The organism is Neobacillus sp. DZ-9, assembly GCF_059587065.1.
The window spans coordinates 172,535-227,379 of record NZ_JCAIOL010000010.1 but is presented as its reverse complement, the minus strand read 5'-3'; the positions used below and the strand labels follow the sequence as shown (position 1 = coordinate 227,379).

The 54,845-nt window shown below is 41.5% G+C and carries 54 protein-coding genes and 1 riboswitch (1 of these 55 cut by a window edge); of the genes, 22 read left to right on the top strand and 32 right to left on the bottom strand.

What is annotated here, in order from left to right:
• Positions 1-587 precede the first annotated feature (587 nt).
• The gene (locus AC59HZ_RS24825) at positions 588-941 is read left to right on the top strand and encodes a hypothetical protein (RefSeq protein ID WP_496548429.1); all 354 of its coding nucleotides are present in this window, start codon (positions 588-590) and stop codon (positions 939-941) included.
• A 227-nt stretch (positions 942-1,168) separates the two neighbouring features.
• On the opposite strand, the gene AC59HZ_RS24820 is transcribed toward AC59HZ_RS24825, so the two are convergent.
• The gene (locus AC59HZ_RS24820; RefSeq protein ID WP_496548428.1) at positions 1,169-1,876 is read right to left on the bottom strand and encodes a glycosyltransferase; all 708 of its coding nucleotides are present in this window, start codon (positions 1,874-1,876) and stop codon (positions 1,169-1,171) included.
• Positions 1,873-2,583: a glycosyltransferase family 2 protein gene (locus tag AC59HZ_RS24815; protein ID WP_496548427.1), complete on the bottom strand. Its 711-nt coding sequence runs from the start codon at positions 2,581-2,583 to the stop codon at positions 1,873-1,875. The genes AC59HZ_RS24820 and AC59HZ_RS24815 overlap by 4 nt, the downstream gene beginning before the upstream one ends.
• Before the next feature lie 76 nt (positions 2,584-2,659).
• Between AC59HZ_RS24815 and AC59HZ_RS24810 the strand changes: the two genes are divergently transcribed.
• A complete protein-coding gene (locus AC59HZ_RS24810) occupies positions 2,660-3,646 on the top strand; it encodes an NAD-dependent epimerase/dehydratase family protein (protein WP_496548426.1) in 987 nt (328 codons plus the stop codon).
• A 38-nt stretch (positions 3,647-3,684) separates the two neighbouring features.
• Here the strand turns inward: AC59HZ_RS24810 and AC59HZ_RS24805 are convergent, their stop codons facing one another.
• Complete coding sequence (locus tag AC59HZ_RS24805) at positions 3,685-4,704, bottom strand: glycosyltransferase family 2 protein (protein ID WP_496548425.1); 1,020 nt, start codon at positions 4,702-4,704, stop codon at positions 3,685-3,687.
• 38 nt (positions 4,705-4,742) lie between these two features.
• Here AC59HZ_RS24805 and AC59HZ_RS24800 point away from each other — a divergent pair, with 38 nt between their 5' ends.
• Entirely contained in the window at positions 4,743-4,919 is a 177-nt protein-coding gene (locus tag AC59HZ_RS24800; RefSeq protein ID WP_496548424.1) for a hypothetical protein, read from the top strand.
• 2 nt (positions 4,920-4,921) lie between these two features.
• Here AC59HZ_RS24800 and AC59HZ_RS24795 read toward each other — a convergent pair whose 3' ends face one another.
• Entirely contained in the window at positions 4,922-5,905 is a 984-nt protein-coding gene (locus AC59HZ_RS24795) for a glycosyltransferase (RefSeq protein WP_496548423.1), read from the bottom strand.
• Between the two features lie 136 nt (positions 5,906-6,041).
• Between AC59HZ_RS24795 and AC59HZ_RS24790 the strand changes: the two genes are divergently transcribed.
• The 3 genes from AC59HZ_RS24790 (at position 6,042) to AC59HZ_RS24780 (ending at position 8,964) form a co-directional block, all read left to right on the top strand.
• Positions 6,042-6,959 carry a glycosyltransferase family 2 protein gene (locus AC59HZ_RS24790; protein ID WP_496548422.1) on the top strand — a complete coding sequence of 306 codons (918 nt, stop codon included), beginning with the start codon at positions 6,042-6,044 and terminating at the stop codon, positions 6,957-6,959.
• Positions 6,959-7,714, top strand: coding sequence for a glycosyltransferase family 8 protein (locus tag AC59HZ_RS24785; RefSeq protein WP_496548421.1), 756 nt, complete (start codon positions 6,959-6,961; stop codon positions 7,712-7,714). Before AC59HZ_RS24790 ends, AC59HZ_RS24785 begins: the two co-directional genes overlap by 1 nt.
• A 191-nt stretch (positions 7,715-7,905) precedes the next feature.
• A complete protein-coding gene (locus AC59HZ_RS24780; protein ID WP_496548420.1) occupies positions 7,906-8,964 on the top strand; it encodes a glycosyltransferase family 61 protein in 1,059 nt (352 codons plus the stop codon).
• 16 nt (positions 8,965-8,980) lie between these two features.
• Here the strand turns inward: AC59HZ_RS24780 and galE (AC59HZ_RS24775) are convergent, their stop codons facing one another.
• The 8 genes from galE (AC59HZ_RS24775) to AC59HZ_RS24740 form a co-directional block, all read right to left on the bottom strand.
• Positions 8,981-9,991 carry a UDP-glucose 4-epimerase GalE gene (gene galE, locus AC59HZ_RS24775; RefSeq protein ID WP_496548419.1) on the bottom strand — a complete coding sequence of 337 codons (1,011 nt, stop codon included), beginning with the start codon at positions 9,989-9,991 and terminating at the stop codon, positions 8,981-8,983.
• A gap of 271 nt (positions 9,992-10,262) precedes the next feature.
• Positions 10,263-11,537 (bottom strand): UDP-glucose dehydrogenase family protein, encoded by a 1,275-nt coding sequence (locus tag AC59HZ_RS24770; protein WP_496548418.1) that lies wholly within the window; start codon positions 11,535-11,537, stop codon positions 10,263-10,265.
• The gene (locus AC59HZ_RS24765; protein ID WP_496548417.1) at positions 11,534-12,352 is read right to left on the bottom strand and encodes a UTP--glucose-1-phosphate uridylyltransferase; all 819 of its coding nucleotides are present in this window, start codon (positions 12,350-12,352) and stop codon (positions 11,534-11,536) included. The genes AC59HZ_RS24770 and AC59HZ_RS24765 overlap by 4 nt, the downstream gene beginning before the upstream one ends.
• Before the next feature lie 250 nt (positions 12,353-12,602).
• A complete protein-coding gene (locus tag AC59HZ_RS24760) occupies positions 12,603-13,205 on the bottom strand; it encodes a response regulator (RefSeq protein WP_496548416.1) in 603 nt (200 codons plus the stop codon).
• Positions 13,202-14,338: a sensor histidine kinase gene (locus AC59HZ_RS24755; protein ID WP_496548415.1), complete on the bottom strand. Its 1,137-nt coding sequence runs from the start codon at positions 14,336-14,338 to the stop codon at positions 13,202-13,204. The genes AC59HZ_RS24760 and AC59HZ_RS24755 overlap by 4 nt, the downstream gene beginning before the upstream one ends.
• 6 nt (positions 14,339-14,344) lie before the next feature.
• A complete protein-coding gene (locus AC59HZ_RS24750) occupies positions 14,345-15,082 on the bottom strand; it encodes an ABC transporter permease (protein ID WP_496548414.1) in 738 nt (245 codons plus the stop codon).
• Between the two features lies 1 nt (position 15,083).
• Complete coding sequence (locus AC59HZ_RS24745) at positions 15,084-15,986, bottom strand: ABC transporter ATP-binding protein (protein WP_496548413.1); 903 nt, start codon at positions 15,984-15,986, stop codon at positions 15,084-15,086.
• 451 nt (positions 15,987-16,437) lie between these two features.
• Positions 16,438-16,587 (bottom strand): hypothetical protein, encoded by a 150-nt coding sequence (locus tag AC59HZ_RS24740; RefSeq protein ID WP_496548412.1) that lies wholly within the window; start codon positions 16,585-16,587, stop codon positions 16,438-16,440.
• Positions 16,588-16,794: 207 nt separating this feature from the next.
• Here AC59HZ_RS24740 and AC59HZ_RS24735 point away from each other — a divergent pair, with 207 nt between their 5' ends.
• A complete protein-coding gene (locus AC59HZ_RS24735; protein WP_496548411.1) occupies positions 16,795-17,847 on the top strand; it encodes a multicopper oxidase domain-containing protein in 1,053 nt (350 codons plus the stop codon).
• Between the two features lie 135 nt (positions 17,848-17,982).
• Positions 17,983-18,150 carry an acyltransferase gene (locus AC59HZ_RS24730; RefSeq protein ID WP_430070496.1) on the top strand — a complete coding sequence of 56 codons (168 nt, stop codon included), beginning with the start codon at positions 17,983-17,985 and terminating at the stop codon, positions 18,148-18,150.
• 47 nt (positions 18,151-18,197) lie between these two features.
• Here AC59HZ_RS24730 and AC59HZ_RS24725 read toward each other — a convergent pair whose 3' ends face one another.
• Entirely contained in the window at positions 18,198-18,362 is a 165-nt protein-coding gene (locus tag AC59HZ_RS24725; RefSeq protein WP_496548410.1) for a hypothetical protein, read from the bottom strand.
• Positions 18,363-18,411: 49 nt separating this feature from the next.
• Positions 18,412-18,496: riboswitch (cyclic di-GMP riboswitch) on the bottom strand.
• A 187-nt stretch (positions 18,497-18,683) separates the two neighbouring features.
• On the opposite strand from AC59HZ_RS24725, the gene AC59HZ_RS24720 reads away from it, so the two are divergent.
• The gene (locus AC59HZ_RS24720; protein WP_496548409.1) at positions 18,684-19,439 is read left to right on the top strand and encodes a M15 family metallopeptidase; all 756 of its coding nucleotides are present in this window, start codon (positions 18,684-18,686) and stop codon (positions 19,437-19,439) included.
• Positions 19,440-19,470: 31 nt separating this feature from the next.
• Here the strand turns inward: AC59HZ_RS24720 and AC59HZ_RS24715 are convergent, their stop codons facing one another.
• The 4 genes from AC59HZ_RS24715 to wecB all read right to left on the bottom strand — a co-directional run bounded on the left by AC59HZ_RS24715 (position 19,471) and on the right by wecB (position 23,343).
• Positions 19,471-20,649, bottom strand: a complete 1,179-nt coding sequence (locus tag AC59HZ_RS24715) for a toxic anion resistance protein (protein ID WP_496548408.1) — start codon at positions 20,647-20,649, stop codon at positions 19,471-19,473.
• Positions 20,646-21,302 carry a 5-bromo-4-chloroindolyl phosphate hydrolysis family protein gene (locus AC59HZ_RS24710; RefSeq protein ID WP_496548407.1) on the bottom strand — a complete coding sequence of 219 codons (657 nt, stop codon included), beginning with the start codon at positions 21,300-21,302 and terminating at the stop codon, positions 20,646-20,648. Before AC59HZ_RS24710 ends, AC59HZ_RS24715 begins: the two co-directional genes overlap by 4 nt.
• 404 nt (positions 21,303-21,706) lie before the next feature.
• Positions 21,707-22,093, bottom strand: a complete 387-nt coding sequence (gloA2, locus tag AC59HZ_RS24705; RefSeq protein ID WP_496548406.1) for an SMU1112c/YaeR family gloxylase I-like metalloprotein — start codon at positions 22,091-22,093, stop codon at positions 21,707-21,709.
• A 107-nt stretch (positions 22,094-22,200) separates the two neighbouring features.
• Entirely contained in the window at positions 22,201-23,343 is a 1,143-nt protein-coding gene (gene wecB / locus AC59HZ_RS24700) for a non-hydrolyzing UDP-N-acetylglucosamine 2-epimerase (RefSeq protein WP_496548405.1), read from the bottom strand.
• A 235-nt stretch (positions 23,344-23,578) separates the two neighbouring features.
• Here wecB and AC59HZ_RS24695 point away from each other — a divergent pair, with 235 nt between their 5' ends.
• On the top strand, positions 23,579-24,622 hold the full coding sequence (locus AC59HZ_RS24695) for an N-acetylmuramoyl-L-alanine amidase (protein ID WP_496548404.1): 1,044 nt from the start codon (positions 23,579-23,581) through the stop codon (positions 24,620-24,622).
• A gap of 533 nt (positions 24,623-25,155) precedes the next feature.
• Entirely contained in the window at positions 25,156-26,088 is a 933-nt protein-coding gene (locus AC59HZ_RS24690) for an LCP family glycopolymer transferase (protein ID WP_496548403.1), read from the top strand.
• A gap of 91 nt (positions 26,089-26,179) precedes the next feature.
• Here the strand turns inward: AC59HZ_RS24690 and rbsK are convergent, their stop codons facing one another.
• Positions 26,180-27,112, bottom strand: coding sequence for a ribokinase (gene rbsK, locus AC59HZ_RS24685; protein ID WP_496548402.1), 933 nt, complete (start codon positions 27,110-27,112; stop codon positions 26,180-26,182).
• Positions 27,113-27,297: 185 nt separating this feature from the next.
• Here rbsK and AC59HZ_RS24680 point away from each other — a divergent pair, with 185 nt between their 5' ends.
• The gene (locus AC59HZ_RS24680; protein ID WP_496548401.1) at positions 27,298-27,858 is read left to right on the top strand and encodes a glycerol-3-phosphate acyltransferase; all 561 of its coding nucleotides are present in this window, start codon (positions 27,298-27,300) and stop codon (positions 27,856-27,858) included.
• A gap of 7 nt (positions 27,859-27,865) precedes the next feature.
• Here AC59HZ_RS24680 and AC59HZ_RS24675 read toward each other — a convergent pair whose 3' ends face one another.
• Together AC59HZ_RS24675 and AC59HZ_RS24670 are read right to left on the bottom strand one after the other, a co-directional pair.
• On the bottom strand, positions 27,866-29,362 hold the full coding sequence (locus tag AC59HZ_RS24675) for a YifB family Mg chelatase-like AAA ATPase (protein WP_496548400.1): 1,497 nt from the start codon (positions 29,360-29,362) through the stop codon (positions 27,866-27,868).
• Positions 29,362-29,952 carry a transposase gene (locus AC59HZ_RS24670; RefSeq protein ID WP_496548443.1) on the bottom strand — a complete coding sequence of 197 codons (591 nt, stop codon included), beginning with the start codon at positions 29,950-29,952 and terminating at the stop codon, positions 29,362-29,364. The genes AC59HZ_RS24675 and AC59HZ_RS24670 overlap by 1 nt, the downstream gene beginning before the upstream one ends.
• A 180-nt stretch (positions 29,953-30,132) precedes the next feature.
• Between AC59HZ_RS24670 and AC59HZ_RS24665 the strand changes: the two genes are divergently transcribed.
• On the top strand, positions 30,133-30,387 hold the full coding sequence (locus AC59HZ_RS24665) for a hypothetical protein (protein ID WP_496548399.1): 255 nt from the start codon (positions 30,133-30,135) through the stop codon (positions 30,385-30,387).
• Positions 30,388-30,430: 43 nt separating this feature from the next.
• Here the strand turns inward: AC59HZ_RS24665 and AC59HZ_RS24660 are convergent, their stop codons facing one another.
• Positions 30,431-30,868: a ferritin family protein gene (locus AC59HZ_RS24660; protein ID WP_496548398.1), complete on the bottom strand. Its 438-nt coding sequence runs from the start codon at positions 30,866-30,868 to the stop codon at positions 30,431-30,433.
• A gap of 360 nt (positions 30,869-31,228) precedes the next feature.
• Here AC59HZ_RS24660 and AC59HZ_RS24655 point away from each other — a divergent pair, with 360 nt between their 5' ends.
• Both AC59HZ_RS24655 and AC59HZ_RS24650 read left to right on the top strand, forming a co-directional pair.
• Complete coding sequence (locus AC59HZ_RS24655; RefSeq protein WP_496548397.1) at positions 31,229-33,031, top strand: N-acetylmuramoyl-L-alanine amidase family protein; 1,803 nt, start codon at positions 31,229-31,231, stop codon at positions 33,029-33,031.
• Between the two features lie 224 nt (positions 33,032-33,255).
• The gene (locus AC59HZ_RS24650) at positions 33,256-33,702 is read left to right on the top strand and encodes a DUF6376 family protein (RefSeq protein WP_496548396.1); all 447 of its coding nucleotides are present in this window, start codon (positions 33,256-33,258) and stop codon (positions 33,700-33,702) included.
• 91 nt (positions 33,703-33,793) lie between these two features.
• On the opposite strand, the gene AC59HZ_RS24645 is transcribed toward AC59HZ_RS24650, so the two are convergent.
• From AC59HZ_RS24645 to AC59HZ_RS24625, 5 genes are all read right to left on the bottom strand, one after another.
• Positions 33,794-34,972, bottom strand: coding sequence for a sensor histidine kinase (locus AC59HZ_RS24645; RefSeq protein ID WP_496548395.1), 1,179 nt, complete (start codon positions 34,970-34,972; stop codon positions 33,794-33,796).
• A gap of 145 nt (positions 34,973-35,117) precedes the next feature.
• The gene (locus AC59HZ_RS24640) at positions 35,118-35,795 is read right to left on the bottom strand and encodes a response regulator transcription factor (RefSeq protein WP_496548394.1); all 678 of its coding nucleotides are present in this window, start codon (positions 35,793-35,795) and stop codon (positions 35,118-35,120) included.
• Positions 35,796-35,864: 69 nt separating this feature from the next.
• Complete coding sequence (locus tag AC59HZ_RS24635; protein ID WP_496548393.1) at positions 35,865-36,377, bottom strand: hypothetical protein; 513 nt, start codon at positions 36,375-36,377, stop codon at positions 35,865-35,867.
• A gap of 152 nt (positions 36,378-36,529) precedes the next feature.
• Positions 36,530-38,011, bottom strand: a complete 1,482-nt coding sequence (locus AC59HZ_RS24630) for a S8 family peptidase (RefSeq protein WP_496548392.1) — start codon at positions 38,009-38,011, stop codon at positions 36,530-36,532.
• Between the two features lie 229 nt (positions 38,012-38,240).
• The gene (locus AC59HZ_RS24625) at positions 38,241-38,519 is read right to left on the bottom strand and encodes a SemiSWEET transporter (protein ID WP_496548391.1); all 279 of its coding nucleotides are present in this window, start codon (positions 38,517-38,519) and stop codon (positions 38,241-38,243) included.
• Positions 38,520-38,660: 141 nt separating this feature from the next.
• Here AC59HZ_RS24625 and AC59HZ_RS24620 point away from each other — a divergent pair, with 141 nt between their 5' ends.
• Positions 38,661-40,691 (top strand): molybdopterin-containing oxidoreductase family protein, encoded by a 2,031-nt coding sequence (locus tag AC59HZ_RS24620; protein WP_496548390.1) that lies wholly within the window; start codon positions 38,661-38,663, stop codon positions 40,689-40,691.
• A gap of 45 nt (positions 40,692-40,736) precedes the next feature.
• Here AC59HZ_RS24620 and AC59HZ_RS24615 read toward each other — a convergent pair whose 3' ends face one another.
• The 3 genes from AC59HZ_RS24615 to galE (AC59HZ_RS24605) form a co-directional block, all read right to left on the bottom strand.
• Positions 40,737-41,777, bottom strand: a complete 1,041-nt coding sequence (locus AC59HZ_RS24615; protein ID WP_496548389.1) for an acyltransferase — start codon at positions 41,775-41,777, stop codon at positions 40,737-40,739.
• 103 nt (positions 41,778-41,880) lie between these two features.
• Positions 41,881-42,714, bottom strand: coding sequence for a YitT family protein (locus AC59HZ_RS24610; protein WP_496548388.1), 834 nt, complete (start codon positions 42,712-42,714; stop codon positions 41,881-41,883).
• A gap of 228 nt (positions 42,715-42,942) precedes the next feature.
• The gene (gene galE, locus AC59HZ_RS24605) at positions 42,943-43,914 is read right to left on the bottom strand and encodes a UDP-glucose 4-epimerase GalE (protein WP_496548387.1); all 972 of its coding nucleotides are present in this window, start codon (positions 43,912-43,914) and stop codon (positions 42,943-42,945) included.
• 191 nt (positions 43,915-44,105) lie between these two features.
• On the opposite strand from galE (AC59HZ_RS24605), the gene AC59HZ_RS24600 reads away from it, so the two are divergent.
• Both AC59HZ_RS24600 and AC59HZ_RS24595 read left to right on the top strand, forming a co-directional pair.
• Entirely contained in the window at positions 44,106-44,609 is a 504-nt protein-coding gene (locus AC59HZ_RS24600; protein WP_496548386.1) for an Lrp/AsnC family transcriptional regulator, read from the top strand.
• Entirely contained in the window at positions 44,606-45,811 is a 1,206-nt protein-coding gene (locus AC59HZ_RS24595) for an aminotransferase (RefSeq protein WP_496548385.1), read from the top strand. Before AC59HZ_RS24600 ends, AC59HZ_RS24595 begins: the two co-directional genes overlap by 4 nt.
• Before the next feature lie 103 nt (positions 45,812-45,914).
• Here the strand turns inward: AC59HZ_RS24595 and AC59HZ_RS24590 are convergent, their stop codons facing one another.
• The gene (locus tag AC59HZ_RS24590) at positions 45,915-46,223 is read right to left on the bottom strand and encodes a hypothetical protein (protein WP_496548384.1); all 309 of its coding nucleotides are present in this window, start codon (positions 46,221-46,223) and stop codon (positions 45,915-45,917) included.
• Positions 46,224-46,391: 168 nt separating this feature from the next.
• Between AC59HZ_RS24590 and AC59HZ_RS24585 the strand changes: the two genes are divergently transcribed.
• Together AC59HZ_RS24585 and AC59HZ_RS24580 are read left to right on the top strand one after the other, a co-directional pair.
• Positions 46,392-47,693: an NCS2 family permease gene (locus AC59HZ_RS24585; RefSeq protein WP_496548383.1), complete on the top strand. Its 1,302-nt coding sequence runs from the start codon at positions 46,392-46,394 to the stop codon at positions 47,691-47,693.
• 154 nt (positions 47,694-47,847) lie between these two features.
• Positions 47,848-49,200 (top strand): N-acetylmuramoyl-L-alanine amidase, encoded by a 1,353-nt coding sequence (locus AC59HZ_RS24580; RefSeq protein WP_496548382.1) that lies wholly within the window; start codon positions 47,848-47,850, stop codon positions 49,198-49,200.
• Positions 49,201-49,376: 176 nt separating this feature from the next.
• Here the strand turns inward: AC59HZ_RS24580 and AC59HZ_RS24575 are convergent, their stop codons facing one another.
• The gene (locus AC59HZ_RS24575; RefSeq protein WP_496548381.1) at positions 49,377-51,656 is read right to left on the bottom strand and encodes a M30 family zinc metallopeptidase; all 2,280 of its coding nucleotides are present in this window, start codon (positions 51,654-51,656) and stop codon (positions 49,377-49,379) included.
• A gap of 367 nt (positions 51,657-52,023) precedes the next feature.
• Here AC59HZ_RS24575 and AC59HZ_RS24570 point away from each other — a divergent pair, with 367 nt between their 5' ends.
• Positions 52,024-52,518: a sigma-70 family RNA polymerase sigma factor gene (locus tag AC59HZ_RS24570; RefSeq protein WP_496548380.1), complete on the top strand. Its 495-nt coding sequence runs from the start codon at positions 52,024-52,026 to the stop codon at positions 52,516-52,518.
• 359 nt (positions 52,519-52,877) lie between these two features.
• Positions 52,878-54,299: a sensor domain-containing diguanylate cyclase gene (locus AC59HZ_RS24565; RefSeq protein WP_496548379.1), complete on the top strand. Its 1,422-nt coding sequence runs from the start codon at positions 52,878-52,880 to the stop codon at positions 54,297-54,299.
• A 488-nt stretch (positions 54,300-54,787) separates the two neighbouring features.
• On the opposite strand, the gene AC59HZ_RS24560 is transcribed toward AC59HZ_RS24565, so the two are convergent.
• Positions 54,788-54,845: the 3' portion of an ammonium transporter gene (locus AC59HZ_RS24560; RefSeq protein WP_496548378.1), read on the bottom strand. Its footprint extends 1,259 nt past the window's final position; only the last 58 of its 1,317 coding nucleotides appear in the window; its start codon lies off the right edge, out of view; it ends in the stop codon at positions 54,788-54,790.

The window sequence follows — 54,845 nt, the reverse complement described above, 5'->3', positions numbered from 1 at the left end:
TTAGGCACGCCGCCAGCGTTCGTCCTGAGCCAGGATCAAACTCTCCAAGAAAGTTGATTAGCTCATAAAATAAAACGTTGGCTCGTTTCAAAAGAAACGAATATTATTGTTTGTTGACGTTTTTGTTTGTTTAGTTTTCAAAGAACAATTTCACTATCGCTCAAAAGCGACTTTATTATCATACCAAGTTATTAACTCGAAGTCAACAACTTTTTTATTTATCTTTCATCGCCTCGCTGACGACTTTTCCTATATTACAGGAGATTAATAGATTGGTCAATACCTTTTTAAAAAAATTAAAATTAAAAATGAAAACCTGTGCCAATACAACAGTTTCCTAAAGATACTATTCTTTTGATCTTATAAACATCCGACGACTTGGTTTGAGATCGGCTTCGATGCTGTTGATGTTTCCAGTGTTGGAACATCACTAGCTTTTGGCCCTATTCGCTTATATAAAACTCATGGATTTTTTGACAATTTAATCCGTACAAACGGCTGAATATGGGCGATAAAAATCGATACTTGCACTGTCTTTCTATTTTTGTATGAATATATTAATTTGAAAATACCTATTATGAAGGAGAATGAAAAAATGGGGAGTAGTAGCAATCACAAAAAAGGCCATGACAGTTCAGGACATAGTAGTTCCGGACATAGTAGTTCCGGACATAGCAGTTCCGGACATAGCAGTTCCGGACATAGCAGTTCCGGACATAACAGTTCCGGACATAACAGTTCCGGACATAGCAGTTCCGGACATAGCAGTTCCGGACATAGCAGTTCCGGACATAGCAGTTCCGGACATAGCAGTTCCGGACATAGCAGTTCCGGACATAGCAGTTCCGGACATAGCAGTTCCGGACATAGCAGTTCAGGCAGGAAAAGAAAGGACTGCTGTAAAAACAGTTGTAAGTGTGACTGCCTATGCCGGATTCTAAGGAAATTCAAGCATAGTGAAGTAACCATTAAAACTAAAACAGGTGATATTATAACTGGGGAATTACAGCGTGTTACGAAGGATTGCTGCGTGAAAATTATTGAACCTGAAGTCATGTCACCTTTTATGAGTGAAAGATTGACAGTCATCCGTTGTAAAGACATTGAAAGCTTCTCCGTTGAATTGTTGGGATTATAAAATCGCGCTGATTCAGCAAGGCAGCAATTTTTATTCGCTGCCTTGCTTTTTATTTTGAAAGAACATTTCAATCGAATGGGCGTTGCCGGCGAAGCGGCTTCTCCTTCTTAAAAGCGGCTCTTTTGCATCAGAATGATGGTGATTATTCACAGGGTAACGAACATACGCATAATGCTCCTTAGATAAAGAGTACATTTTCAGTCCACCTTCATAGCAAACCTGCTGAAAGCATCTATCTTCACCTATATTCACCTTGGGAAAGCTGACCTTGTTAAAAATAGACTTCTTCCAAACAAGTGTAGCCCCGCTTAAAAAATAGGAAGATTTATAGGGACCAGCGTTTACAATCCATTTATTTTCATAATCAGGATTATACAAGCAGACTTCTTGGTTCTTTTTAAAATAAATATAAAAAGTGCCTTTTCCAACAAGATCTGCCCCTGTTTGAACAAGTATCTCATAGGCTTCCTTCAAATAATCGGCTCCATAATAATCATCATCATCCATCTTGGCAATATAATCATATTTCGCCTCTCTAACACCTCTATTTAAGCACTCTCCTAAACTTATATCCTCTGAAAAACGTAAAATTTTCATCTGTCCATCATCATCAGCATGCAGGTCCGAGGAATTCAGAATCAAAATGAGCTCCTTTTGGGCCAAGGTTTGCTTTTGGAAATTCTCAATTATAAGATGTACAAATTCCAGCCGATTGGTGCAGGCAATTACGGATATCACAGCCTCTTTCCCCCTTCCAGCACAATATCCTCAAATGAGTCAGTTACTGCAATCCTTTTACACTGCCTTTGGAAGGTTTCATTCACGATCTCCCAAGTATGCTGGTGGTTCTCCTCATATCGAATCAAGACATAATCGTGATAACCTCCAGAATATATTGCAAACCGGTGATCAAGACAATCTTTTTGGAATTGCACGTCCTCCCCGCTATTTAGCTCGCGAAACGAAACTTTTTCCAAAACTTCTTTTTTAAAAACCAATGTCCCTCCGGCCAGAAATATCCGTTTATTTTTTAAAAAACAACGGTTCATCTGCGGGCGAAATAATGTTAACAGGTTATCTTTATTAAAATAAACAAATATCGCCGCCTTGCCGATCACGCTCGCAGCTGTTTTATCCATATCATGGAGAGAATTTTCTAAATAAGCAGGCGAATAATAGTCATCATCATCAAATTTAGCGATTCGTCCAAAGCGTGCCTGCATCGCACCAAAGTTCAAGCACTCCCCCAATGTTTTCGATTCGTCCAATTGAAATACGCTAATATTATTAAACACTGCCAGTCGGCTTTGCCATTTTTCTAGCTGTATCGAATTTTTATTTAAGACAAGGATAAGCTCTTTTTCGGCAACTGTCTGCCGTTGGAAATTAACTATTCCTCTTTCAATCATATGTTCTCTTATGGTACACATCAAAATCGAAACCAATTGCGTCCACCTCCTACCCAAACCAATCTTCATTTAACTCATATTATGTTAGAAACATGAAAAATAGAGGTGAATCATGGAAAAGAAAGTGTTAATTACCGGGGTTGCGGGATTCTTAGGGTCCCATCTCGCGAAGGAATTGCTCGCAGAAGGATGTTTAGTCGTCGGCATGGATACTCTTTCCTCAGGAAAAATAACGAACATCAAGGACCTGCCAGATGACCGGTTTATTTTTAAAAAAATGGATGTGTGCTCGCATAAGGTATTGACCGACCCTGATTTCAAAAACGTGCAAGAGATTTACCACCTCGCCTCTCCTGCTTCTCCCAAATACTATCAAGCCGCTCCCTTTGAAACAATCAATGTTAACACGATTGGCACGAAAAATATGCTTGAATTAGCCAGGAGGCTCAATGCCAAAATCGTATATACCAGCACAAGTGAAGCATACGGAGACCCCGAGGTCCATCCGCAGCCGGAAAGCTATCGGGGCAATGTGAATACTTGGGGGCCACGGGCTTGTTATGATGAAGCAAAACGGCTGGGAGAGGTCATGTGCTACTTGTATTTCAAGGAATACCAGACAAAGGTAAAGGTGGCCCGCCTTTTTAATACTTATTCGGCTGGGCTGGCCAATGATGACGGCCGGGTGATCTCGAACTTTGTTACTCAGGCATTAAAAGGGAATGACATAACCGTATATGGTGATGGGACACAATCACGGTCGTTTTGTTATGTGACCGATACGATCCGCGGTTTGAAGCTTTTAATGGAAAAAGAAGGGGCGAACGGAGAAATCATTAATATCGGCAACCCAATTGAATACACCATTCTTGAATTGGCCGATATGATTAAATCACTGACAAACTCGAACAGTACTATCACCTTCCACCCGCTGCCTGAAGACGACCCAAAAGTGAGGCGGCCACAAATTACGAAAGCAAAAGAAATACTGGGTTGGGAGCCGATAATAACTTTACATTCAGGTCTTGAGAAAACCGTTCAAGAGTATAGAATAAAACTTGGCATATTAGAATCTAATGAATACAAGGAACTAGTATAGAGAACAGACCTATTCATTTTTTGAATAGGTCTGTTCTCTTATCCAGTATAGTTCATTAAGATGAAAACATGTTTATTTAGTTTTAAATTTCTTTCTCCTAACATTCGGAGAATTTTTGATTTTTCTTCATGATAAACCACAATAATGGCATCCGCCTTGCCCGACTTTAATTTCCGACACGCGGAAGAAATCTTTTTCCTATTATATGAATAAATCATTTCTAATACTTGTAAGCCCGCTAACGGGGCTAAATTCTCTTCATAATGCTCGCAAGCCTTTTGCGGTCCAATGACAATAATCCTCGGATGTTGTGATTTTTCTGAACGTAAGGTACGAAAAACAGCCCTGGAAGCAGCTTCCTGCATCTCTTTTACAGTAGCAAAGCCATTTTTGTGTGATAGTGAAGTATTTTGAATTCGGTAGTCAAGTAATACATTTGGCACTTTTTCTATATCGCCTTTTTCCAATAGTTTCAGCCACAAATCATAATCATAGGCAATTTGGTAGCGTGTGTCATAACCGCCCACTTCCAGGAAAACCTTTTTAGAAAACATGACTGAACTGTGCGTTAAGGGGCAGCACGTATAGATTACTTTTCGGATTTCACGCCTTAATTTATTAATATTCCTGCCTTCAGTTACACCTTGATATTCTTCATCCGGAATATTTGGATCACCCGAAATACACTTTACTAGAGATCCAACCCCTACCAATTCCGGTTGGTCATGAATATATGTCACCTGATCCTCTATCCTGGTGGGGTAACTGTTGTCATCAGCATCCTGAATGGCAATCCACTCACCTCTGGCTACCCCAATTCCAATGTTTAAAGCCTGCGCGGCTCCTTGATTTTGTTCCAAATGAATGACCCTTACCCGTTCGTCCGTTATTTCATCTAATATCGATTTAGTTAAATCAGTGGAACCATCATTAACAATGATGATTTCTAAATGAGAATAGGTTTGGACTAAGGCATGCTTAATCGCTTCATTCATGAACTTTTCGCCATTATAAACAGCCATCACAATAGAAACCATCATTTTTTTAACAACTCCCATCCGTAAACACCCATTTATCGCCCAATATCAGGAAAATCATGCCAATTGCATTTACCGATAACGATCAAGGTCCTATTATGACGCTGGGATATGAATATCAAATAAATTTGAATGATAAGAATGAAGTGCTATTAAAGAATGGTACGGTTGCACCCAATATCCACCAGTATGACCGCCATCATTGGTTAGTTAACTTATTTAAGAATTTATTATGATCTTAAGGCAACCAAATCATAAACAAATTATTTCCGTATGACCAACCTCTTCTTCTAACCAATTGTAAAATATTATCAATTTGTGGGGTAGAAACAAGAATAATCCCATCGATTTTTTTTGACCGGAATAAAGAATTGGCCTGGTTAATCCCTTTAAGGTCTAAGTTAAGAAAATCCATCGTTAAATAATAATTCTTTTGTTTTAAATTTTCCTGATAGAATGCAAAGTTGTTTTTTGTACCTAGTAATATCAGCTTTGGTTTCCTTTTTAAATGTTTAAATCTTAACTCTGAAATACGTTTAAAGGTGCTGAGTAAAATCTCAATCGTTGTATCTACTTTATTACTATGTGCAAGAGATTTTCCATGAATTCTATATTTATATAGAACTTCAGGCACCCTGGAAATTTCCCCCACTTCAAACATTCTACTCCATAGATCGTAATCATAAGCTATTTTAAAAGTTGGATCATATCCCCCAACTTTTTCATAAGCTTTCTTCGAGAAAAAGCTGGTACCATGGCAAATGGGTGTACTGTAAAATTGTTCATTACGAAAATGTTCTTTTCTGTTAAAAAAGGACTCTTCCCATTCAAGAGAACTTTGATCAACCTGATCATTTCCAGGGATACATTGAATTAATGAACCAACCGCTACAATATTAGTACGGAAATTGATATAATCCAGCTGTCTTTGCAATCTATGCTCATAGCTTACATCATCTGCATCTTGGAGGGCGATCCAATCGCCTCTTGCTTCATTTATGCCTATATTTAAGGCATTTGCCGCCCCTCCATTCTTCTCTAGATGTATAACCTTCACTCTTGGATCCGTTACATTGTCCAGTATCACTTTTGTCATATCCTTGGAACCGTCATTCACAATAATATATTCAAAATTTGGAAATGTTTGTTTTAAAATACTTTCAAGGGATTCCTCCAGATAGTCTTCTCCGTTATATACGGCTGTTACCACTGATATTTCCATAATTATTACACCCCCAAAAGACATTTCGAATTATCATATGCATGTTTAAAGCATATGGAATTACGTCCACACGAAAAGAAGTGAAATGAATAAACTAAATCGACCACTGTATAAATTTAGGTTTAAGGAGATTAATATGAAAAAAGTCTATTGTGTAGGAATGATAAAGAATGAAGCGGATATAATTGAATCCTATTTGCGATATCATCTTCATATTTTCGATGGTATTGTCCTATTAGATAATGGAAGTACGGATCGAACTGTTGAAATTGTCAACAATTTGCAATCAGAAGGTCTCCCAATCTATTTAAAACATGACGATACAATAGAGTATGTCCAAGGAGAAAAAACAACAGAATTAATCAACTATACCTTGGATCAATTTGACACTGACTTTATTTTTCCATTAGACGTGGATGAGTTTTTAATTGCCCCTAATTTTTCTGGGAACCCACGGAAAATCGTTAACATGTTATCACCTAATAAAGTTTATTATCTTGAAAGAGATTATACTTATTTCCCTATTCACCTCAATGAAAACGAGTTGTTCATACCGAAGAGAATCACTTATGCAAGTCCAATAAAAGATTATTGGCCAAAAGTAGTCGTTTCAAAAAAAATTTGGAAAACCTTCTCCCCTTCTATTTCAGGCGGTAACCATGATTTGTTATTTGATAAAAAAAATGTAAAGGTTGAGATTTCAAATAACTTAAAATTAAGGCATTTTCCTTATCGATCATTAGAACATTTAAAATCAAAAATAACTGTTGGATGGCTTAACACCCTTGCCTCTTATAATTATAGTGAAGGACATAATTATCATTGGCAAACTTTATTTGAAGACCTTAAAAAGAATGACTTTACTATCAGTACAGACACCATTCTCGAACATAACGAAACGTACGTTCCTATGGACCTTTCCTTTTGCCCATCACTGGATATAAAGTACACCGGTCATCATGAAGTCAATGCCATTCGGAACCTATTAAATTATTGCGAAGACTTAGCCAGCAGGTATAGGGAAATAGATAAACGCAGGCGTGGGGAATTTTAATGGAGCCTGTTGTAATAGTTGCGCTCAGTAATGACCATTATGCCGCTCATTTAGCGACCATGCTATTTTCTTTATTTGAAAATAAACAGCCTGAAACGCATTATCAAATCTATATTATCGATGGAGATATATCAGCAGAAAACAAAACGAAGATTAATAGCCTTCTAAATAACTATAATACTACTCCAATCTTTTTACATCCCAACAAGAGCCTGTATGAAAAATGCAATGCGTGGGGGCATGTCAGCCGCGAGGCATTTTATCGGATCTCCATCCCAGACCTCTTAGACAGGAGTATAAAAAAAGCCATATATCTTGATAGTGATTTGATTATTAAAGGCGATCTCCGCGAATTATGGGAGAATCCGCTATTGGGAAAGAATTTCTTAGGGGCTGTAGAGGATCCTGTTGATTTTTCTGGAATTAAACTTCCAAGGGGCTATAAATATTTTAATTCAGGTGTTCTGTTGATGAATCTGAGTAAGTGGAGGAAATATAATATTTCAATGAAAATCCTTCAATTTATAAACAGAAACCCTTCAAAAATCTTATGGTGGGATCAGGATGCCCTTAATGCCGTCCTCTACAGTAAATGGTTTCCACTTGATTACAAGTGGAATTACCAAGTCTTTAGAATGGGGCATTTAAAGATAAACCCCATCATTATTCATTTCAATACAGATGTAAAGCCGTGGAATGGTGAGACCTACCTTAAAGAAGAATATTATTATTATAGGGACAGACTAAACTGGTAAAAGAACTAAATAGGATGATGAATAAAATCCCTAAACTAAAAGTGTACGGGTTTTCTTTAATTATAAACATATTTTTAGATGTATGGGGCTTTAAAAAATAAGTGGTAGTACCGGAGCTTACGCCATAAATATTAATAGTTGGCAGATAAAAATTTCATAATAAATGGGAGGCGAATTTTCTGAGTACCATAGTGCCGCCTAAAAAAATTTTTAATACTGCTAAGGACTGGGTTGCGGCAATGTCTGAAGAACCTTTTTTTAACAGGGTCTTTTTTAAGAGCATTTACCCTGCTTCTTCTTTTAGCAGAAGAATTAAACATCCTCCAATAAGATATCCTAATTCATTAGAGGGGGGGCATGTCGCGGTTATTCCAGATGGGCGTGTGTGGGGGTTAAACGGGGCGGTTTTAACCCCGGATAATAGCTTAATATGGGATGCTTCATTAGAATTTGTCCGTCCGCGATCCAATCATTCCATTTTTAACGTGAAAGAATTACCCCCGGTTTCTCTTTATTTTGAAAAGGCGGCTGATATAACTCATATAGTGGGATGGAATTATTATCATTGGATATATGAGGTTCTTCCACGTATTCACTTATTGAAACAGAGCAGTATAGAAGTGGATTTTTTTATCGTTAATGCCGAACCAGATCATGTACCCTTTCAAGCTGAAACCCTCAATCATTTAGGAATATCGACCGATCAGTTAATCAAAACACACACTGATTTTCATATCCAAGCGGAACATCTGGTTGTTCCTTCCCAGCCTTCGTTCGTAACAAAATGGGCATATGATTTTTTGAGAAAAACCTTTTTAACAGACGAAAAGGCGGAATCGTCTGAAAGGAAACGCCTCTTCATTACCAGAAGATGGTCGCGAAGAATCTTAAATGAAGACGACTTAATGGACGTCCTGACGAAATATGGCTTTATGAAAGTGGAGCTTGAAACCCTTTCAGTCGCCGAACAGGCCGAGCTTTTCTCATCTGCTGAAGCCATTGTCGCTGCACATGGAGCAGGATTGGTCAATTTGACCTTTTGCCGGCCAGGCACAAAGGTTGTCGAAATTTTCCCGCCAAGCTATATCACTCCCTTATATTGGGCAATAAGTTCTTTTGGAAATTTGAATTATTACTCTTTTATTGGACTAAAGGATCCTGAACATACTGTAAAAGGCTGGGCAGGCTTAGATAATATAACAATAAGCATTCCTAAATTTACGGCTTTTGTTAGAAATTTAAAGCTATAACAAAAAACAATCCGATCTACTGGTGCGGATTGTTTTTTTGTTTATAGCCGTTTGGATGGTTTCGATGCCAATTCCACGCTGTCTCGATGGTTGTCTTGATATCGTATTTTGCAGACCAACCCAACATGTCTTTTATTTTTTGGGAGGCAGCCACTAACTTGGGAGGATCCCCCATTCTCCGTGGTTGAATTTTCACGTTAGCTTTTGTACCCGTCACCTCCTCACAAAGGTTAATCATTTCACGGACTGAAACACCCTTTTCATTTCCTAGATTGAAGGTTTCAGCAATCTTTTGACCGTTGCTTTGTAGTAGATATTCAAGTGCTAAAATATGCCCTTGAGACAAATCGGTTACGTGAATAAAATCGCGGATGCATGTGCCGTCCGGCGTTGGGTAATTATCCCCAAAAATTTTAATATACGGCGTTTTCCCTTGTAAATGCCCTAAAATATTCGGAATTAGATGTGTTTCAGGATTATGGTCCTCGCCAATTTCACCCGTGTGAAGTGCCCCGGCTACATTGAAATAACGGAGGGCAATATAGTGAAAATCATTAATATCTGAAATACTGTTTAATATTGTTTCGATCATTAATTTAGATTTTCCATATGGGTTAATGGGGTTGGGAGTCATGAATTCAGTAATAATGGCTTGATTTGGGATTCCGTATGTCGCACATGTCGAGGAAAAAATTAAATATTTAATCTTGTGCTCGATCATTTTATCAAGCAGCTGGACCGTATTGACGACATTATTTTGATAGTATTTAAGAGGATTGAAAACTGATTCACCTACAAGACAACTTGCCGCAAAGTGCATGACTGCCTGTATGGGATAGGTTTTGAATAAACATTCGAGTGCTTTTGGATCCCCCGCATCCCCTTGTATAAATGTTGCTCTTTTATCAACCGCCTCGATATGCCCGGTTGATAAATTGTCGAGTACTAAAACAGAGTACCCCTTCTCTGCAAGATCACGAACTACATGACTGCCAATATATCCGGCACCTCCGGTTACGAGAATCATTTCGCCATCACCTTCTTTAGATGATAAAATTACTGCCCTTTTATTTATATGGTCCAGCTTTTCAAGTAGTGTTTTGTGAACTCACTTTTGAAAAATGATGATAAAATTGAGAAAGCGTATTTTGAATATTAGGAGCAAAGAAATTTTTTCTAGTAAGAACAGCCGGTTTGCCCGATAGCAGTGTAAAGTGTTCAGAACGATTTATATCGGGTTTTCCCTGCAGCTAGTGCTGCAAAGTCAAAAGGAAAAGAGCATCGGCTGATGCTCTTTTTTAATGGTTGGCAACACCTACATAATGAAATCCTAATTTCTCAATCTGTAGTTTTTCAAGCATATTCCTTCCGTCAAAAAGATAAGGCTGCTTCATTAAGGGCTTGAGATTTTCCCAATTGAGCTGCTTATACTCATCCCAGTCGGTGCAGATTACGACCGCATCTGCTCCATATACCGTTTCTTCAACGGTTTGGCTTTGGATAGGCGCTAATTTTACGACAGGATCATGCACCTTTATGCTTGCCTGCTCTTCTAGCAATCTATCAATCAGATTGAGACTTGGCGACTCCCTCGTATCATCGGTATTGGCTTTAAACGATAAGCCGAGCACAGCAATCGTTTTATTTTTCAAATCGCCTCCCAGAGCTTGCCTAATTTTATTAATAAAATAAAGCGGCTGTTCTTCGTTCACTTTCACAACTTTCTCAAGAATGGTCAAGGGCCGGCCATTTTCCTTAGCTGTTTTAATTAATGCATTTACGTCTTTGGGAAAGCAGGAGCCGCCATAGCCCATTCCCGCACGAAGGAACTGCGGACCAATCCGCTGATCGAGACCGATTCCCCTTGAGACATCATTCACATTGATGCATAATTCATCACACAATTTAGCCAACTCATTGATATAGGAAATTTTTAGAGCAAGAAAGGAATTTGCGGCATACTTGATCATTTCAGAGGCTTTCGGGTTGGTTTCAACGATTGGACAGCGGAAGTTTTTATATAATTCTTTCATGATCGTTCTGGCTGCTTCGCTTTCCGTTCCGATGACAATTCGATCTGGATTTAGCGCATCCTGAAGTGCAGAGCCCTCGCGGAGGAATTCGGGATTGGAGACGACATCAAAGGAAATTTGTGCCGCTTGCTTGGAACGGATCCACTTCCTCACGAACTCCGCTGTTCCCACTGGCACCGTGCTTTTCGTTACAATGATCTTATAGCTGTTCATGTGCTCTCCGATGGATTCGGCGACATTTTTTACATAGGTCAGATCGGCCCTGCCATCGGGGCCCTGGGGAGTTCCAACACAAATGAAAATCATATCATTCTTCTGGATGGCCTTTTGTGTTTCCTTGGTAAAAATAATATTTTGTGCATGAGTATGTTTTTTTAACAGGTCTTCAAGCCCGGGTTCAAAAAAGTGCAGTTTCCCGGCCTGCAATTCTTGGATTTTGTCTGCATCAAGGTCAAGACCGGTTACCTTATGACCCATTTCACAAAAGAGAAGACCAGTTGTGGTTCCAACATAACCGGTTCCGACAATTAAGATGTTCATTGCTGCTTCCCGCCTTGTCCGCAAATATAGTTGATGAGGGCTACATACTCTGTTGTTTTGGCTATATCAAAGCACCTTCCATCAATCTCTAGGCCATAGCTTGTAAAATCCTGTGCCATCTCTTTAATCGCATCGGTCAATTGAATCTCGCCGCCTACCCCCGGCTGGATATTTTCAAGGTAGTGAAAAATCGTTGGATTAAAAATATAACGGCCAATCACCGCCATATTGGATGGCGGGGCTTGTTGAGGCTTTTCGACAATATTTTTGATGGTGTATTCCTGCTCTTTTAATGGTTCCGGCTGAATCACTCCATAGTTTTTTAATAAGGAGGCTTCCATTTGTTTGACCCCTACAATATTTCCCTGGTATTTCGCAAACATGTCGATTAACTGTTTTAACGGCTCTTTTTTTTCAGAAAGAATGATTTCATCAGGCAATAATACCGCAAACGGTTCATCGCCCACAAAATGCTTTCCTAGATGGATGGCATTCCCTAATCCCCGTGCATACTGCTGCCGAACATATTGTATATGCACATCTGGAAGACCGATTTCCTTCAATAAATGTGTCTTTTCCTTTTCTTCTAAATAGGTTTCCAATTCCACTGACCGGTCATAGTAGTCAAGTATCATATTTTTCGATCTCGATACGATGATTAAAATCTGCTCGATTCCTGAGTTGATGGCTTCTTCCACGATGTAGTCAATTGCCGGGCGTCCACAAATCGGAAGCATTTCTTTTGGCAAAACTTTTGTAATTGGCAAAGTTCTAGTTCCGTACCCCGCTGCAGGAATTATTGCCTTTCTTATCATGACAGCCCTTCCCCCTCTAACAACTAGTAATACTTTATTCCTCAAGGGATTTGGAGGAAGGTTGTCCGACATAGAAAGGGCGATAAAATGGGTAAATTTACAAGGGGACGAATCTGGAGATCAGACGTAATTACATACTGAATAAACATACAAAAAACCGGTACCTTTTTTGCAGTACCGGAATCCACTGTCCACCCGAGACGGACAAACGGAGAGTTTTGTCTACTTGCGGTGCCTGACACCGTTCAAACTATATCCAGCCCTTTTTCTCAGCGACGGCGGCGGCTTCGGTGCGGTTTTTGGCTTCGAGTTTGTGGATGATTTCGGAGATGTAGTTTCTTACTGTTCCGGATGATAAATAAAGTTCAGTGGTGATTTCTTTTGTTGTTCTTCCTAAAGCTGCTAATCTGAGAATCTCTTGTTCCTTAGGAGTAAGTGGATTTTCCTCGCGGATAACGTTAAAGGTGAGCTCTGGGCTAAACACCCGTTTTCCCGCCATCACCTTGCGAATCGCATCCGCAAGCTCGTCGATCTCCCCATCTTTAAGCAAATAGCCGTGAACACCAATTTTGACGGCGCGCTCAAAATATCCGGGACGGGCGAAGGTGGTGAGGATGATTACCTTGCTCGGTTCGCTCCTTCGTGCAAGTTCTTCCGCCACCTCCATCCCATTCATAACAGGCATCTCAATATCCATTAAACAGACATCCGGCTTAAGCTCAAGGATGGAAGCAAGTGCTTCTTCCCCATTCATTGCCTGGCCAACTACCTTCATGTCTAGTTCTAAATCTAGTAACGAGCCAAGTGCCCCAAGAAGCATTCGTTGATCTTCTGCGATAAATAAGCGAATCATACCGCAGCCCCCCCTTCTTTTTTTATAATTGGAACGTTTATTTCTAAAACAGCGCCATTATGGTTCGATAGGCTAATCGAGCCGTCGATTAGGGCCAGACGCTCCAACATCCCGTTCAATCCATTACCGAACTGATTGTTCTTCGTTATGACCCCCATCCCATCGTCATGAATCACAACCCTCATTTTTTCAAATGATAGATTGATGGAGACAGAGCAATGGGTCGCCCGGCTGTGTTTTACGACATTAGTCGCGGCTTCCCGTACACACATCCCGACGATATTTTGTGTGAATGGGGGAATTTGTGAAAAGTCATTATCGCCATTGTATTGATAGGTAATTCCCGCAGCCCGTAAAATTTGCTGGATTTGGATGAGTTCTTCAGCAATGGTTGCTGCCCGCATATCCGTAACAAGTTCGCGCACCTGCTTAAGCGCTGCCCTTGACGTCGTTTCCATTTCCTTTGCTTCAAGTCGTGCCCGTTCTGGGTCAACTGCGGTCAGCCGCTGGACAAGCTGACTTTTCAGGGTCAGCAAGGACAACGTATGTCCGAGCGTATCATGAAGGTCGCGGGCAATCCGCACACGCTCCTCACGCTTCACCAATTCTTCGATTTGCTTATTGGCTTTATCAAGCTCCTTTTCAAGCTCCATCCTTCGGTTCATCGAACGGATGCCAAACGGCGAAATAAGCATGATTATGAGAAATGGAACAAAATAAATAAGGTCAGCAGGCGTGAAAAAGGTTTTTGTCTTCATTACATGGAAGGCAAAGGGGAATATTTCCACGCATGCCAAACAAATAAGACCACGGTAGAAAACTCGTTTATCCCGATACCAGCCGATAAAATTCGCCGGGAAAAACCCTAGAAACAAATAGTTTACTTGATAAAACAGCGTCAATATAAAAATGATTCCCATTTGCAAGGCAAGCCAGTAGGTGAACTTTCTTTTTTCCATTGAAAAATAAAGCTGGCGATACGTCACCAAAAACAACAGCACCATCCCATAACCCAACAACTGCTTCATCCCTGTTTCCTTCGTCAAATAATAAATAGGAAATCCGATATAAATGAGGAAGACATAGGGAAAGAAGCCAAATTGCCGCGGGAACAGGCTAAACGACTTTTTCATCCATCATCACACCGCTTCTTGTTTTCTTCTAATATACATCGATAGTAGCATGAACAAGACTAAATAGGCGATCAAAATCAGAATATTTTTCCAATCCGGCATGTTGCCACGAGCAATCTCCCAGGCACCATTGCCAAAATTATAGGATGGCAGCCACTTACCGATGGCCTGCATCATTTTCGGCATAATCTCAAGCGGCATCCATAGCCCGCCTAAAATCGCGAGCACCATATAAATGACATTGCTGACCCCTGCTGCAGTTTCTACTTTTTTCATCATTCCGACGAGAGTGCCGATTGCAAGAAATGGCAGCGAACCGAGCAAAATCCAGACACCGCTCATGATCCATTCGGCTGCGGTTAAGGACACATCATTGATTAAAGCTCCTGCGATAAAAATAATTGTAACTGAAAAGGCATGAATTACGCTTTGTCCGACCATTTGCGCGGCAAAATACACGCCGTCTGATAACGGTGTAATTCGAATAAAGGTTGACCAGCCTTGCGAACGTTCCTGCACCATCCTGATTCCGAGCGTCATCATCGATGAGCCCATTACACTGAACACCGTCATCGACATAAGGTAATGTGCCTGCCACTCGGCCTGATCCGGCGCATTCGTATTGACAACATTCGTGAAAATATAATAGAAGAGAATCGGCATCACTAGCGACCAAAACACGAAATAGCGATTCCTTAACACGCGAATAATCTCTGTTTTACATTGCATTTGAAATACTTTCATCTTACATAGCCTCCTTGGTGTTACCCGTTAATTGTTCGAATGCTTCCTCCAGCTTACCGCGTTCAATTTGAATATCTCTCGCACCGATTTTTTCTTGAAAAATCAATTCAAGAACTCGATCCGTATTCGACGACTGCACATAAACCCTGTTATTTTTTCGATAAATATCATCGATTTCACTGTGAAGATATAACTTCTCTAAGGATAGTTCCGGATCGACAATAAAGGACACTGACTGTTTAGAAATTCTCGCTTTGATTTGCTGCGGCGTCCCATCCGCCACGATGCTGCCGTCTTTAAAAAGTAAAATCCGATCGGCCGCGTCATCCGCTTCCTGGAGGTAATGGGTCGAAAAAATAATTGTTTTGCCCTGTTCAGCCAAAGTGTGAACGGTTTGCCAGAATCGATTTCTTGAAGTAATATCCATACCGACAGTCGGTTCATCGAAAATAATCAGTTCGGGATTTCCTGCCAGAGCAAGAGCAAAACTAAGACGGCGCTTTTGTCCGCCTGATAATTTTTCTGCTCGGGTTTTAAGGTCCTGTTCGGTAAGTCCTGTTAAATTGATGAGTTCTTGCAGGTCGAGCGGCCTTGGATAATAGCTTCTGATTAATTGAAGAATTTCCCGAACCTTAAGGCCCGTCATCACACTGACTTCCTGCAGCATCGTACCGATTTTTTCGCGGACCTGCTTTTCGTGAGGTTCGAGGTTAAACAAGCTGATCTCTCCTGCTGTTGGTTTTAGGAGCCCTAAAATCATCGAGATCGTCGTCGTTTTCCCGGCACCATTCGGACCGAGTATCGCTACGACTTCTCCTTTTCCAATCGAAAAAGATACATTATCTACAGCTGTTTTATGTTGAAAGGACTTTGTCACGTTTGTTAGGGTTAAAATTTCGTTCATGTTACGAACACCTCCTGCTTTCTTGATTTCATTGTACGTTGGAGGGGTGGGAAATTTTAGTAAGCAGTGTCATGAAAATGAGGTGACAAATGTCATATTGTTTTAAGTTGTTTCGTATAAAGGAAATGATTCATCTTTTTGGATAATCATGACTGAATAGGCTTAAAGTCATTAGGTTTATACACAGGTTTTGCGGCAGTTACCAACAGTTTTAAGCGCGCTATCCACACTCCGCTGAAAAATATCCACACTTTTCAGACATTTATACACAAATAATGTGCATAACTAAAATTATTCAATTAATACCCACTCATGTATCCACAATCCAGTTAAAGTTATCCACTTTTCCCAGTGGTTTATCCACAAAAAGCATTGAGGTATCCACATTATCACGTTGATTTATCCACAAAACGCATAAAAAATGACCTAGAACTGAATCTAGGTCTTTTGGCTAATCTAATGATGTGGTGGAAGGGTTATTTTCGCTGGAATCGTTTTCCTCGACGACAATTTCCTTGAGTTCGCCGGTGTCACCTTTGGCATTGATGATTTCAAAGATTTGATTCAGGCCTTCACTCGTTTTGTCATTTTTATCTTTCATAATTAACCTCCTATTCTCTTTCTAGAATAACCATTTTATTTATTACTTATTTAATATTGTTACAGTGACAACATAACTTTGCTCACCTTTTCACAAATCCTTCACATACCTAATAAGTTTGCGTGACCGCCATCACTTATGTGAATATTCTCACAAGTTAAAATGAAAGCGTAAACAATAATAATGAGGGTAATGGGGGAGTTTTAAGTGAGCAAATTATCAAAATTAGGAGCAATTTTGGTCACTTCGGTCTTGGTTTTAAGTGGCTGTGGTATTTCTGATGTTTCAAAAGAAAAGAACGTTAAGGAGAAAGAAAGCAAATCCACAGCTACAAAAGTATTGGGACCGCATGAACATTTGAATCAAAAACCGACTCCGGTTAAAATAAATCGAATCGGAGAGCATGAAGTGAATATCGAAATGACTGCTCAAATCACTGATATTGAAATTTCCAAAGGAGATGTTTATAAAGCCTGGACCTTTAACGGCGAAGTTCCCGGCCCCGTCATTGTCGTCAATCAAGGGGATAAAATCAATTTTAAATTATCGAATATGGATCCATCGATTCCACACAGCATGGATTTTCATGCCGTACACGCTTCACCCTCAGCGGATTTTGCCAATGTAATGCCTGACCAAACAGGTAATTTCAGTTATCCCGCTAATAATCCTGGTGTATTTATGTATCATTGTGGAACAAAACCAGTGCTGGCCCATATTGCCAATGGCATGCACGGAACAATTATCGTCAAACCGAAAGAAGGCTACCCAACCGACTCAGAGGTCGATCGTGAATTCGTTATTATCCAGAATGAATGGTATAAATACAACGATTTAGATGATTTTACGAATGGAATACCGAAGTATGTTGTCTTTTCGACAAAAGCATTAAAAGAAGGCGATGCTAATACGAATGGGGCCGTTGGTGCTTTAGTTGACAAACCTCTGCTTGCCAAAGTAGGCGACAAGGTACGGTTTTACGTGATGAATGTTGGACCAAATGAAGTAAGCAGCTTCCATGTTGTCGGCACGGTTATGGATGATGTTTTTGTTGATGGAAATCCGTTTAACCATTTGAAAGGACTACAAACCATCATGCTCCCAGCTAGCGGCGGAGCTGTAGTCGAATTTACTGTCACAAAAGAAGGAAGTTTTCCGTTTGTCACCCATCAATTCAATCATGTTACAAAAGGAGCTGTTGGGATTCTAAAGGTGACGAAAGACGGTCATGATGATGGAAGTGCAACGATGTCACATTAATCAAACTATATTGGCGCAGGGCCCCCATCCCCGCGCTTTTTTTGTCGAAAATAAACTTTTTTCAAATGACAAAATTCTTCTCTTTTCACAACATGCTTTTGCTATCTTTAAAGAAAAATCATAGGGGGCAAGAGGATGGACTTTGAGATATTGTTAGATGCCATTTTAGGAGAACGACGAATTTTCCACATAATTGAATGCCCTGTTTGCGGTTTTGAAGAAATTTATTATGAACATCATGTAACCAAAAGACTGCTTGGACGAGCCTGTTCCTGCTGTAATTTTGTACAAAAGTTCGCATAAAAAAAGCCTAGGATTCTAGGCTTTTTTTGGACAAGTTTTGTTAACGATTACATTTTTGCTCCTAGCTCGACGGCCTTGCTATTATGGTAGCTGGATTTCACCCTTAACTTCATTCTTAATTCCTCATCAAGGCAATCCTGCTGTAGGATTTCGTTGTGGCGGTACTGGATTAAATGATAATAATATTTGCCTCGAATAAGCATTTTCAACACATGATAACCCCCCAATTGTGGTTTACATAAATCGCAGGAGTACGTCGTATTCGGTAACTGGCTAGCATCGTCGTTAAACATTAGCCCCTTTAGTTTTGCGTCACCACTTTTCAATGGCTTTGCCGTTTCGTACGATTTATGTGTTTATCAAGACTATATCCAACAAATTTATAAATGAAAAGTGTCTTAGGACCCAACAGATGGGTATTTTTCTATTTTCTGCTAGGATGATTGTCTCTAAATAGGACTTGAGAGGTTTTAAGTCTATTAATAGTGTCCATGATGATAACAGGATTTAATTTTAAAAAAAGGAAGTTATTCATGTTAAAATTGTGGCCCCTTACTATATGTCTTCTCCTAGCGGCTATCTTGTTAGCAGGCTGCATGGAAAAATTTCATTTTGCACAGGAAGACGAAAAAATCGCACTGAACAAGCCAACATCACATACGAATAAGACCCGCTCCTCATCCGAAGATAATATTGCTGTTGTAGCCAATCCAGAAAGTATCCCTGTTCTTGTCAATAAACTGCATAAATTGCCGGAAAATTATTCGCCGGAGGATTTAGTGGATGCGAATATCCCATTTATTTTTGAAGAGAAATCCGAGAAGCGGAAAATGCGTACTCCAGCGGCTTCCGCGATTGAAAAACTTTTCACGGGTGCTAAAAAACAGGGTGTAAATCTTTTGGGTGTATCCGCTTATCGCTCACACGCTGCTCAAACGGTCTTATTTAATAGCTATGTACATCAAGATGGCTATGAAAAAGCAGCAACCTATAGTGCAGTTCCCGGAACGAGCGAGCATGAAACAGGGCTTGCCATTGATGTGACCGGTGGGGATGGCCGGTGCGCGGCTGAGGAATGCTTTGGAGGAACAAAAGAGGCAAAATGGCTTGAGAAGCATGCCGCTGATTACGGCTTTATTATCCGCTATCCGAGAGGAAAGAATGCCATAACGGGCTACACTTACGAGCCCTGGCATCTCCGCTACGTCGGCAAAACCATCGCCAAAAAAATCATGAAACGGGGCATCACTCTAGAGGAGTACTATAACACAGTCCCGGTTAATAATTAAAAGGGTCTCCCTTCTAGAGACCCTTTTTTCGTTATTTCCCTTTTATCTCTAATAGTTTGATTCTTAGGTCGTTTTCCATCGTAGCGAGTTCTTGTTCAGCAGCACGACGTTTGTGGCGGCCTTCCTCTTGAATGCGCAATGTTTCTTCCAGTGTGGTGATAAGGTTTTCTTGAGTCTTCTTTAGCGTTTCAATATCGACTAGGCCGCGCTCGTTTTCTTTCGCGGTTTCAATTGTATTTGTTTTTAACATTTCTGCATTTTTTAACAGCAGTTCATTGGTTGTTTTTGAAACCTGCTTTTGTGCCTCCACCGCATGACGCTGGCGGATTAACGTTAAGGCAATTGCCACTTGGTTTTTCCAAAGCGGAATCGCGGTCATGATCGACGATTGAATTTTTTCCACCAACGCTTGGTTCGTATTTTGAATCAGGCGAATTTGCGGTGCGCTTTGAATCGTAATTTCTCGGCTTAGCTTCAAATCATGAAGCCGTTTATCCAAGCGGTCGGCAAATTGAATCATATCATTGACCTCTTGAAACTTCATCTGATCATTGGAGACCTGTGCCGCCTGTTTTAACTGCGGGATAATTTTTTCATTCATTTCCTCAAGCTTGATTTCCCCTGCTGCAATATAGACATTCAAGGCGTGGAAATATTCTTTATTCGTTTCATATAACTGCTCAAGCAGCTTGATATCAGACAGAAGGACATTTTTGCTACGGTCCAGCTTCACACTGATTCGGTCAATTTGCGCCCCGGTTTTTTGATATTTGGAAAGAACCTCCTGGATGGAGCCGGAAATTTTTCCAAACATACGCGCAAACAAGGATGGCTTCCCATCCTTTAAATCATCCGGATTCACCTCATTCAGCCGCTTCATTAAGTCGCTGATAATGTCGCCGATTTCGCCGACATCCTTTTTCTGAACGTGCTCGAGCATGGTGTGAGAAAAGCTGAGGAGCTTGCCTTGGGCCTGGGTGCCGTATTGAATCATCGCCTGATGGTTGGCGGGATCGATTTGCTCGGCAATCTGATATGCTTTTGCCCGGTGTTCCTCAGGAATGACGTCAATTAACTTGACCGGCTTTGGTTCACCAGTCTGCGGGACCGGACTTTTAGATGGTGCGAGTCCGTCGCCAAAGGGATTTGCAAGGATATCATCTAATAAGTTGTCAGATTTATTGGGTTGAATTGGGTTGTTTTCGCTCATTTTAGCCACCTATTCTCTTCAGGAAATTTAGAGTCCTTTTGTTTCTTGATTGTATGCTTTGCGACATCAATTTCAAAATTTAAGGTATCGATATCATCGGATATCACATGATATAAATCCTCTTCCAAGATCCGTGTCATTTCATTTAAGGTTCGGCGTGTTTCAATTAAGGACTGGTCCAGCTCCATGCTTTTTTTCGGCTGAGTGGATAGGAAGTTATATTTTTCGGTCAGTTCCACCACAGAATCCAGATGAGAAAAATAAAAGGGCTCCGCCTGGTAAAAACGCTTCGGCTCCTTAAGAGTCATTTTGTGTATTTTTTTGGTGATTCTTAGTATATCGATTCTCTGCTTTACAGACGAAATATCGCGGATGGTGAAAAGATTTTTATTCAAGCGATGGATTTTTCGCTTGGCCTCCTTTAAATTTTTCTTAATATAGCGGTATTCCTTGCTTGAAAGCTGATGCTTTTTTAAAAAGTTCTTGTTCATGAACAGTCCAAGTATTAAGTGGGTTAAGACCCCGCCGGCAATCGCATAGCCCAGGGATGGCAGGAAGTGCTGCTCCAGCGCTAAAAAGCTGATTAACCCGGTTAAAACGGTGACAGGGACAGCCACAAATGAACGAATGATTAATGAAAGGATAGGGTTCATAATAATCGACTCCTGACTAGGTTTCCTTTATATTCATACGAATAAAATCAATAGAATGTTTCACATTCTTGCAATTTGTACCAAAAGAAATGATTTCCATCTACTACTTCCACAATACATGAAAAAACTCCTGCGTGCCATGGACCTCAAACGGAAAGAAAACTAAGACTTGAGACGTATTTTGGACATCCTTTCAAGGGGAGAAGAATTCACCAATTTCTAATAATATGGGCTCCAACCCAAGAATTATCTAAAAAGGTACATAGGCTAATTACTATTATGAGGAGAAATGGTGTCAGGCACCGCTCGTGGACAGTTAGGCTAAATTGTTCATCCCATGCGGACAAATTAAAAAAGAAGGGCAGGTTAAACGATTGGATATGGTCTCCTGCTCTTCTTTTTGTTTATTTCTCATAGAGTTCGATTGGCAGTCCGTCTGGGTCGGGGAAGAAGGTGAATTTCTTGTTCGTGAATGGGTCGATCCGGATCGCCTCGACATTTATTTGGTGTTTTTCAAAATAGGCTGCTGCCTCTTCTATATCGTCCACTTCAAAGGCAATATGTCTTAAACCGGCAGCTTCCGGGTAGCCTGGCCGTGCTGGCGGGTTTGGGAATGAAAATAATTCAATCTGATACTGCCCATTTATTTCTAAATCCAGCTTATACGAATCTCTTTCTTCTCGGTAGACCTCGCTAATAGGGTTCATCCCCAAAATCCGCACATAAAAATCCTTCGACTTTTCATAATTAGAACAAATGATTGCAATATGATGAATTTTATTAAACTTCATTTATAACCACATCTCTTCTTTTGGATTCAATGAATAAACAGCCCTCTTGTCTTCGAAACAAGACAAGAGGGCTGTTAAAAATTACATAAATTTATCACTTTCCCTGCTTACTCCATGTCTGCAGGTCGTTGTTCGCTTCTTCCGAAATGATAAAGAATCGCTTCGACGATTCGTTTGGAGGCGAATCCGTCTCCGTATGGATTAGAGGCTTTCGCCATTTGGTCATGGGCGGACTTATCCGACAATAATTCATCTGCCAGCCCAAAGATGGTTTCTTCATCTGTACCTGCTAGCTTCAATGTCCCCGCTGCAATTCCTTCAGGCCGCTCGGTTGTATCGCGTAAAACAAGAACTGGAACACCCAAAGATGGCGCCTCTTCCTGAACCCCGCCGGAATCAGTCAAAATTAAATAGGCCCGTGAAGCAAAGTTATGGAAATCAATTACATCCAACGGCTCGATCAGCTGAATTCGATCGTTTTCTCCCAAAACACGATTAGCAATTTCACGAACCACTGGGTTCATGTGAACAGGATAAACGACTTGTACATCAGCATGTTTTTCCACTACTCTGCGAATCGCACGGAACATGTTTTCCATCGGTTCACCCGTGTTTTCTCTTCGATGAGCCGTCATTAATATTAATCGATCGTCCCCAAGCTTATCCAAAACAGGATGGGAGTAATTCGTTTTAACGGTTGTTTTTAATGCATCAATCGCGGTATTTCCTGTAACAAAAACAGCTTCTTCTTTTTTATTTTCTACTAAAAGATTTTGCTTTGATTGTACTGTTGGCGAAAAATGAAGATCAGCTAATACACCTGTCAGCTGGCGGTTCATTTCCTCAGGGTATGGAGAATATTTATTATGTGTGCGAAGTCCTGCTTCCACATGACCTATCGGAATTTGATGATAAAAAGCCGCTAAGCTCGCCACAAATGTTGTTGTTGTGTCACCATGCACAAGAACGATATCGGGTTTAACCTTTGCCATTACGTCATTAAGCCCCTCAAGGCTTCGTGTGGTCACATCAATTAAGGTTTGGCGTTCCTTCATTACATTTAAGTCATAGTCAGGTGTAACTTCAAAAATATTTAGGACCTGATCCAGCATTTGGCGGTGCTGTGCTGTTACCGTTACAATCGATTGAATTTGATCAGGATGTTTTTCTAATTCTTTGACAAGCGGAGCCATCTTAATAGCCTCCGGCCTTGTTCCAAACACAGTCATTACCTTCAATAGATTTGTCATAAAAACCTCCAAAGAATATATGTACCAATTATTATACAATTCACTATCCATATTTAAAAATTGCCAGCCAAATATAGCCCAACTATCATGATATCAAATTACACTAGCTGGCAAAAGCAATAACAAATCGAAAGCTGTATCTAGGGTATTTTTAATAAAAAAAATTCACCTCAGCAGATGCCCTGTCCAAATGCTCCTCTTTTGCATAAATAAATAATAAAGGGGAGGACAAGCCATGAATATTATTCAACGACTCATTCCTGCCTCCAATACCGAAACCCGTCCTGGGTTAAAAATGGATCCAAAATACATTACTATTCATGAAACTGATAATACGAGTATAGGGGCGGATGCGGAGGCACACGCGAGATTACAAGAACGCGGGAATACCCGTACCGCGTCCTGGCATTTGCAGGTTGATGACCATGAAATCATTCAGTCCATTCCCTTCGATGAAGTAGCCTGGGCTGCCGGAGATGGACGGGATGGGCCTGGGAATCGAACATCCATCCATATCGAAATGTGTGTGAATGCGGACGGAAATTATGAACGAACCGTTACGAATACGGTCGAGGTTGTTAAATACTTAATGAACCTATTCAATATAGCAATCGATCACATTGTCCCTCATAAGCATTGGACGGGTAAAAACTGCCCAAGAAATCTATTGCCTCGATGGGATAACTTTATTAAGCGATGCCAAATAGCTGATGGCTGGGCAAAACAAGATACTCAGTGGTTTTTTTATAAAAATGGCCAAAAACAAACTGGCTGGATTAAGGACAAGAGAAAATGGTATTTTCTCGATGCCAATGGTGTTATGCAAATCGGCTGGGTGAACGTCGATAGTAAGTGGTATTTTCTTGATGAAAATGGGGTCATGAAGACTGGCTGGGTGAAGGTGAACAATAAATGGTATTACTTGGACAAGGATGGTTCGATGCAAACCGGCTGGATCAAATTAGATTCTAAATGGTATTTCCTAAAACCAAATGGTGAGATGGCTATTGGCTGGATTCAGGATAATAATAAGTGGTATTACCTTGATTATCCTAATGGGGTTATGATTACAGGCACCCATATAATTAGCGGTGTCGAATATACTTTTGGCACAGACGGCGCCTTAATTGAAAAGGAAGAAACCCCTGGTCCCCCACCAACAGATGGGACTGCAGAAACATCTGGTACAATAATTCAAACTGGTGGAAACTTAAGCGAATCAGATATCCCATCCGAAAGTCAAAATACTAACACAGCGAATGAAGAGCCTTCTCCTTAAGAGTTTGGCTTTTTTAATTTATGGCTATTTTCGCATAAATTGTTGTTTTTCGTATAAGTTATCAACCCGTATAACTAGAAGCATGGGGGCATCTTTTCGAAAGAACATTTGCGAAAATTGCCCAGAAACTTAGTAAATGAACCTTATTAAGTTCCATAAGCAACAAAGTTTACGAAAAGAGCCTTAATTATCAAACTCATTGAATTTTAATTAAAGAACAATGGGAATTATGTACTATAGATGGTAAAATAAATGATAACTTCATAATATAACTAGAATATAAGCTATATAGCTCCTTCACTCGATTCCACTAGATTCCGTTTTATGACGAGACAAAAACAAAAATCACCTCTAAGACACAGCATATTTCACCAAGAACCATACCTTCAATCATCCATACATATCACCCATCACGAATGTCCACCCAGGGCGGACAAATTCACCAAAGTGTCCACGAACGGTGCCTGACACCACAATGACACCAAAATGAAACCATTAATATGGCATCATTAAAATTATGGGGGTTTTATCATATGAGATCTCAGAAGAAGAGAAGTAGAAAGTGGTTAAAGGTTACCGGGATTATTTTGTTACTAATCGTTGTTGCTGTGGGTGTATATAGTTACACCGTCTATAAATCTTTAAAAAATGCGGTTGTAACGATGCACCAGCCTGTTGAACGAATCCAGCCGGAAAAACGTGAACTGCCGGTAGTATTGGAAAAAAAGGTGCCCTTCTCTGTCTTAATGCTGGGTGTAGATGAACGGAAGGGTGATAAAGGACGCTCTGATACCATTATCGTGTTAGCCGTAAATCCCAATAATAATTCAGTAAAAATGCTAAGCATCCCGCGTGACACCCGCACTGAAATAGTTGGGAAAGGGAATGAGGATAAAATTAACCATGCATATGCATTTGGAGGGGTACCCATGTCCATGGCTACTGTTGAAAATTTCCTCGATATCCCCATCGACTATTATATGAAGATTAATATGGAAGGCTTTAAAGACCTTGTCGATGCCGTTGGCGGGGTTAAGGTCCAAAATGATTTTGAATTCGATGAGTATGGTTTTCATTTTGGAAAAGGAGACATTACCCTAGACGGTGACCAGGCTTTAGTATTTTCTAGAATGAGATACGAGGATCCTCGCGGGGACTTCGGCCGTCAATCAAGGCAGCGGGAAATCATTAAAGCGGTCATTAATGAGGGTGTAAGCGTATCAAGCTTAACGAATTTCTCCGATATATTTGCAACACTGGGAAAGAACATCAAAACAAATCTTACCTTTGATCAAATGGTTGATATCCAGAAAAACTATCGAGAAGCCGGAAAAAACATTCAGCAGATGGAAATTAAGGAAACAGGAAAAATGATAAACAAAATCTACTATGGCATGGTAACAGCAGAAGAAAAACAAAGAATCCAAACCGAACTAAAGAAGCAATTAGAATTGGATGCACAATAATATTGGAAAGGGATGACGAAAAAGTCGGTTATAAACTTTTTTCTGTCATCCCTTTAATTATTAATTGTTACTCATAACCGAGTTTTTTCAATTACTTAATGGTCCCTTCACGCTTTAAAAATTCTTCTATTTCATGTTTATATGGCATTGCAGGTGCAGTGCCAATTTTGGTCACGGAGAGGGCGGCAACTGCATTAGCGAAGTTCATTGCTTCACGAACGGAGTATCCGTTGCTAATTGCGTGAGCAAATCCCCCGTTAAAGGCATCACCGGCCCCGGTTGTATCAACAGCCTCTATTGTAAATCCAGGAACCATTTCACCATTTTCACTGCCGGAATAAAGGAACGCTCCCTTTGCGCCTAGCGTGATGATGACCGTGCCAACACCCATTTCATAAATCTTCCTCGCCGCCACTAAAGCAGATTCTTCATCTATTACTTCTACCCCGCTCAACTCAAATGCTTCTGTTTCATTTGGAGTAATATAGGCTACATCCGAAAGTATTTCTATAGGAAATACCTGATATGGAGCAGGATTTAAAATAACAGGCACCCCATATTTTTTAGCCAGCTTTACAGTCGTTACAACCGCTTCAATACTTGTTTCTAGTTGAATTAATATGATGTCTGCTGATTTGACCCTTTCCTCTGCATGGAATACCTCCTCTTCCGTAATAGTACCGCATGCTCCAAGCGCGACTACAATGCTGTTTTCACTATTCGCATCTACAGCGATTAACGCGACTCCAGTAGATTGGCTGGGATCAACCCTAATATATAGGGTATTTATATGTTCTGCTTTAAAATGTTTCAATGCGTCTCTACCAAAAAGATCATCACCCACTTTGGTGACAAATGTAACCTCTGAGCCGCACCGCGCCGCAGCAGTTGCCTGATTTCCCCCCTTTCCTCCAGGCCCCATCTGAAATGGTCCACCCAGAACCGTCTCCCCCGGCTTTGGAAGATGAGGTGCTCGGCTCATTAAATCCACTACATAGCTGCCAACTACAAGAACATTAGACATAAATCCCCTCCAAATAATGACCTAAATTCTCTCTAAACAATCAACACAAAATAGTAATTGAAGATTTTGGCATTCTTATTCAAAATAAAAAGAGGTGGATGAATTTTCCACCATACTTTTATTATATATAATTCAACTTGATACGGGCTACCAAAATTGCACACAACCAGAAAGGTGGGATTCGAATGATTTGGCTTTATTTTGCCTGCTCTTATTTCATTGGGTGCATTATGTTTGGATTTCTGCTGGCGAAAGTGGTCTATCGCAAGGATATCAGACAGCATGGGAGCGGAAATGTCGGGGCGCGAAATGCCGGGCGTCTGTATGGCAAAAAGGCTTTTGTTATCACGTTTCTTGGGGATGCCTTAAAGGGAGGTCTGATCATTCTAATTGGCCGGTATCTCGGTCTCTCTGAACCGATTCAATTAATTGGTCTCTCCTTTGCCATCATTGGCCATTTAAAACCCGTCACTCTTAAATTTAAGGGCGGGAAAGGAATTTCAACGTTCGTCGGCGGGATGGTTGCCTTCGAGCCGTTCCTTGCACTGGTGATTGTCCTGGCATTCCTCGTGACCTATCCCTTCACAAAAAGCTTTACCTTTTCAGGGTTAGGAGCATTCCTTCTCATTCCTGTGTTTTTGTTCATTAAGAATGATCATTGGGTGACCAGCGTGTTGGCAATCATCCTCCTTGCTTTAATATTGCTTGCACACTCTGAAAATATCAAAGAAAGATTAAAAAAATAATTTCCTATCAAGCTCCCCCATTCAACTTGACCGCTTCCCCAATGCTTTGGTCGGTGATGCGGGAGCTCCCATGCAAATCGGAAATCGTACGTGCGAGGCGGATGATTTTGATTTGAGTCCGATTGCTAAATCCATTGTTAAAAGATAACTTTTGTAAATTCACATGCTGCCCCTCCGTTAATGGGCTTGTCCCTAAAAGCACCTCATACGGAACCCTGCCATTGCAAATTTCCTTCCCATACCGTTCATATTGCCTTTCCCTTGCTTCAACCACCCTTTGGCGAATAGCCCCTGACCCCGCCTCAACCTTTTCTATCATAGCTGAACTGAAATCTACCGGCCTTAAGGAAAGATTAATATCAAACCTGTCTCTAAGCGGTCCTGAAAGTTTATTTTTATACGCAAGTACCTGTTTCGGCGTGCAGGTACAGTATTGCCTATTAGAGCCTGCAAATCCGCAAGGGCACGGATTCATGGCAGCCAAAAAAATAAACTGTGCAGGATAGGTAATCGTCGCATGTGTGCGGCTAATGGTAATCGACCCATTTTCCAATGGCTGCCGCAGCATATCCAATGTTTTTTTCGAAAACTCACCAATTTCGTCAAGAAACAACACACCGCGATGGGCCAGGGATATTTCGCCTGGTTTTGGGTATTGGCCTCCACCGATAATGGAGACACCAGAAGCAGAATGATGAGGATTCCTAAAAGGGGGTAAAATCGTACGAGGATATGCGTTCCGGCTCAGCTGGTAAAGGCTGATGACTTCAAGGTGGGCTTCCTTACCTAATTCAGGCAGAATCGACGGAAAACTCCCGGCTAACAGACTTTTCCCACAACCTGGCGGGCCCGTCATCAAGACATGATGCTCTCCCGCAGCTGCAATCTCAAGTGCCTTTTTCGCGCTCCTATGCCCAATTATTTGTTGAAAATCTAAAAAATCGGCGCTCTGGACACATAGCTCCTTCTGCTTTTCTAAAAAGGGAGGAATCCATTGGCCCAAAAGATGACCGATTACATCCTGCAACGATGAAACATAGATGATTTCCAAACCATTAAATTCAGGCATAGGCAACTCATCATCAAATGGCATATAGAGCCTTTTAATACCAAGTCTTTTCGCTGCAAGCGAGGCAGGCAGCATTCCTTCAACTGGCTGAATCGAACCATCCAATGACAAGGCTCCCAAAAAACCGGTTCCTTCTGGAATAACCGCATCTAATTCATGCAAACTCAACAACAAACTAATCGCCATAGGCAGATCAAACATCGGGCCAAATTTCTTTTGGTCGGCAGGCGACAGATTGATTGTAATTTTTTGGCCGGATAAGGTATACCCCAATAAGCGAAGGGCCGAAATATTACGCTCCTTGGCTTCCTTCACCGCTGCATCGGGAAGCCCGACGATTTTAAACGAATCCATCCCGATAAAGGTGCCAACCTCGACATTTACTCGATACCCTTCCATCCCTTTTAGACCAATGCTCGTCACGCGCGCCCACATTATAACATCACCTTTTCGCCCATATAGAGCTTGCCATCTTCCCAGAAAAATTTATCATTCCAACGAGATTTCATAAATTGCTGATAATGCTGTGTCTGTGGGTGGGGAAAATAGGAAAGAACCGGCTGGGGGTCAATTAACGAAATTTCCTCCAAGTCGATGTAAGCTCGATAGCTGCTCCAAGGATACTCCTCGGGCAGGTTCACCATGCCGGAGCTGACAGGATTTAAGTGAATATATTTACTGACATCGAGTTCATATTCAGGGGAATTAAGCAGTTCAGCGCCATAGCGCTTTTCAAATACATGCCCCGTATAATCGTACTTTTTATTAAAAAATTTTGCATATTTCGTATTGAGGTTTTTCATAATGATGCTGAGCGGAGATTCAAGTGTTTCAAGCTGGAGGTGGACATGATTCGTCATCAAGCAAAACGAGTGGAGGATGAATGGGTATTGCTTCCTTGTTTCTTCTACTAAATTGAGGTATTTTTCATAATCTTCTTCATCATAAAAAAGCGAATTTCTTCTGATTCCCCTGCTGGTCACATGAAATTTCGCACCGGCAAACCACAATCTTGCGCTGCGCACCAAAGTAAATCACTCCTTTTGCATTAACTACTTTTTATTATACTGGAATCAGCCATTTCGATTAGCCCTATTCGCAATATTTAACAAAATGTTCAAAGCTGAAAACGACCAAGCTGTCGAATGTATAAAAAGTACTGCCAGCTAATATTTATTTACTATAACATTTTACATCTAGGGGGTATGTCTCTGAAAACGATAAGAATCCTTCAATGGCTGATTGGTATTCTCCTATTGGTGTATGGGGTCTATCTTATTTTCGGAACGCAAGAATTTTTCGGGACCATTTTAATTATTGGGGCTTTTTTAATTTTTCCGACTGTAAAAAGAAAAGCTCATTCCAATGATTATTACGATAATAATGATGTTTCTAAAGTTGACAATACCTATGCTGGCGGTGAAAGTGACAGCGGGGGAGGGAATTCAGGGGGAGATTAACAAATTTATATAAAAAATGTCCCCGATTTTGGGGACATTTTTACTACATCTTTGAAAAAAAGTACAAAAACCACACGGCATGATTTTGTTCATCAGCTGCCGCTCTTCGAAAAATTCTTCTTATTGCTGGGTCTGTCGCTTCATCAGCGATTTCCATATAAAAATCAACTGTATGCTGTTCATCCTGCAAGGCATGTTCTACTCCTTTTTTATAAACATTTGGACAATCTTCCGTGATTTTTGGCTGAGGCTGTCTGCCTGTTAAACGGCTATAAAGCTGGACAAACTGCTGATAGTGCTTAACTTCATCCTCACGAATTTCAAGGATTTGCTTCCGTTCCATTTCATTCGCCGCAAGTTTGGCTAATTTGGCATAGCAATTTATCGCACTATATTCACCATTAATGGCTTTTTCAAGATCAATAATCATTTTATGAGGCTGCCTATTTATAGCATCGTAGTAATTTGTGTAAGGGTACATAACGCGACCTCCGCTTTCATTTCTTTTTGTATATCTTACGGCCACAACAATTAAGGGTGCTTTTTATAAAAATCTGTCGACCACCAATTCCTTTTCACGATTTTACTTATTCCCCGGGAAACATTCATTTTTCGACACATTTCCCCCTTCCCATCTCCACAAATGGTAGAAGAATGTCGATTTTCCCTTCACATAATAAAAAAATCAGTTTAATATAAAAAGGGAGCAAAAACGGAAACTTTTGGTAACATTTTTCGATAAGGGAGCGTGAGAATCTAGTAGAGAAGCCATACAACCTTTCAACTGGGGGTTGTACCGACTCTTTAGAGTTAAATAAAAGATTAAAAGGGGTACTACATTTTGAAACAAAAACTATTAATCTTCTCAATTTTTATACTGTTATTCGCGGGATTGGGGATCGGAACTAGCCATACGTATGCCTACAATTCGGGATGGAAAATGGAAAGTGGTAAATGGTATTACTACAATAATGATACGGCGGTAAAAGGCTGGTTATACATAGGAAATAAGTGGTATTATATGGATAAAACCGGGACAATGCAAACCGGATGGGTGTTGGATCAGAATAAATGGTATTACATGGCCCCATCTGGCGCGATGCAGACCGGTTGGATTAATGTCAATAACAAATGGTATTACCTTCAATCAAGCGGCGTGATGAAAACGGGATGGCTGCAGCTTGGGTCCAGCTGGTATTATCTCAAGTCCAACGGGGAAAGAAGCACAGGACTACTAACCATCAATTCAAATTTGTACTATTTTAATAGTATCGGTGTCATGGAGTCGAATCTATGGCAGGAAGTAGACGAAAAAAAATATTATTTTACTAGCGATGGTACCGCAGCAAAAGGCATCACGGATATTCTCGGAAAAAGATACCTTTTTAACGCAGATGGTACGCTTGTCTGTGGATGGGGCAGGGTGGATGGAAAGTGGTATTTTTCCAATAATGAGGGTCTAATTCAAACCGGATGGATTACCTACAAGGATAAAAAATATTTGTTAGACCCAAATGGCATCATGAAAACAGGATGGTATCAGGAGCAAGGGAAAACCTACTTCTTCGATAATGGCGGAGCTTTAAAAACAGGCTTTGCCACCTTAGATGGGAAAGGATATTATTTCGATAAAGATGGTGCCCTATATAGCGGTGGCTGGTTTTCTATCGATACGAAAAAATATTACGCAAATAAAGAGGGTCAGCTTCAAAAGGGCTGGCTGCTTATGAATAACATTTGGTATTACTTTGGTGACGATTTCGCTATGAAATCAGGTTGGATTCTTGACGGTGGAAAATGGTACTTTTTAAATGGCCAAGGCGAAATGCAAACAGGGTGGCTGGAGGATAACGGCAGCCGGTATTTCTTAAACTCAGGCGGGGCCATGCAAACAAGCTGGTTGAATCTTAGCGGCAAATGGTTTTACTTTAGTCAGTCAGGGCTGTTGAAAACAGGTTGGTTCCAGGATAAAGGCAATTGGTATTACGCCGACAATAATGGCATCATGCAGACTGGCTGGATTACGGTTAATGGCGAGGATTACTTTTTAGAGTCCAGTGGAGTTTGGGTTCCTGTTTCGCGGGATTTAGCAGGGAAAGTGATTGTTCTCGATCCCGGTCATGGCGGTTATGACGGCGGGGCAAGTGCCGCAGGTGTTCTTGAAAAAAACATTAACCTGCAGGTTAGCTTAAAATTTGCAGACATGTTAAAACGGCACGGTGCTACGGTTTATTTGACTAGGAGCACGGACGAATTTATTTCATTGGATGGAAGGGTCGAATTTTCCAATTCTATTAAACCAGATGCGTTTATCAGTATTCACGTCAATTCGGCAGGAAGCAGTCCTAGCACCATCCAGGGGATTGAAACCTATTTTAATTCTGTCGACGGGGTGATGCCTGAGGAAAGCAAACAGCTTGCAACTTACCTTCAGAATGAAGTCATTAAAACAACCAGCGCCGTCTCAAGGGGCGTAAAAGACGAGAGCTTCCGGGTAATAAGAGAGAATAACGCACCGGCAGTCCTAGTGGAAATCGGCTTTATCACCAATAATGGGGAACGGGCCAACCTTATCAGCGACAGCTACCAAAACAAATTATGTAATGGATTAATAAACGGATTACTGAAGTTCTTCAAACAATAAAGAGAAATAAAGCATTGACAATATGGACGCAGAATCCGTATAGTCAGTGCTTTTTTTGGTGAAACAGAAACTAACAAGTTTAACAAACGTATAATAGTGCAATTGGTGTCAGGCACCGCTCGTGGACACTTGTGGGCACGCAGTGGACAGTCAGGATTTTCAGCTGATCCATGGAGGTCTTCTATTGCATGCTCAATCCACTTTAATATATAGGAGGGTTCATAATGAAAAAATGGATAATGGTTTTACTTCCCTGCTTTTTGCTGCTGCTTAGTGGCTGTTCTCTGCTGAATGATGCAAAGAACACTGTCACGTATATAAACGAGGCAACTGGTTATTTAGACAAGGCGACTGCTTTTGCAAATGAAGCACCTTCTCTTGCTCAACAAGCTGTAGGAAATCAGCAGGCGGCTAATGAATTTGAAAAAATGCTAAAGCAGATGAAACAAGAAATTCAATCCTTTAATCAACTGAAAGCACCGGATATAGCTGTTGATTTGCACCAGCAAATTATTGATCAAAACAACAAGCTATTAGATGGAATTAACCTCTATTTAAATAATTTTAAGAACGGCTTACTAGACCCCTCCGTTTTACAAAACACAGAACTCTTTCAAACCGTTCAGGACATTACCAGCATCATTAATCAAATAAAACAGCTCGGACATTAATGCCTTTTCGAAGTTACACAAGGAGTGTACACCATACGCGGACAAAACTCAGGAATTGTCCACGTTTGGTGCCTGACACCATTTACAGCATTTACACCTTCCTTAACCAAATTTGGAACACCGCACCGCCTTGCACTCCGTTCAGCGCCTTTATCGTTCCGCCATGTCCTTCAATGATGGCTTTGGTGATGGCAAGACCGATTCCCGAACCGCCCTCTTCCCCGCTATAGAACCGCTGGAACACCTTGTCCACTTCTCCCGGCGCGAACCCTGATCCATCGTCCTTTACTTCTATCAAAAACGTCTTCCCATCCATCATGCTGCTTTTCATGATGACCACCGATTTTGAGTAGCGAATGGCATTCCCTAGCAAATTGATAAAGGCCCGCTTCATTTTTTCACGGTCGACCATAACCGATTCGGATAGGGAGCCTTCCACAACAATATCGATTTCCCGCTGCTCAGCCAATGCCAAAACACTATCCACCGCCTCCTGAATGATAGTCTCCATTGACTCACGCTTGAACACAAAGCTTTCCTCCACACTCTCGAGCCTTGCTAAATAAGTAATTCCTTCGACAATCCGCTTCAGCCGCTGGCTTTCGGCAACAATGACATTTAAGCTTTTATTCACATCTGCGCCGGTAACGACGCCATCTAAAATTCCTTCTGCGTTACCTTGAATCGCCATCAACGGCGTTTTCAATTCATGTGAGGCATTTTGAAAAAATACCTTTTGGTCCTGATCATACTGCTTCAGCCTCCGTGACAAAGCATTAAAGCTTTCGGCAAGCTCGCCAATTTCATCCTTGGTGGCAAGACGGATTTCTCTGTTAGCCCCTTTTAGCGAGTAATTTTTCATATGTTCGCTAAGGTTGCGAATTGGCCGTGTTATACCTTTTTTAAAAAATAAGCCTAAAACCACAGCGATCATTGCCGAGAGCACCAAACTAATCAGCTGCGACCTCCCCATCAAACGATTCAGTTCCTGCACTTCATCAAGTCTGGCTACTAGGGTTACATATCCTCGCGTCTTCCCATTCTTCGCTTGAATCGGCACCGTTTCTGAAACAAAATTTCTTCTAGGCCTCTGCCTAAATTCTTCTAAGACAGCTTCTTTTAAATCCGTATAAATAATCTCCTGCTGTGCCGTCCAGATTATCATTTTAGAAGACAATAATCGTTCGGTGACTGCCAGCGCTTTCCGGTTCATGAGCTTCTCCTCAATCACCTGTCTGGAGAGCGCCGACTTTCCTAGCAACTGACTCATCACCGTGGCTTCCTTATGCAACTGTTGCTCGGTTTCGTGAATCAAATATCGCTGGGAGATAAAGCGAAAGGATACGCTTGTAATGATGAATATAATAATAATCAATAAAAAATAAGTGAATAAGAGCTTCGAGCCTAATTTCATCCTACTCATCCAATCGGTACCCATATCCCCAAATTGTCGATAACGCCACCGTTGACTGGTGCTGCTCCAATTTTTTCCGAACCCGCTTCACTAAATCATCGATCAGCCGCCCATCGCCAGCAAACTCATAACCCCAAATAAACTCCAGCAGTTCTTCTCTTGTGAAGGGCTTCCCTTTGTTTTGCGCCAAAAAGCTGAACAAATCGTACTCCTTGGTCGTCAGTTTGATTTCCTGGCCGTCTTTTTCTATGTATCGCCGCTCCGTATCAATATTTACATCCCTTATGTTCAGGATTTGCGTCCCATTACCAGCCGTTTTCTCAAGTCGCTTAAAGATATTTTTGATTCGAACCATCAGTTCACGCGGGCTGAATGGCTTCGTGAGGTAATCGTCCCCGCCAAGCTCCAAGCCCAAAATCCGATCAAATTCACCGTCTCGTGCGGAGACAAAAATAATCGGAATATCGCTCACCCGGCGAATATCTTTGCAAAGCTCAAGTCCATCGAGATGAGGCATCATGATGTCGATGATCAATAAATCCGGCCTAAGCCGCAGCATTTCCTGAAAAACTTGTCTTCCGTCCGAAAAAAGTGTCACTTTGTAGCCTTCATTTTCGATATATTTTTGCAAAATATCTCTTATATTCTTCTCATCATCCACGACAAAAATATGCTTCATCAACGGTTCACCTCGCTTCCATTATATAATAAAGAAGAGATAGCACTGAATACTATCTCTTCCACAATGTTATTTTAAAATCTCAATCATCTTATCCAGTTCTGCCAGCTTCTCTTTCATTTTTTCATTAATCTTTTGCTGTGTCGCGGTCAGTTTGTCGAACTGTTCACTGCCCTCGCCCTTTTTTAACGCTTCCTTCAGTGCCTTCCGCTCATCGCGTCCCTCTTTTATAAGTGTCTTCATATCGCTGTTTAATGTCTTTAGTTGCTGTTTTACTTCTTTTGCCTGCTTTATGTCCTCTTTATTGCCGCTTTGTTTGGCAGCAACTACTAAATCGAGGAGCTGGTCCCTTTTTTCAATCATTTGTTTCTTCAGGTCAAGTTGATCTTCACGAAGCTGATTCACTTGATGAATTTGATCTTTAAATTGGCTAAGCACCTCAAGCCGTTTGCCAGCATGTCCTGCTTTTGCTTCTACTTTTGCAGGCTGATTTTCAGCAGCGGAAACAGTTTGGATTTTATAAACGCCGCCTAACATCATCAAGGCGCCAACCCCTACAATCAATCCTTTTTTTAGATTCATTTCCATCACTCCTTTCATCTTCAGTATAGACAAAGAGTGTGGCAGAACTTCGGGATAAATGTGTGAAAAGTGTGTGAAAATGGCTTGAGAGTTGAAGCTGTAAAAATAAAAGCCTTGCCAGGAAAGGAATCATTCCAGCAAGGCTTTTAATATTATTTACCTGTTAAGGCAGTATAGGCATTTGCTTCGCCAGAGCCGAAAAGCTCATCGTGACCTTTCTTGCCATAATCTAAGGCCGTTTTTTCAATTAAGGCCTTCACTTGTGCTGGATTATAATTTGGGTGAGCCGCCTTAATGACACCGGCGATTCCAGCTACTTTTGGTGAGGCCATGGATGTTCCGTGTAAGTAGGCATAGTTTTTAGTTAATGTGGTAGCAGAACTTGGTGGTAAAGTTGTTGGCCATGTGGACAACGTCCGATAAGTAAAATCACGTTCGTTCAAATTCCGTGAGGCATCATATATAGGGCCATTATCTCCACCAGGAGCTGCAACATCTATAAAACTATTACCATAGTTGGAATAGAAGGCAAGCCTATCCTTAGCCCAACTATTGGAAGAAGATACCGTAATAACTCCAGGAACTCCTCCTGGTGTTTCAATGGCTACCCCTTTGTAAACCAGGTTTGCGCCTCCATATGCTGCATTCATATAATCGGTTAGTGACTTTTTATCAGCATAATTCAGGGATTCATTCCCCGCAGCTGCCACTACTGTTACATTCTTATTAACTGCATATTTAATGGCGCGTTTCCAAAGAAGAACATCAGCAATATCAGGATACCGAGTACCGTCAATGTAATACTTTAAATTATCAAAACCGCCAATTGACATGTTGATTACGTCAACTCCATCGTCGGCAGCTTGAATGATAGCATCTACAATCGGTGCAGTTGGCGCACTTCCACTTCTATCAAAAATACGATATGCACGAATGCCTAAATCAGGTCCAACGCCTTTTACTTTCCCATTCGCGGCGATGGAACCAGCCACATGGGTACCGTGACCATTTGTATCTGTCACGTCCGTAGGATCACCGGTTTCCTCAGGAACATTATTATTAAAATAACCACCTTCAGGAACGAAGTTTTGACCGCTCACAAAGTTCGCTTTAAGGTCTGGATGCGTTTCATCAATACCAGAATCAATCACCCCGACAATTGCTTTGTGAATCGTTCCGGTACTGGTTTCAATACCGCCAGTCTCGAGTTTGTACGATTCACCATTATTTGTTAAATGCTTCATATCCCATTGAAGGTCCCAATATGAGGCAGTATTAGGAAGTGTCACAGGTTTCCCATCTGCTCCTTCAGGGTTACCATTTTCTAATTTGTAAGCCCTTTCAGTATTTGCCGCCACAATAGTACCGCTCGACTTCAACTGACTGAGGAAATTAGGATTTGAGGATCGAACCTCCACCCCGCCAACTTCTGGCATAGCTCTTACTACTTCCCCGCCAGCATTCTTAATTTCCGCTAGATAGTTCTTCGGTAAAGACTGACTATAAGCAATCAAATAATTTTTGCTTACAGTCTGCGTACTTGCAGATGTGTGAACACTAGTTGAAAAGCCTAATAGAGACATTGCTAAAACACTGCTGGCGACGATCGCCATTCCTCTTTGTTTCTTTTTCACAAGCAAGACCTCCTCTATATTTGTCCCAACGTTCTTAATTTTAAAACTATTCATTTCCCTTTGAAAACAAATACTTCTCGATAAAGAATGACACCGGACGCAGAACTTGCCTAAGCTTGTCTTTATTTCAAATTTTCTAGTAAAACGGCAAAACTCCATTTCTAGTCATAATTCTTTCTTTTTCATCAAAAAGACCTCTCTGCACTATGCAAAGAGGTCCTACAAATTATTATTTTATTTTTGCTCCATTACTACTATATTTCACCTTCAACACTAATATCGTTAACGCTAAAATCAAGGTAATTAAATTTGCCACAATGATGGGGATATCTTTTATAAACAGTCCGTAAATCAGCCATAACAATACTCCCGCAGTGAACATGCCGTACATGATAAATGAAATACCTTCCGTGTTCTTTTCTCTGATCGTCTTAATCGCCTGCGGAAGAAATGAAAGCGTTGTTAAAATTGCCGCCAAATAACCAAAAATGGATACAATATCCTCCATCGACCTGCCCCCTAGTAACTTATGTAAACCAAAAACCTCGTCTCTGGCACCTAAGCACCTCTTCCTTTATACTATTATACAACACTGCATATCTATTAATGATGGTAAGATGGCAGCCAACCTTTTGGAAGGAGATTTTTCATGGAGCGAAACGGTATTTTTCATTCAGTTTGCCCGCTGGACTGCCCGGATCAGTGCGGATTGCTTTTACATAAAAAAGACGAGAAAATCGTCAAGATCGAGGGTGACCCCGGGCATCCGGTTACGAAAGGTCATATCTGCAACAAGGTACGGAATATGGCGGAACGAATTTATGACGAAAACCGGCTTAAACATCCAATGAAACGTACTGGTCCTAAAGGAGAGGGAAAGTTCACGCGAATCAGTTGGGAGGAAGCTCTAAGAACGGTTACTTCGCGCTGGTCAGAGCTGCTTCAATCAGATGGTCCGGAAAGCATCCTGCCCTACAGTTTTTACGGGAACATGGGAAGGCTCAGTGCGGAAGGAATGGACCGCCGCTTCTTCCACCGCCTCGGTGCTTCCAAGCTCGATCAAACGATTTGCTCCTCAGCCGGCTCCGTTGGCTATAAATATACGATGGGCGGAAGCCTAGGGATCGACCCGGAAGATACGATCCATTCGAAGCTGATTATCTTTTGGGGCATCAATGCTGCCAGCACCAATATGCATCAGGTGGCCCTTGCGCAGAAAGCGCGCAAGCAGAACGGCGCCAAAATCATCGTCATCGATGTTCATAAAAACCAAACTGGCAGATTAGCAGATTGGTTTATTCCAATTTTACCAGGCACAGACAGCGCCCTTGCCCTTGGGCTCATGCATGTTTTGTTTGCCGAAAACATGGTGGACCAGGATTTTCTCCATACCTATACTGTTGGTCATAAAGAGCTCCGTGAACATGTTATTCAGTACGATCCAAAAACGGTTTCCGCAATCACTGGAGTTTCAGTTGCGGACATTTACAAACTCGCACGAATGTATGGAGAAACGTCTCCATCGTTTATTCGAATTGGAAACGGGCCACAGCATCACGACAATGGCGGGATGTTCGTCCGTACCGTTGCTTGTTTGCCTGCCCTAACCGGCCAATGGCTTGTCAATGGCGGAGGTGCGATTAAAGGAAATTCGGGGTTCCTTGCACCAAATACTGAATACCTGCAATGCCCTGACCTTTTGAAAAATAAAAACACTCGGATCGTGAACATGAACTTGCTCGGTGAAGCAATGCTGTCCCTTGACCCGCCTATTAAGTCCCTTTATGTTTACGGCACAAACCCGGCAGTTGTCGCTCCGTCCAGTCATAAAGTAAGAGAAGGCCTTGCCCGAGAAGATTTATTTACCGTCGTTCACGATTTATTTTTAACCGAAACGGCCAAGTATGCTGATATTGTCTTGCCGGCAACGTCTTCCTTTGAAAATACGGATATTTATACATCCTACTGGCATCACTTTGCCCAGCTTCAGCAGCCGGTTATTGAACCATTTGGTGAAGCTAAATCAAATGTCGAAGTTTTCCGCTTGCTGGCAAAGGGTATGGGCTTTGGTAATGAAGCAGCCTTCAAAGAGAGCGAGGCAGAGATGATTGAAGGTGCGCTGAATAACCCGCGGAATCCATATTTGGCAGGAATTAATTTTGAAGGGTTAGCCGAATCGAATTATCTGAAAGCCAAGGTGAAACCGTTGTTTCCTGGAAAACTTCCAACGCCTAGCGGAAAAATAGAATTATATTCTGAGAGGATGAAGCAGGACGGACACCCGCCGCTTCCAACCTATATTCCTCTCGTGAACGACGGAAATCATCCTTATCAATTTGTTCCTGGGCCAAATCATAATTTCTTAAATTCTACTTTTTCTAACAATCAGAAACACATTGAGCTGGAAAAAGAACCGCGATTATATATGAATCAGAAGGATGCACTGGCAGCTGGCATTCAAGATGGCGAAATGGTTCGTGCCTGGAATGGCCGCGGGGAATGTGTGCTGAAGGTTTCAATCGGCGAGAACGTTCTTCCTGGAGTCGTAGTCAGCCAGGGTCTCTGGGCCGACGCGAATGGAACCAATCAATTAGTAAACGCCCTCACCCCCGATCGAATTGCCGACATGGGCGGCGGCGCCACCTTCTTTTCCGGACGTGTCAGCGTCGAAAAAATATAATTTTTATGCAAAAGCTCCCTGGCTTAATGGCCGGGGAGCTGTTCTCTATGGGACTAATTTTTTCAAGATGGGAATCTTACTTAAAACATAACTTCCAATACCACTGATAATGATAACGATTGTTACATTGAGTGGAATTGAAATAGCCGGGTGAAGATTTTTCCACGTATAGTTAAAAATTTCATTTGAAAACACTTGAATGACAAGGATATGGGCCAAATAAATCCCAAAACTAACCTTGCTTACTCCCCTAAAAATTGCGGGAAGTTCCTTTTGGTTCGTTGCCAACGACCGGAAAAAGACAAACATCCCAACCGCAGCAATTAAAACATTAGGAGAGTAATATTCAAACCAAAATTCCTGCAGCGTCCCGCCGGCATGTTTGGTTGATAAAAAAGTGAGGACAAACGTTGCAGCCATTCCTGCAAAAGTAGCTGCTAAGGATAGTACTCTAGCATTTTTTCCTAAAGGCATGTTGGCCAAGTAATAGCCTAAAATAAAATAGCCAATATAATTCGTGACATAAAAAAGTTCAAGATTTGGGCTGAAGCCAAATTGAAATTTCATAAATCTAACAAAAACAGAGGCAAAAAACCAAAGCGCCAAGAAGTATTGAATGTCTTTTTTGGAGGCATTGCGAATAAAGACCTTCACTAACGGAACGGTTAAATAGATGCCCAAAATCATATACATAAACCATAAATGAGTGCTAATTCCATTTGATATAAACAATTTTAAAAACTGGGTGACCGAAAATCCGTCGAAGTAATCACCTCTGTAAACAAGATAGGAATAATAAATCAAGCTCCAACAAAATAACGGAATAAAGATTTTGCTCGTTCTTCTTTGTAAAAAGGCCTTATAGCCAAGCTCACGAGTATCTCCAAGCAGAAGCGCTCCGCTAATCATAACAAACAAGGGAACAGACGGCCTTGAAATAGACTCGTAAAAATTAGCAGCCAGCCAGTTTGACAGAGGAATGCTGTAAAGCTTTTTACCAATATCCCAAGCCGAAACATGGATAGTCACAACCATTATCGTTGCAAACACTCGAAGCCAATCCAAATAGTAAAATCTCTGTTTCATCCTTCTCTCCTAACTTAAATTTGTTGTTAAAAAGTGTTAATGGTGTTAATGGTGTCAGGCACCACAAAAAGACATTTGTCCTTCATAAACGGACACTGATTAGTTAGCTTGCTTTGTAGCCTTTGCCCATCATTTCGTGGACGTTATGGACGGTGACGTAGGCGTTTTCGTCGATTTCTTTAATAATATTTTTCAACTGGATGATTTCCTGTTTATTTATGACGATATAGAGGACTTCCTTGTTCTGTCCAGTGTAGCCGCCACGCCCGTCTAAAACGGTCAAGCCGCGCGACATTTTATTCGTAATCCCTTCGAGCACCTGCTCTGGTGTGTTCGAGATAATCAAGACGGCGACCCGCTCATCAAGCCCTTCAACGATGAAATCAATTGCCTTCGCCCCGACATATACAATCAAAAGTGTATACATCGCTTTTTCTAACCCGATGATAGGAATCGATCCTGCTACCACGATAATATCAATAATGAGTACAGCTTTGCCAAGGCTCCAGCCGAAAAATTGCGTCGCCAGCCTAGCTAAAATAGTCGTTCCCCCTGACGTTCCGCCCGCACGAAAAATAAAGCCAATCCCGCCATTCACTAATAATCCGGCAAAAAGGGAAGCTAGCAGAGTATCCTCCGTTATCCGTTTGCCGACATCCTCAGTTAAAAATAAAAACCCTGAGCAGGCCGCAATCGAAATCAGCGTATAAACAAACGCCCTTTTTTCAAAAAATTTATAGCCGATCACTATCATCACAGCATTTAAAACAAAGTTCACGACCCCAGGTGACCAATTCCACAAATAATGCACAATGATGGTAATACCTAAGAGTCCGCCTTCGGAAAGGTGATTAGGAATCGTGAAAAAATTAACCCCGACGGCAAAAATAAACGCACCCAGTATAATGAAAAGCATATCTTTAAACAATTTCCTCATTTAAATGCCATCCTTCTATTATGCTGCTCCATTCAGAGCTCACAAAATCATTTCTTCCAATAATGATACAACAAAATGACGTGCTCTAGTAACTTAAATTTGGGCATAAAAAAAGAGAAGTGGAAACCACTTCTCTCCAACGAATTCAATTCTAGCAGCAATACCATCCACCAGAAAAGGACATTTGTCCACGAACGGTGCCTGACACCACGCAGACATCACACCATTTTAATATTTCAGCGCCTGATGCCATCTCCAGGCATCGGCGATAATTTGTTCCAGGTTTCGCTCGGCTTTCCAGCCTAATTCTTCGAAGATTTTTGCTGAGGATGCTACGAGTCTCGCCGGGTCGCCGGCACGGCGGTCGGCCATTTCGATATTGGCTTTCACCCCAGTTACTCTTTCACAGGTCTCAATAACTTCCTTCACAGAATAACCAAGCCCGTTCCCCAAATTGTAAACCTCAGCTGACTTCTTCCCGGAGAGCAGCGCCTCAAGGGCCAGAATATGAGCGGCAGCTAAATCGGTGACATGGATATAATCGCGGATGCACGTACCATCCGGAGTGTCATAATCATCCCCAAACACGGACACCTTTTCCCTCTGGCCCAATAATTGTTGTAGCACAATTGGGATTAAATGCGTTTCTGGATCATGACTTTCGCCAATCATCGCAGAGTCATGAGCTCCTGCTGCATTAAAGTAACGAAGCACCACATAATTTAAACCGTAGGCTTTTGAAAAATCAGCCAGAACCTGCTCAACCATCAGCTTAGAATGACCATATGGGTTAATCGGTGCAGTCACAGTCGATTCATCAATGATTTCTACCTTAGGGATGCCATAGGTTGCCGCTGTAGAAGAGAAAATAAAGTTTTTCACATGAAATTTCATCATGACCTTCAGTAACGTTAAAGTAGAGGCCACATTATTTTGATAATATTTTAAAGGATCAATAACTGACTCCCCAACCAGGCTATTCGCTGCAAAGTGCATGACCGCCTTGATGGGATAGCTTCTAAAGATCATTTGCAGATCTTCTTCATTGCCAAGGTCTCCCTTAACAAAAATAGCCCGGCTATCAACGGCCGCACGATGACCTGTAGACAGGTTATCCAATACAACGACCTCTTCTTTTTCGACTAATTCCTTCACAAGATGGCTGCCAATGTAACCAGCGCCGCCGACAACGAGAATCATAGTTCATTTCCCCTTATAGTAAATTCTATCCGGTAAGTATTATAGCACTTTTAGCCAACGCCCGCTTGTTAGGTGTATTTGCTAATAATTTCCTATTAAAAATCCTCATAGTGTCAGGCACCTTTTTCATTGTATTTTCCTACTCCCACTATTAAAATCAACAATAAGATTTAATTTTTAGGAGGCACACCATGAAACTGAGCAGTGAAGAAATTGAGATATTAAAAATCATCGAGGAAGACCATAAGCTTTCCGTTGAAACGATTGCGTCCATGGTCCTTAGCAGCGAAGCAAAAGTAAAAGCGACGATTGAAAAATTAGAACAGGAAAAAATCATTATTAGTTACCCGACCTTAATCGATTGGAGCAAAGTAGAGGGCCAGGAAAACATCATTGCGATGATTGATGTAAAAGTAACCCCTAAGCGCGGAGTCGGCTTTGATGAGGTAGCGGAGCGGATTTATCGTTTCCCGGAAGTGACTTCCCTTTATCTTATGAGCGGTGCCTACGATTTGTCGATAACCGTTGAAGGCAAAACGATGACCCAAATCGCCACCTTCGTATCGGAAAAATTATCAACGATTGATAATGTCATTTCCACCACCACCCATTTCATGTTGAAAAAATATAAGCATGACGGGGTCATCTTTGACGGCGGTGATGAGAAAGATAAACGAATGGTGGTTACACCATGAAACAGGATTATGCCCATTATCTTTCCAAAACAGCAAAAGAGCTTCAGCCATCCGGCATAAGGAAATTTTTCGATTTGGCCGCTAGTATGAAGGACGTGATTTCGTTGGGAGTCGGTGAACCCGACTTTGTTACACCCTGGAATATTCGCGAAGCAGCCATTTTATCGTTAGAACAGGGCGAAACCGCCTATACGGCAAATCCGGGGTTGTTGGAACTGAGACAGGAAATCACCAACTATTTGGGAACCAGATTTGGGGTTGAGTACGATCCAAAAAATCAAATAATTGTGACAATCGGAGCCAGTCAGGCCATCGATCTCGCCTTCCGGGCGATTTTAAACCAAGGTGATGAAGTCTTGATTGTGGAACCAGCCTTTGTTTCCTATGCCCCGTTGGTATCGATTGCCGGCGGAACACCTGTTGCTCTTTCAACTTCGCCTGAGAATGGTTTTAAATTAACATCTGAGCAGCTCGAAAATGCCATCACGGAAAAAACAAAAGCAATTTTGCTTTGTTTTCCAAACAATCCAACTGGCACATCCTTAAACAAGGAAGAACTGACGGAAATCGCTAGAATCGTCGAGAAGCATGATTTGATTGTAGTTTCAGACGAGATATACGCGGAATTAACCTACGACGAAGTCTTTACGAGCTTCTCAGCTCTAGAGGGCATGTATGACCGAACCATTTTAATCAACGGGTTTTCCAAAGGTTTTGCGATGACCGGCTGGCGTTTAGGTTTCCTTGCAGCTCCGGCTCCCTTTGTGGAGGTCATGCTGAAAATTTTCCAATATACGACGATGTGCGCCCCGACGATGCTGCAGCAAGGTGCGATTGAGGCGCTTCGCAACAGTTTTCAAGAAGTGGAGACGATGAAACGAAGCTATCGCAGAAGGCGGAACTTTGTCGTGCAGACGTTGAATAAGATTGGTTTGGATTGCCACATTCCCGGCGGCGCCTTTTATGTGTTTCCATCGATTAAAGCAACCGGCCTGACCTCGGAACAGTTCGCGGAAGAACTACTTATGCAGGAACGAGTCGCGGTCGTACCCGGCCATGTTTTTGGAGAAAGCGGAGAAGGCTATGTCCGCTGCTCCTACGCTACCTCGATGGCCCAGCTTCAAGAAGCGCTCAAAAGAATGCAGCGGTTTTTGGAATCGAAGGGTGTCTATGGGGAGAATGCCGTGGAAATATTGAAATAAAATTGGAAAGCCCAATTCTGTGTGAGGAATTGGGCTTTTCTAAATTATAATGGGAAATTTTTATTTTTTGAAGTTCAATAGAAGCATTCATTTTGAAGTTGGATTATAACTGAAGGTGAAATTTAAGTTTAGCTAACTCTCTTTCATTTCTAGCTGATTTTTCCCAGATATGTTCTTGTTCTGCTCTAATGTCATTCACGATATTAAGTATTTCAGTAAATTTCGCCTCATTTTTATTATCCATGGCGGCTAGTTCCTTCCTCATTCCCAGCTGGTCATTCTTTATTTCATGCTGTTCCCGCTTCATTTCCTGCTGCTCTATCTTCATATCCTGCAGTTGCTGATTAATGTTTCCTACTATCGAAATTATGCTTGATAACATTTCTTCCATTCTCTCTAGTTTCTTTTCCATGCATGTCACCTCCTTTTTTAACAATTATTATACACCAATTTTTTCTCCTAACGACAGCATCCGATATATTTCCTTTTTTACTCCAAAAAAAATGATTGAAAATCTCACAGAAAACGAATAATATATATAAGTATTTCAAAAAATGTTCGTGTTTTCGGAGGAACCTTCATGTTTAAACTAAATGAAAATCATACAAACGCAAAAACAGAGCTGCTTGCGGGGATTACGACCTTCTTTACAATGGTGTATATCGTGGTGGTCAATCCCGTTATTCTTGCCGATGCAGGCGTGCCCTTTCAACAGGTTTTCACGGCAACCATCATTGCTGCGGTTGTCGGGACTCTTTGGATGGGGCTTTTCGCCAACTATCCTATCGCCATTGCCCCGGGAATGGGTCTTAACGCTTATTTCGCCTATTCTGTCGTTGGAGGCCATCAGGGCATCACCTATCAAACGGCCTTTGCCGCTGTCTTTATCGCCGGTCTTATTTTTGTCATCTTATCTTTAACTCCTTTACGGGAAAAATTAATCGATGCTATTCCTGATAATCTCAAACATGGGATTACCGCTGGAATCGGCTTATTCATTGCTTTTATCGGACTTCGCCTGACGAAAATCATTACTTCGCATCCGACAAACCTTGTTGGACTGGGCGATCTCCATGCCCCGTCAGCGGTATTAACGCTGGTCGGGCTCGCCGTGACCCTTGTGCTAATGATTCTGCGCGTAAATGGAGCACTATTTTTTGGAATGATTGTGACCGGTCTCATCGCTTTTTTCACAGGCCAGCTTTCTTTTAAAAATGGATTTATGGCCCTTCCTTCCCTTCCAGATGGACTTATGATTGGAAATCCAATTACAGCGCTTGGTGATGTGGCTCAGCACAGTCTTTATGCCGTTGTTTTTTCTTTCATTCTTGTAACCATTTTTGATACGACCGGAACGATGATCGGTGTCGCCAACCAAGCCGGCCTAATGAAAAACGGCAAATTTCCGCGGGCGCGCCAGGCATTACTGTCTGATTCCATTGCTACGGCAATTGGTGCCATGTTTGGGACAAGCCCGACCACCGCTTATATTGAGTCATCTTCAGGCGTTGCTGCCGGCGGACGGACAGGTTTAACTTCACTTACTGTCGCTGCCCTGTTTATTCTGTCCGCATTCTTTGGACCGCTTGTTAGCGCTGTTTCAGGGATCTCGGCCATTACAGCACCGGCGCTCATCATTGTCGGAAGCCTAATGATGGGAAGCATTGCGAAAATCCGCTGGGACGAGCTTGACGAAGCATTCCCGGCCTTCCTGACAATTCTCGCCATGCCGTTAACATCCAGTATTGCAACAGGAATCGCACTTGGATTCATCAGCTATCCGCTATTAAAATTAGTCAAAGGCAAATGGAGTGAGGTTCACCCGCTGCTATACGTGTTTGCCGTGTTATTCTTTTATCAACTTGCATTTTTACAGCATTAAAAGATACAAAAAGTCCAATTCGCATAGGGATTGGACTTTTGTTTTGCCTATAAAAAAAAAATTCCGCACATAAAACAGGACAAGCACCCTCACGCATACTATCGCTCTTCATACCATATAGATGTACCACTATTTGAAAAAGTGAGGAGATTAAATGAAACTTTATTTAGATCCAGGACACGGCGGTACTGATCCAGGTGCCCAGGGAAATGGTCTAAACGAAAAAGATTTAACATTAGATATTGCGCTTAAAATCCGTACTATCTTGCAAAATAATTATGAAAATATTGAAGTGATGATGAGCCGCACTGGCGATATTACAAAAAGCTTAAGCCAGCGGACGAATGAGGCAAATGCTTGGAAGGCCGATTTTTATATGTCTATCCATATCAATGCCGACAGCGGCACTGCCACAGGTTACGAGGATTATATTCACAGCAGCTTGTCAGACACATCTACAACAGCAAAATATCGGGATATTATCCATGCCGAAGTCATCAAGCTGAATCAACTTAAAGATCGCGGTAAGAAAAAGGCTAATTTCCACGTCCTTCGTGAATCGAAGATGCCAGCCATGCTATCCGAAAATGGCTTTATCGATAATGCACACGATGCCGACCTCATGAAGCAGGATTCTTGGCGTCAAAATGTCGCTCAGGGTCATGCTAACGGGATTGCCCTAGCATTTAATCTGCAGCCAAAATCCACTGCTCCTGCCGGAACAATCTACAAAGTCATTGCCGGTTCCTTCAAGCTGAGAGAAAATGCAGACAAGCGCGTTGCGTTCCTGCAATCAGTCGGGATTGAATCGTTTGTTGTGACCTCAACGATTTCCGGTGAAACCAGATACCGTGTACAAGCCGGCGCTTTTTCGAGCCGTCCTAATGCCGAAGCACGCCTGCAGGAGGTCAAAAATGCCGGCATTACAGATGCCTTCATCGAGGCCGAAACCCCAAGTACAAGCCCATCACCTGCAGAACCCGCAGGCTATTCGATCCTTGGTCCGACCTATCTATCCCCAGAACACATGAATCTTTTTGTAAAATCAGTCAACCCGAACGCAATTGAGATTGGTAAATATTATTTATCCTTCGGCGAATATTATGGAATCAGAGGCGATATCGCCTTCGCTCAAGCCTTGTACGAGACTGACTATTTCCGCTTTACAGGCCTCGTCCAACCCGAACAAAACAACTATGCAGGAATTGGAGCAACAGGACCTGGTAATTCAGGCGCAAGCTTCAATACACCTGAAGAAGGGGTACTTGCCCATTTGCAGCACCTATTTGCCTATGCTTCTGCCGAACCATTGCCAAATCAATATCCATTAGTTGATCCCCGCTTTAATCTCGTAACAAGAGGCTCTGCTCCAACTTGGACTTCCTTAAACGGGAAATGGGCGGTGCCAGGCACCACTTACGGACAATCCATTTTGGACCTATATAAACGCATGATCAATTTCGCGAGACTTAATCTAGATACAATCGTTAATGAGATCAACAAATAAAAAAGGCGGTGTGAGCAGAGCTTACCTTAATCCAAAAGGGTTAATGAATATTACAACAAAACTGGTTTGCAAATACACTATTGCGCGCTCCGCCCCCTTTACCACAAAAAGCCGGATTCACTCAACATGAATCCGGCCTTTTTTCGATAATATTCGAGTGGTGCCAGGCACTGCCTCTATCCCACCCAAACACCACTGCTATTGAATTTATACCATTTGCCGCTGATCAGCACCCAGCCCGTTTTCATCGCACCGCTTCTGTCCATGTAGTACCATTTGCCGGCATCCTTCAGCCAGCCCGTCTTCATCACGCCACTCGCATCAAGGTAGTACCATTTTGCTCCATCCTTCAGCCAGCCCGTCCTCATGGCTCCGCTGCCGTCAAGGTAGTACCACTTCGTGCCATCCTTCAGCCAGCCCGTCTTCATGGCTCCACTGCCAGCTAAATAATACCATTTATCCCCATCCTTCAACCAGCCCGTCTTCATCACGCCACTCGCATCAAGGTAGTACCATTTTCCGCCGTCCTGCAGCCAGCCGGTCCGCATCGCACTCGTTTTCAAATCATAATAATACCACTTGCCATTTGCTAAAACCCAGCCGAATCGTAATGGAACCCCATTATTTTCCTGACCTCTTTTAAAAAATGTATAACTAACATTATTACCTTTAGTAGCGGGCTGGACAAATCCATCCTTTGAATTATACGTAGTCACAACCGCGCCGCCGCCGTGTAAATTCACAGAACTGCCTGTAAAAATTTTCTCGTTCAGAGTATCAAAGAACGGATCACCCTTAAATCCATACGGGCCGGACCCTTCTTTTAATAAAAGAGCAATCCGAAAATTGGTCATTAACTTTCCAAACGTCATATCCGGACTGATATACTTTTTCGCTACATCCTCAATCGCCTTATAATTATTATTCGGATTGGCTAATATTTCTTTAAAAATCCGATTCCCCTGCCCGGTTTGAATTTTTATATACTGCCCGAACAAATAAGACAACGAATAATTAGCAAGTGTATCCCCGTAATGATCCCAATACAACAGAGAATGTCCATTGCTGATGGACGAAGAAAGGTTGTAATACTCAACTCTGTCGGAAAGGCCATGACCCGTATAAATTTGCTCTGCCGCCATCGATAAAGCCTCATCCAGCCATGTATCCATGCCCTCACTATTTCCTTCAATCAATGCATTTTGGTTGAAGTTCACCATATGCTGAAACTCGTGGGCAAGTGTCTCATAAGCGCCAGTGACATCCTTCACCGAACCTATGCCCATGGTCGGGTACGTATCCATATAAAAAATCTCAGACTGATTGGAATGATCGACGTTATATAAATCCCCGGAATAAAAATACCCGGCGGTATAGCTGACGCCACTCGTATCCGAATAGCCATCTTGAATGTCATAGCATAAAATATTTATTTTTCCATCATGGTCCACATCCGATTCCGGCCCAAAATTAGTGGTCACAGCTGAATAAATCTTATCATCAAATTCCGTCCCTAATTTCACTGCATCTGAATCAGTAATTTGGTTATCATAAACCCATACATTCGCTTTTGCTCCGCTGTAAGCTAAGCGGGCATTAATTTGCGAATCCGAATTCGTCGTCAAATCTGAAACCCAAAATAACTTTTGATCGCCTATTTTGTATGCCGGCATCAAAGACCGTGCGCTTTTTCGAACTAGCTTGCCTTTATAAGCCGCATGGTCAAATGGTTTATTATAGTCGACTTTATAAGCATCTCGATCCAATCTTGCATCGTTTGTAATCTTCATTTTTTTCACATTAAAAGCCCCGGAGGCCTGAGTCGCCTCTCCATCAACGGACTCATTACTAATCACCGCATATCGATCGTCCGGTACCATGACCCTTGGAGCGGAATAAAACGGATTTGCTACCTTAAACGTAAGTACATCAGCATAGGAAGGCTCATCACTAGTTTTCGAAATTCCTATTCTCATATAAATATAAGGAGAATCGTTGAAATCACTTTTGGCCAATTCCGTATTTAAATTAACGCCATTATACCCGGCCATATCAAAATCTGCGCTGCCTAAGAATTCCAAAGAACCCGCCGCTTCTTTATAAAGTTCGAGGGTCAAAAGACTATCTTTTTCCGTAGTTGAATCTGACTCGTAGGTCAACTTCACATTCATCAGTTCCGAACTAACAGAAGTCACATCATTAAAATAGATATAATGATAATTGCCAACACTATCATATAAATCATCAACAAAATCGCCATTCGCAATCAAAGGATAATCCTGCGGATCCATAAAATCCGCTTTCTTTAATGACTGCTTCGGTGCTTTTTCCGATGATAATTTCTGGCTCATCGTCTTTTCAGGCGTCGGCGCCGCCGAATCCATCCCCTCAGCAAACCCCACCGCAGGCACCAGCACCAGCTGAAGCGCAAGTAATACCGCTGCAAATCTCTGCAATTCCTTAAACCCCATTTCCTCTATAAGTCTACTAGTATTTTACTATTAAACTCTAACAATTTCATTCCCATTTTCCTTCCAAAAGACAACCCTATGTAGCGACTAAATCAGTCCAGCGCTAAAATCTAGTGACGCAGGTTTTTTCCAATTTTTTTAAAACAGCTAACAAAAATTTTTTTATGGCAATAATCTAACGAATGAATAAAAATGAGCTCCAAAAATCACTTTTGTGCAAAAAAACGACTGTTTCAGACGAAAATGCGCTCCAAAAGTGATTTTGTGACATTCGATATGCTGAGACATTCCCGCTAAGGTAGAGGTACCCGGGAATACCTAGTAAAGCGCGCTTTCTGAAAGGAATTTACCATTGGAAAGCTTCGAACAAATAGTAGAACAGTACCAGCCGATGATCCAAAAGATTATCCACTCACTCCATCTTTACAAAAACAAGGACGAATTTTACCAGCACGCGCTCATCGCCCTGTGGGAATCTAGCAGGCGTTTCAATCCTGAGAAAGGGAGCTTTACCAACTATGCCTACTCCTATATTCGCGGCCATCTTCTCATGGAATTACGCAACTCGCATCGGGACAGCGAACGAAACCTTTATCCTGGTGAAGAATTCTTGGCCGCGGTTGAAGACAATTATTCAGTCTGTCCATTAGAAAAAGAAACTCTATTAACCTATTGTTCCACGCTGACGCCAAGTCAAAGAAAATGGGCCCTTGATTCGGTCCTCTCCGGTTTTTCGATTAGAGAAATTGCCGAACGGGAGAAAGTATCGGTCTCAGCTGTCAAACAATGGCGCACGGGCGCGAGGAAGAAGATAAAGGACTTGATGCTTTCTGTCGAAAACATTTAAATCTACCTGACACGCTTCTCCATTTTTCCGCTGTTCTGTTTGCTATTTTAAGTAATAGATATCCACGAACTTGACCATACTGATGAAGGAATTCTTTCAGGTAGGAGTGGTTTTTATGGAAGAGCGGGAAAGTTTTTTCACAGGGTTGCTATGGGGTACAGCACTAAGCATCCCGTTATGGCTGGCCTTATTTGGATGGGCAAAAATAATCCTCCATCTACTATAAATTTCGATTCGCTGATAAAGGGGATGAGTTTCCCGTTATCGGCTTTTTTATTTTATAATAAACCGGAATACCCTTTCCTTCCCCCAAAAATATGCTAAAATACCGAAGACAAATAGAAAAAAGGATGATCAACTTGAAATCCTTCGCTAAGAATCTATTAACAACACAAGAATTTAATCAATTTAATGACGAGCAGATATTTGAAAGAATAAAACTCGTTTCTTATATGCTGATTTTCACCTATCCAGGTTTTTTCATCGTCGATTTTATTTTTTTAAAAAATCTCGACAAGCCCCTTTTTAAATGGGTGCTCGAAAGCGTGCATATTGCTGGACTGGTGATATCACTCATTTTTCTTATGGTCTATCGGAACAAGAAAGCTCCTAAAAGTTTCATCGTAAATGGCTATATTCTCCTCTATTTGGTGATCGGGGCCGTTTCCTCTATCAACAGCCAGCTATTCACCGGAAACATTTACGCCTATATCATAATATTTCTGGGAGTCGCGGCCATCTTCCCGATTCGGCCTAGAAACCTATTATTTCAGTACGCCACAGTCCATATTTTTTTCTTAATCGGATTATATCTGATTGAATCCAATCATTATTCGTACCTCTCTAAGTTAATTAACTCGACAGGTACCGCCGTCATTTCATTTACAATTGCACTTGCCTTCTATTCGTTGCGAAAAAATGATTATTTAAACAAGCAGAAGCTTAGCCGGAATGAGGAAAGTTTTCGGAGACTATTTAATTTGAATCCAAACCCGTTAATTTTGACAAAGCTCGACAGTGATGAGATTGTCCTCATGAATAAACAAGCAATCGAATACTACCCTAAACATATGAATGCAAGTTTCTTGTTCAGCAGTTCTAATGAGAAGCAGCAAATTTTAAATAGACTATTAAAGGAAAAAAGCATTAAAAATTATGTAACAGAGCTGCAAATTACATCCCACATACGGAATTGGTCGCTGCTTAATTTCGAATTGGTTGATTACCTCGATGACACCTGCATTTTAATCGATTCGACAGATATTACCGACATGAAAAAGAAAGAGGCCGAGCTCCTTCAGCATGCATCGATTGATATGCTGACTGGCATTCGCAATCGACGCAGCGGCATTGAGCTCCTCCGAGAGTTGCTTAAGGAGGATATGCGGGAATTTATTATTTGCTATATTGATATAAACAATTTGAAAATCGTCAATGATCGTTTTGGTCATTCAAACGGCGACGATCTGATTAAAACTTGCTGTGAGACAATTAGCGAGAACCTTGATCACCAAGACGTGTTATTCCGCCTTGGCGGGGACGAATTCATCGTGATCCTTTTTAATAAGAAAAGGGAAGACGTCGAGGAAGTTTGGACTGACATTCAGAGTGCCTTCCATGAGATTAACGTTTCCAATCAGAAACCCTACGAAATCTCGGCTAGTCACGGATATTACCACTATAAACCAGGGACAAAGGTAACGCTCGAGGAAATACTAGAGTTGGCGGACCAGGAGATGTACAAAAAAAAGGCGATTTATAAGGCGTTGGAAAATGTTTAAATGTTGTTATTGTGATGTTTCGGATAATAGGATACGATAGATTGGGTAATATTTACTATTTAACGGGGTAGTGTAAATATGTGGTTGGGGAGTTTTGGTTCAATAATGAAGGCGGCTTAATCAGCCGCCTTTTTATTTTAGCTCGAGATGAATTGAGAGTTGGAATGAGGTATGAGACAGTTTGATAGTTTTTTTGCCACGTTTTGTCCCATAGAGTTCTTCTATGGGACTGTTTGATAGTTTTTTTGCCACGTTTTGTCCCATAGAGCTTTTATATGGGACAGTTTGATAGTTTTTTTGCCAAGGTTTGTCCCATAGAGCTCCTCTATGGGACAGTTTGATAGTTCTTTTGCCACGTTTTGTCCCATAGAGCTCCTCTATGGGACAGTTTGATAGTTTTTTTGCCACGTTTTGTCCCATAGAGCTCTTCTATGGGACAGTTTGATAGTTTTTTTGCCACGTTTTGTCCCAGTGCAAAAAACTTCCCATTAAACTGGTTTCCCCGCCTTTACTTTGCTTGTAACAGGAGACGCAACCGTGACACCT

Coding starts and splice junctions, on each gene's coding strand:
- AC59HZ_RS24825 (WP_496548429.1), top strand. CDS start 588: ATGAAAAAATGGGGAGTAGTAGCAATCACAAAAAAGGCCATGACAGTT.
- AC59HZ_RS24810 (WP_496548426.1), top strand. CDS start 2,660: ATGGAAAAGAAAGTGTTAATTACCGGGGTTGCGGGATTCTTAGGGTCC.
- AC59HZ_RS24805 (WP_496548425.1), bottom strand. CDS start 4,704: ATGGGAGTTGTTAAAAAAATGATGGTTTCTATTGTGATGGCTGTTTAT.
- AC59HZ_RS24800 (WP_496548424.1), top strand. CDS start 4,743: ATGCCAATTGCATTTACCGATAACGATCAAGGTCCTATTATGACGCTG.
- AC59HZ_RS24795 (WP_496548423.1), bottom strand. CDS start 5,905: ATGGAAATATCAGTGGTAACAGCCGTATATAACGGAGAAGACTATCTG.
- AC59HZ_RS24790 (WP_496548422.1), top strand. CDS start 6,042: ATGAAAAAAGTCTATTGTGTAGGAATGATAAAGAATGAAGCGGATATA.
- AC59HZ_RS24785 (WP_496548421.1), top strand. CDS start 6,959: ATGGAGCCTGTTGTAATAGTTGCGCTCAGTAATGACCATTATGCCGCT.
- galE (WP_496548419.1), bottom strand. CDS start 9,991: ATGATTCTCGTAACCGGAGGTGCCGGATATATTGGCAGTCATGTAGTT.
- AC59HZ_RS24770 (WP_496548418.1), bottom strand. CDS start 11,537: ATGAACATCTTAATTGTCGGAACCGGTTATGTTGGAACCACAACTGGT.
- AC59HZ_RS24765 (WP_496548417.1), bottom strand. CDS start 12,352: ATGATAAGAAAGGCAATAATTCCTGCAGCGGGGTACGGAACTAGAACT.
- AC59HZ_RS24760 (WP_496548416.1), bottom strand. CDS start 13,205: ATGATTCGCTTATTTATCGCAGAAGATCAACGAATGCTTCTTGGGGCA.
- AC59HZ_RS24755 (WP_496548415.1), bottom strand. CDS start 14,338: ATGAAAAAGTCGTTTAGCCTGTTCCCGCGGCAATTTGGCTTCTTTCCC.
- AC59HZ_RS24750 (WP_496548414.1), bottom strand. CDS start 15,082: ATGAAAGTATTTCAAATGCAATGTAAAACAGAGATTATTCGCGTGTTA.
- AC59HZ_RS24745 (WP_496548413.1), bottom strand. CDS start 15,986: ATGAACGAAATTTTAACCCTAACAAACGTGACAAAGTCCTTTCAACAT.
- AC59HZ_RS24740 (WP_496548412.1), bottom strand. CDS start 16,587: ATGAAAGATAAAAATGACAAAACGAGTGAAGGCCTGAATCAAATCTTT.
- AC59HZ_RS24730 (WP_430070496.1), top strand. CDS start 17,983: ATGGACTTTGAGATATTGTTAGATGCCATTTTAGGAGAACGACGAATT.
- AC59HZ_RS24720 (WP_496548409.1), top strand. CDS start 18,684: ATGTTAAAATTGTGGCCCCTTACTATATGTCTTCTCCTAGCGGCTATC.
- AC59HZ_RS24715 (WP_496548408.1), bottom strand. CDS start 20,649: ATGAGCGAAAACAACCCAATTCAACCCAATAAATCTGACAACTTATTA.
- AC59HZ_RS24710 (WP_496548407.1), bottom strand. CDS start 21,302: ATGAACCCTATCCTTTCATTAATCATTCGTTCATTTGTGGCTGTCCCT.
- gloA2 (WP_496548406.1), bottom strand. CDS start 22,093: ATGAAGTTTAATAAAATTCATCATATTGCAATCATTTGTTCTAATTAT.
- wecB (WP_496548405.1), bottom strand. CDS start 23,343: ATGACAAATCTATTGAAGGTAATGACTGTGTTTGGAACAAGGCCGGAG.
- AC59HZ_RS24695 (WP_496548404.1), top strand. CDS start 23,579: ATGAATATTATTCAACGACTCATTCCTGCCTCCAATACCGAAACCCGT.
- AC59HZ_RS24690 (WP_496548403.1), top strand. CDS start 25,156: ATGAGATCTCAGAAGAAGAGAAGTAGAAAGTGGTTAAAGGTTACCGGG.
- rbsK (WP_496548402.1), bottom strand. CDS start 27,112: ATGTCTAATGTTCTTGTAGTTGGCAGCTATGTAGTGGATTTAATGAGC.
- AC59HZ_RS24680 (WP_496548401.1), top strand. CDS start 27,298: ATGATTTGGCTTTATTTTGCCTGCTCTTATTTCATTGGGTGCATTATG.
- AC59HZ_RS24675 (WP_496548400.1), bottom strand. CDS start 29,362: ATGTGGGCGCGCGTGACGAGCATTGGTCTAAAAGGGATGGAAGGGTAT.
- AC59HZ_RS24665 (WP_496548399.1), top strand. CDS start 30,133: ATGTCTCTGAAAACGATAAGAATCCTTCAATGGCTGATTGGTATTCTC.
- AC59HZ_RS24660 (WP_496548398.1), bottom strand. CDS start 30,868: ATGTACCCTTACACAAATTACTACGATGCTATAAATAGGCAGCCTCAT.
- AC59HZ_RS24650 (WP_496548396.1), top strand. CDS start 33,256: ATGAAAAAATGGATAATGGTTTTACTTCCCTGCTTTTTGCTGCTGCTT.
- AC59HZ_RS24645 (WP_496548395.1), bottom strand. CDS start 34,972: ATGAGTCAGTTGCTAGGAAAGTCGGCGCTCTCCAGACAGGTGATTGAG.
- AC59HZ_RS24640 (WP_496548394.1), bottom strand. CDS start 35,795: ATGAAGCATATTTTTGTCGTGGATGATGAGAAGAATATAAGAGATATT.
- AC59HZ_RS24635 (WP_496548393.1), bottom strand. CDS start 36,377: ATGAATCTAAAAAAAGGATTGATTGTAGGGGTTGGCGCCTTGATGATG.
- AC59HZ_RS24625 (WP_496548391.1), bottom strand. CDS start 38,519: ATGGAGGATATTGTATCCATTTTTGGTTATTTGGCGGCAATTTTAACA.
- AC59HZ_RS24620 (WP_496548390.1), top strand. CDS start 38,661: ATGGAGCGAAACGGTATTTTTCATTCAGTTTGCCCGCTGGACTGCCCG.
- AC59HZ_RS24615 (WP_496548389.1), bottom strand. CDS start 41,777: ATGAAACAGAGATTTTACTATTTGGATTGGCTTCGAGTGTTTGCAACG.
- AC59HZ_RS24610 (WP_496548388.1), bottom strand. CDS start 42,714: ATGAGGAAATTGTTTAAAGATATGCTTTTCATTATACTGGGTGCGTTT.
- galE (WP_496548387.1), bottom strand. CDS start 43,914: ATGATTCTCGTTGTCGGCGGCGCTGGTTACATTGGCAGCCATCTTGTG.
- AC59HZ_RS24600 (WP_496548386.1), top strand. CDS start 44,106: ATGAAACTGAGCAGTGAAGAAATTGAGATATTAAAAATCATCGAGGAA.
- AC59HZ_RS24595 (WP_496548385.1), top strand. CDS start 44,606: ATGAAACAGGATTATGCCCATTATCTTTCCAAAACAGCAAAAGAGCTT.
- AC59HZ_RS24590 (WP_496548384.1), bottom strand. CDS start 46,223: ATGGAAAAGAAACTAGAGAGAATGGAAGAAATGTTATCAAGCATAATT.
- AC59HZ_RS24585 (WP_496548383.1), top strand. CDS start 46,392: ATGTTTAAACTAAATGAAAATCATACAAACGCAAAAACAGAGCTGCTT.
- AC59HZ_RS24580 (WP_496548382.1), top strand. CDS start 47,848: ATGAAACTTTATTTAGATCCAGGACACGGCGGTACTGATCCAGGTGCC.